Annotated in this window: 45 protein-coding genes and 1 tRNA gene (1 of these 46 running past the window's edge); 27 read left to right on the forward strand and 19 right to left on the reverse strand. The window is 66.1% G+C overall.

Annotation, left to right across the window (positions count from 1 at the left end; all coding sequences use genetic code 11):
• Positions 1-223 precede the first annotated feature (223 nt).
• The gene (locus tag ACIQ09_RS03900; RefSeq protein WP_398306407.1) at positions 224-1,324 is read right to left on the reverse strand and encodes an NADH:flavin oxidoreductase/NADH oxidase; all 1,101 of its coding nucleotides are present in this window, start codon (positions 1,322-1,324) and stop codon (positions 224-226) included.
• Between the two features lie 98 nt (positions 1,325-1,422).
• Complete coding sequence (locus tag ACIQ09_RS03905; RefSeq protein ID WP_398306409.1) at positions 1,423-2,847, reverse strand: MFS transporter; 1,425 nt, start codon at positions 2,845-2,847, stop codon at positions 1,423-1,425.
• Between the two features lie 107 nt (positions 2,848-2,954).
• Here ACIQ09_RS03905 and ACIQ09_RS03910 point away from each other — a divergent pair, with 107 nt between their 5' ends.
• Both ACIQ09_RS03910 and ACIQ09_RS03915 read left to right on the forward strand, forming a co-directional pair.
• The gene (locus ACIQ09_RS03910) at positions 2,955-3,101 is read left to right on the forward strand and encodes a hypothetical protein (protein WP_398306411.1); all 147 of its coding nucleotides are present in this window, start codon (positions 2,955-2,957) and stop codon (positions 3,099-3,101) included.
• A gap of 11 nt (positions 3,102-3,112) precedes the next feature.
• Complete coding sequence (locus ACIQ09_RS03915) at positions 3,113-3,943, forward strand: LysR family transcriptional regulator (protein ID WP_398306413.1); 831 nt, start codon at positions 3,113-3,115, stop codon at positions 3,941-3,943.
• Between the two features lie 11 nt (positions 3,944-3,954).
• Here the strand turns inward: ACIQ09_RS03915 and ACIQ09_RS03920 are convergent, their stop codons facing one another.
• Both ACIQ09_RS03920 and ACIQ09_RS03925 read right to left on the reverse strand, forming a co-directional pair.
• A complete protein-coding gene (locus tag ACIQ09_RS03920; protein WP_398306415.1) occupies positions 3,955-4,965 on the reverse strand; it encodes an AraC family transcriptional regulator in 1,011 nt (336 codons plus the stop codon).
• A gap of 61 nt (positions 4,966-5,026) precedes the next feature.
• Positions 5,027-5,878 (reverse strand): transporter, encoded by an 852-nt coding sequence (locus tag ACIQ09_RS03925; RefSeq protein WP_398306417.1) that lies wholly within the window; start codon positions 5,876-5,878, stop codon positions 5,027-5,029.
• 478 nt (positions 5,879-6,356) lie between these two features.
• Here ACIQ09_RS03925 and ACIQ09_RS03930 point away from each other — a divergent pair, with 478 nt between their 5' ends.
• The 3 genes from ACIQ09_RS03930 to ACIQ09_RS03940 all read left to right on the forward strand — a co-directional run bounded on the left by ACIQ09_RS03930 (position 6,357) and on the right by ACIQ09_RS03940 (position 9,894).
• Entirely contained in the window at positions 6,357-8,006 is a 1,650-nt protein-coding gene (locus tag ACIQ09_RS03930; RefSeq protein WP_398306419.1) for a flavin-containing monooxygenase, read from the forward strand.
• A gap of 17 nt (positions 8,007-8,023) precedes the next feature.
• Positions 8,024-8,791 (forward strand): SDR family NAD(P)-dependent oxidoreductase, encoded by a 768-nt coding sequence (locus tag ACIQ09_RS03935; RefSeq protein WP_398306421.1) that lies wholly within the window; start codon positions 8,024-8,026, stop codon positions 8,789-8,791.
• 62 nt (positions 8,792-8,853) lie between these two features.
• A complete protein-coding gene (locus ACIQ09_RS03940) occupies positions 8,854-9,894 on the forward strand; it encodes an alpha/beta fold hydrolase (RefSeq protein WP_398306423.1) in 1,041 nt (346 codons plus the stop codon).
• Between the two features lie 122 nt (positions 9,895-10,016).
• Here ACIQ09_RS03940 and ACIQ09_RS03945 read toward each other — a convergent pair whose 3' ends face one another.
• From ACIQ09_RS03945 to ACIQ09_RS03960, 4 genes are all read right to left on the reverse strand, one after another.
• Positions 10,017-10,904: a helix-turn-helix domain-containing protein gene (locus tag ACIQ09_RS03945; protein WP_398306425.1), complete on the reverse strand. Its 888-nt coding sequence runs from the start codon at positions 10,902-10,904 to the stop codon at positions 10,017-10,019.
• Positions 10,905-11,007: 103 nt separating this feature from the next.
• Complete coding sequence (locus tag ACIQ09_RS03950; RefSeq protein ID WP_398306427.1) at positions 11,008-11,718, reverse strand: hypothetical protein; 711 nt, start codon at positions 11,716-11,718, stop codon at positions 11,008-11,010.
• Between the two features lie 680 nt (positions 11,719-12,398).
• Entirely contained in the window at positions 12,399-13,433 is a 1,035-nt protein-coding gene (locus ACIQ09_RS03955) for an adenosine deaminase (protein WP_398306429.1), read from the reverse strand.
• A 104-nt stretch (positions 13,434-13,537) separates the two neighbouring features.
• Positions 13,538-14,617: a BMP family ABC transporter substrate-binding protein gene (locus ACIQ09_RS03960; RefSeq protein WP_374475724.1), complete on the reverse strand. Its 1,080-nt coding sequence runs from the start codon at positions 14,615-14,617 to the stop codon at positions 13,538-13,540.
• 161 nt (positions 14,618-14,778) lie between these two features.
• On the opposite strand from ACIQ09_RS03960, the gene ACIQ09_RS03965 reads away from it, so the two are divergent.
• The 13 genes from ACIQ09_RS03965 (at position 14,779) to ACIQ09_RS04025 (ending at position 32,329) form a co-directional block, all read left to right on the forward strand.
• Positions 14,779-15,270, forward strand: coding sequence for a nucleoside deaminase (locus ACIQ09_RS03965; protein ID WP_398306432.1), 492 nt, complete (start codon positions 14,779-14,781; stop codon positions 15,268-15,270).
• Positions 15,271-15,366: 96 nt separating this feature from the next.
• Positions 15,367-16,683: an enoyl-acyl carrier protein reductase FabMG gene (locus tag ACIQ09_RS03970; RefSeq protein WP_398306434.1), complete on the forward strand. Its 1,317-nt coding sequence runs from the start codon at positions 15,367-15,369 to the stop codon at positions 16,681-16,683.
• Positions 16,684-17,157: 474 nt separating this feature from the next.
• On the forward strand, positions 17,158-18,648 hold the full coding sequence (xdhA, locus tag ACIQ09_RS03975; RefSeq protein ID WP_398306436.1) for a xanthine dehydrogenase small subunit: 1,491 nt from the start codon (positions 17,158-17,160) through the stop codon (positions 18,646-18,648).
• A complete protein-coding gene (gene xdhB / locus ACIQ09_RS03980; RefSeq protein ID WP_398306438.1) occupies positions 18,645-20,960 on the forward strand; it encodes a xanthine dehydrogenase molybdopterin binding subunit in 2,316 nt (771 codons plus the stop codon). The genes xdhA and xdhB overlap by 4 nt, the downstream gene beginning before the upstream one ends.
• Positions 20,961-21,009: 49 nt before the next feature.
• Complete coding sequence (xdhC, locus tag ACIQ09_RS03985) at positions 21,010-22,026, forward strand: xanthine dehydrogenase accessory protein XdhC (protein WP_398306440.1); 1,017 nt, start codon at positions 21,010-21,012, stop codon at positions 22,024-22,026.
• The gene (locus tag ACIQ09_RS03990; RefSeq protein WP_398306442.1) at positions 22,023-23,594 is read left to right on the forward strand and encodes an ABC transporter ATP-binding protein; all 1,572 of its coding nucleotides are present in this window, start codon (positions 22,023-22,025) and stop codon (positions 23,592-23,594) included. Before xdhC ends, ACIQ09_RS03990 begins: the two co-directional genes overlap by 4 nt.
• Positions 23,581-24,651, forward strand: coding sequence for an ABC transporter permease (locus ACIQ09_RS03995; protein WP_296407343.1), 1,071 nt, complete (start codon positions 23,581-23,583; stop codon positions 24,649-24,651). Before ACIQ09_RS03990 ends, ACIQ09_RS03995 begins: the two co-directional genes overlap by 14 nt.
• Positions 24,652-24,706: 55 nt before the next feature.
• The gene (locus tag ACIQ09_RS04000; protein WP_398306445.1) at positions 24,707-25,627 is read left to right on the forward strand and encodes an ABC transporter permease; all 921 of its coding nucleotides are present in this window, start codon (positions 24,707-24,709) and stop codon (positions 25,625-25,627) included.
• A gap of 636 nt (positions 25,628-26,263) precedes the next feature.
• Entirely contained in the window at positions 26,264-27,628 is a 1,365-nt protein-coding gene (locus tag ACIQ09_RS04005) for an 8-oxoguanine deaminase (protein ID WP_398306447.1), read from the forward strand.
• A gap of 5 nt (positions 27,629-27,633) precedes the next feature.
• The gene (guaD, locus tag ACIQ09_RS04010; RefSeq protein WP_398306449.1) at positions 27,634-28,950 is read left to right on the forward strand and encodes a guanine deaminase; all 1,317 of its coding nucleotides are present in this window, start codon (positions 27,634-27,636) and stop codon (positions 28,948-28,950) included.
• A gap of 86 nt (positions 28,951-29,036) precedes the next feature.
• Positions 29,037-29,699 (forward strand): NrtR DNA-binding winged helix domain-containing protein, encoded by a 663-nt coding sequence (locus tag ACIQ09_RS04015; protein WP_398306451.1) that lies wholly within the window; start codon positions 29,037-29,039, stop codon positions 29,697-29,699.
• Between the two features lie 153 nt (positions 29,700-29,852).
• Positions 29,853-30,695, forward strand: coding sequence for a phosphoribosyltransferase family protein (locus ACIQ09_RS04020; RefSeq protein ID WP_398306453.1), 843 nt, complete (start codon positions 29,853-29,855; stop codon positions 30,693-30,695).
• A gap of 2 nt (positions 30,696-30,697) precedes the next feature.
• Positions 30,698-32,329, forward strand: coding sequence for a nicotinate phosphoribosyltransferase (locus tag ACIQ09_RS04025; RefSeq protein ID WP_398306455.1), 1,632 nt, complete (start codon positions 30,698-30,700; stop codon positions 32,327-32,329).
• Positions 32,330-32,401: 72 nt separating this feature from the next.
• Here the strand turns inward: ACIQ09_RS04025 and ACIQ09_RS04030 are convergent, their stop codons facing one another.
• Positions 32,402-32,767, reverse strand: a complete 366-nt coding sequence (locus ACIQ09_RS04030; RefSeq protein WP_398306457.1) for a DUF805 domain-containing protein — start codon at positions 32,765-32,767, stop codon at positions 32,402-32,404.
• Between the two features lie 141 nt (positions 32,768-32,908).
• Between ACIQ09_RS04030 and ACIQ09_RS04035 the strand changes: the two genes are divergently transcribed.
• From ACIQ09_RS04035 to ACIQ09_RS04045, 3 genes are all read left to right on the forward strand, one after another.
• Complete coding sequence (locus ACIQ09_RS04035; protein ID WP_398306459.1) at positions 32,909-34,105, forward strand: MFS transporter; 1,197 nt, start codon at positions 32,909-32,911, stop codon at positions 34,103-34,105.
• A gap of 158 nt (positions 34,106-34,263) precedes the next feature.
• Entirely contained in the window at positions 34,264-35,640 is a 1,377-nt protein-coding gene (locus ACIQ09_RS04040; RefSeq protein ID WP_398306461.1) for a diguanylate cyclase, read from the forward strand.
• Between the two features lie 89 nt (positions 35,641-35,729).
• Positions 35,730-37,658 carry a B12-binding domain-containing radical SAM protein gene (locus ACIQ09_RS04045; RefSeq protein WP_398306463.1) on the forward strand — a complete coding sequence of 643 codons (1,929 nt, stop codon included), beginning with the start codon at positions 35,730-35,732 and terminating at the stop codon, positions 37,656-37,658.
• Positions 37,659-37,673: 15 nt separating this feature from the next.
• On the opposite strand, the gene ACIQ09_RS04050 is transcribed toward ACIQ09_RS04045, so the two are convergent.
• Together ACIQ09_RS04050 and ACIQ09_RS04055 are read right to left on the reverse strand one after the other, a co-directional pair.
• On the reverse strand, positions 37,674-38,300 hold the full coding sequence (locus ACIQ09_RS04050) for a response regulator (RefSeq protein ID WP_398306465.1): 627 nt from the start codon (positions 38,298-38,300) through the stop codon (positions 37,674-37,676).
• Positions 38,297-40,969, reverse strand: coding sequence for a PAS domain-containing protein (locus tag ACIQ09_RS04055; RefSeq protein WP_398306467.1), 2,673 nt, complete (start codon positions 40,967-40,969; stop codon positions 38,297-38,299). The genes ACIQ09_RS04050 and ACIQ09_RS04055 overlap by 4 nt, the downstream gene beginning before the upstream one ends.
• Before the next feature lie 923 nt (positions 40,970-41,892).
• Between ACIQ09_RS04055 and ACIQ09_RS04060 the strand changes: the two genes are divergently transcribed.
• The gene (locus ACIQ09_RS04060; RefSeq protein WP_398306469.1) at positions 41,893-43,878 is read left to right on the forward strand and encodes a PAS domain S-box protein; all 1,986 of its coding nucleotides are present in this window, start codon (positions 41,893-41,895) and stop codon (positions 43,876-43,878) included.
• 120 nt (positions 43,879-43,998) lie between these two features.
• On the opposite strand, the gene ACIQ09_RS04065 is transcribed toward ACIQ09_RS04060, so the two are convergent.
• Entirely contained in the window at positions 43,999-45,732 is a 1,734-nt protein-coding gene (locus ACIQ09_RS04065) for a protein kinase (protein ID WP_398306471.1), read from the reverse strand.
• 586 nt (positions 45,733-46,318) lie between these two features.
• On the opposite strand from ACIQ09_RS04065, the gene ACIQ09_RS04070 reads away from it, so the two are divergent.
• Both ACIQ09_RS04070 and ACIQ09_RS04075 read left to right on the forward strand, forming a co-directional pair.
• The gene (locus ACIQ09_RS04070; protein WP_398306505.1) at positions 46,319-47,374 is read left to right on the forward strand and encodes an SUMF1/EgtB/PvdO family nonheme iron enzyme; all 1,056 of its coding nucleotides are present in this window, start codon (positions 46,319-46,321) and stop codon (positions 47,372-47,374) included.
• Between the two features lie 147 nt (positions 47,375-47,521).
• A complete protein-coding gene (locus ACIQ09_RS04075; protein WP_398306473.1) occupies positions 47,522-47,830 on the forward strand; it encodes a hypothetical protein in 309 nt (102 codons plus the stop codon).
• 131 nt (positions 47,831-47,961) lie between these two features.
• On the opposite strand, the gene ACIQ09_RS04080 is transcribed toward ACIQ09_RS04075, so the two are convergent.
• Positions 47,962-48,046 (reverse strand) — tRNA-Leu (locus ACIQ09_RS04080).
• A gap of 222 nt (positions 48,047-48,268) precedes the next feature.
• Between ACIQ09_RS04080 and ACIQ09_RS04085 the strand changes: the two genes are divergently transcribed.
• Positions 48,269-48,823, forward strand: a complete 555-nt coding sequence (locus ACIQ09_RS04085) for a flavodoxin (protein WP_398306475.1) — start codon at positions 48,269-48,271, stop codon at positions 48,821-48,823.
• A gap of 20 nt (positions 48,824-48,843) precedes the next feature.
• On the opposite strand, the gene ACIQ09_RS04090 is transcribed toward ACIQ09_RS04085, so the two are convergent.
• The 3 genes from ACIQ09_RS04090 to ACIQ09_RS04100 all read right to left on the reverse strand — a co-directional run bounded on the left by ACIQ09_RS04090 (position 48,844) and on the right by ACIQ09_RS04100 (position 51,624).
• Positions 48,844-49,611 carry an ABC transporter permease gene (locus ACIQ09_RS04090; protein ID WP_296407371.1) on the reverse strand — a complete coding sequence of 256 codons (768 nt, stop codon included), beginning with the start codon at positions 49,609-49,611 and terminating at the stop codon, positions 48,844-48,846.
• Positions 49,612-49,624: 13 nt separating this feature from the next.
• On the reverse strand, positions 49,625-50,404 hold the full coding sequence (locus ACIQ09_RS04095) for an ABC transporter ATP-binding protein (protein ID WP_347251131.1): 780 nt from the start codon (positions 50,402-50,404) through the stop codon (positions 49,625-49,627).
• Between the two features lie 188 nt (positions 50,405-50,592).
• The gene (locus ACIQ09_RS04100; protein ID WP_398306478.1) at positions 50,593-51,624 is read right to left on the reverse strand and encodes an ABC transporter substrate-binding protein; all 1,032 of its coding nucleotides are present in this window, start codon (positions 51,622-51,624) and stop codon (positions 50,593-50,595) included.
• Between the two features lie 415 nt (positions 51,625-52,039).
• Here ACIQ09_RS04100 and ACIQ09_RS04105 point away from each other — a divergent pair, with 415 nt between their 5' ends.
• Positions 52,040-52,903 (forward strand): hypothetical protein, encoded by an 864-nt coding sequence (locus ACIQ09_RS04105; protein ID WP_296411999.1) that lies wholly within the window; start codon positions 52,040-52,042, stop codon positions 52,901-52,903.
• 52 nt (positions 52,904-52,955) lie between these two features.
• On the opposite strand, the gene sfsA is transcribed toward ACIQ09_RS04105, so the two are convergent.
• Complete coding sequence (gene sfsA, locus ACIQ09_RS04110) at positions 52,956-53,675, reverse strand: DNA/RNA nuclease SfsA (protein ID WP_398306481.1); 720 nt, start codon at positions 53,673-53,675, stop codon at positions 52,956-52,958.
• A gap of 75 nt (positions 53,676-53,750) precedes the next feature.
• On the reverse strand, positions 53,751-56,354 hold the full coding sequence (locus ACIQ09_RS04115) for a chemotaxis protein CheW (protein ID WP_398306483.1): 2,604 nt from the start codon (positions 56,352-56,354) through the stop codon (positions 53,751-53,753).
• Between the two features lie 225 nt (positions 56,355-56,579).
• On the opposite strand from ACIQ09_RS04115, the gene rquA reads away from it, so the two are divergent.
• Entirely contained in the window at positions 56,580-57,266 is a 687-nt protein-coding gene (gene rquA / locus ACIQ09_RS04120) for a rhodoquinone biosynthesis methyltransferase RquA (protein WP_398306485.1), read from the forward strand.
• Positions 57,267-57,287: 21 nt separating this feature from the next.
• On the opposite strand, the gene ACIQ09_RS04125 is transcribed toward rquA, so the two are convergent.
• Positions 57,288-57,377, reverse strand: partial view of a cobalamin-binding protein gene (locus ACIQ09_RS04125; RefSeq protein WP_398306487.1) — the final stretch only. Its footprint extends 714 nt past the window's final position; only the last 90 of its 804 coding nucleotides appear in the window; the start codon falls outside the window, past its right edge; its stop codon occupies positions 57,288-57,290.

Genomic DNA, 57,377 nt, shown 5'->3' on the forward strand with positions numbered 1-57,377 from the left:
TCGCGCAGCGAATGACCGGGGTGGCCGGGTCGCCTTTCTTGCCTTCTTCTTTGGCGAAGCAAAGAAGAAGGTCGCCCGCCGGGGCGAATTCCCGGCCAACGTAACGCCAAACACCGGAACGCCCGCAAGTCAGGGCTCAAGCCTTACCTGTCGGAGCGAAAACGCTTTCCACACTTAACGCGAACAGAGCCAATTCAATCGACCCCTGGCAGAGGCCGCCCCCTCAGCGGTTTGGCCGATATTTCTCCAGCCAGTGGGCGTAGGGTGCCGGCAGCACCCAGGACGGCCGCTGCTCGCCCAATTGCAGGGCAGCCTGGTAGGGCCAGTGGGGGTTGGCCAGGTGGGCGCGGCCGACCATCACCAGGTCCATCTGCCCGTCGGCCACCACCTGGTTGGCGGTGGCCGGGGCGTCGATGCCCCAGGACGAGGCCACCGGCAGGCCGGCCTCGCGCTTCACCCGTTCGGCCAGCGGCGCCAGGAAGGCCGGGCCCCAGGGGATCTGGGTGTCGGGGATGGAGAAGCCGACGCTGACGTTGAGCAGGTCCAGCCCGCCGGCACGGAAGGCACGGGTGAGCTCGATGGATTCGGCCAGGGTTTCCGCGTCGCGGCCGTCGTATTCGATGACGCCAAAGCGGGCGGTCAGGGGCAGGCGCTCGGGCCACTCGGCGCGCACGGCGGCCAGGGTTTCCAGCAGGAAGCGGCTGCGCCCGGCATAGCCGCCGCCGTATTCGTCATCACGCTGGTTGGCATGCACCGAGAAGAAACTCTGGGCCAGGTAGCCATGGGCGAAGTGAAGTTCGAGCCACTCAAAGCCGGCATCGCGGGCGCGGCGGGCGGCGGCGGCAAAGTCGCTGCGCACCCGGGCAATGTCGTCCCGGCTCATGGCCGTGGGCACGCGGGGCAGGTTGGCGCCAAAGGCGATGGCCGAGGGGCCCAGAATGTGCCAGGCGCGGGGGTCGCCCTCGGGAATGTGGTCGTCCCCTTCCCAGGGGCGGTTGGCGCTGGCCTTGCGGCCGGCGTGGCCAATCTGGATGCCCGGCACGGCACCGCCGGCCTTGATGGCGGCGGCGATGCGGGCCAGGCCGGCGGCCTGCTCGTCGTTCCACAGGCCCAGGCAGCCCGGGCTGATGCGGCCTTCGGGGGCCACAGCGGTGGCTTCGACGATGACCAGCCCGGCCCCACCCCGGGCCAGGCCGGCGTAATGGGCCTGGTGCCAGTCATTGGTCAGGCCGTCGGTGGCGCTGTACTGGCACATGGGCGGCACCGCGATGCGGTTGCGCAGGGTGACATCCTTGAGCGAAAACGGGGAAAAAAGGGCAGACATCAATACAGACCTCGGTAAAGGGATGCACCCGCCAGCTGGCGGGCGTTGAGCATGGGATCGGTCAAGGTGGCTGACGGTTCCCGGGCCGGGCCAAGCCTTCAATCAACTTCACGGCGAAGCCGGCGGCCCGCCAGCCCAAGCGCCACCAGCACCAGTCCGCCCGCCACGCCAAAGGTGATCCGGGTGGCCGTGACGACAGCGCCGGGATCGGCCGCAAGAATGTTCACGCCCCCCGCCGCCGCAATGAACACCGCGCCCATCAGCGACGCACCGGTGATCAGCCCCAGGTTGCGCGACAGGCTGAGAAGGCCCGAGACGAGGCCACGCCCCTCGCCGCTCACCCCCACCATGACCGCGGTATTGTTGGCCGTCTGAAAGAGAGCGTAGCCGGCCGTGATGACAATCAGGGGCGCCAGATAGCCGGGAAGGCCCAGGCTGGCCGGCAGCAACGCCAGGGTGAAGGCCCCCACGCCCATGGCCAGCAGCCCGACGAGGGTCATGCGCCGGGCACCGAAACGGTCGGTGATGCGCCCCGCGGGCACGCCGGCCAGGGCGACGACCAGCGGGCCGACAGACACCGCCAGCCCCACCTGCACGGCATCCAGCCCCAGCCCGCGGGCGAGGTGGAAGGGCCCGACCACCAGAGTCGCCATCATCACCGTCGCCACCAGGGCGCTCGTGGCGAGGCAGATGCTCAAGGTCACATCGCGGAACATGGTCGGGCGGATCAGCGGCGATGCTGCCTTCGCCTCGACCCGCACAAAGGCGGCGAGCCCACCCAGGGCGGCCAGCAGCAGGGCGACGTTGAGCACCCCGAAGTGGCCACGCCCGAGGGTCATGGCAAGGGCGTAGGCGGCAAGGGTCAGGGCCAGCAGCGCGCTCCCCAGGGGGTCAAGGCCGCCCCACGCCAAGGTACCGCTCCGCCGGTCGGCCGGCAGATGGCGATAGGCCAGCACCAGGCCCAGCATGCCCAGGGGCACATTGACGTAGAAGAGGGCCGGCCAGCCGTCAGCCGCAATCAGCACGCCCCCCAGGGAGGGGCCGAGGGCCGTCCCCGTCGCCGACAGGGTGGCCAGCAGCCCCATGGCGCGGCCGGTCTGCGCCTTGGGCACCATCTCGCCGACGAAAGCCAGGGTCAGCGCCATCATCACGGCGGCGCCCAGGCCCTGCAGCGCGCGGGCCGCAATCAGCCACCCGAGGGTGGGCGCCAGGCTGCACAGGGCCGAGGCCACGGTGAACAGGCCCAGACCGGCCAGCATCAGCCGGCGCCGGCCGAGGGCATCGCCCAGCCGCCCGGCACTGACAACCAGCGTGGTGACCGCCAGCAGGTAGGCCAGCACAACCCACTGCACCGCCTGGAAGGACGCATCAAAAGCCTGCACCAGGGTCGGCAGGCCCACGTTGGCAATACTGGTGCCCAGGGCCGACAGCAACATGGGCAGCGCCAGGCTGGCCAGGGCCCAGCGCCCCGACGTGCTGACGGGAGCAACGGCTTCCACTTGTACCTGGAGGGTCTTCATCATCAACGCCTTGTCCTGATCGCGCCCCGAAGCGGGCTACAGGAAGCATAGGGCTGACGCCGGTATGGCGGAAGGCGCAGCATTTGCACTTAATCCATGCACCAGACGCCATGCATGCTAAGTTCAGGGAAGGCCCTGATTCATTTGATCCCTCACGCCGACGCAGGACAGGCCCCATGTCCCCACCCGATCTCAACCTGCTGATCACCCTGGATGCCCTGCTCGCTGAAGGCAGCGTGCGCGGCGCCTGCGCCTGAGCCCCTCGGCCATGAGCCGGGCCCTGGCGCGCCTGCGCGACACCACCGGCGACCCGCTGCTGGTGAGGGCCGGGCGTGGCCTGGTGCCGACGCCCCGGGCTATCGAACTGCGCGACCGGGTCAGCCAGCTGGTGCAGGACGCCAACGCCGTGCTGCGCCCTGCCGAAGACGCCCGCCTCGGGCAGCTCGAGCGGACCTTCACCCTGCGCACCAGCGAGGGCTTCGTGGAGAACTTCGGGCCGGCGCTCATCGCCCGGGCCGGCGAGGAAGCCCCCGGCGTGCGCCTGCGCTTCGTGCGCAAACCCGACAAGGACAGCGCCCCCCTGCGCGATGGCAGCGTCGACCTGGAAACCGGCGTCGTCGGCAAGAACGCAGCACCGGAGCTGCGCGTGCAAGCCCTGTTCCGTGACCGCTTCGTCGGCGTGGTGCAGCCTGGGCACGACCTCGCCCACGGCGAGGTGACGCCTGCGCGCTATGCCGCCAGCCGGCACATCCGCGTGGAACGCCCGGGGCAGGCGCGGGGGGCCATCGACGAAGCCCTCGACGCCCTCGGGCTGACGCGGCAGATCATCACCCTCGTCGACGGCTTTGCCGCCGCCCTGGCCCTGGCCCGCGCCTCCGACCTGATCGCCAGCGTGCCCGAACGCCACACCGGCATCCTGCGCGCCGGCATGCACAGCTTCCCCCTGCCCTTCGCCTTGCCGGAGATCACCGTCTCCCTGCTCTGGCACCCCCGCCTGGACGCCGACCCCGCCCACCGCTGGCTGCGGGGCCTGCTGCGGGCGGTGTGCGGGGCGGATCGCTCGCTCACGGCGGCGCCGCCCTGGCCTCCGGCGGAATGACCCGCGGCCGCTCAGCGCAATGAGCTGCGCAGCAGCGCTGACGGGTATTCGCCAAAACGCGCCCGGAAGCGGGCGGCAAAGGCGCCCAGATTGGCGTACCCCCACTGCTCGGCGATGGAGGCCACCGTCGCCCCCTCCGGTGCGGCGATCAAGGCCCGCCGGACGCCGTCGAGGCGCACTTCACGCAAGAAGGCCATGGGCGTGGTGCTGCGAAAGTGACGGAAAGCCGAGGACAGGCCCCGCGCACTGACGCCCACCGCCTGGGCGACTTCGCCCACCGTCGGGGCCTGCCGGGCATGCTCGCGCATATAGTGTTCGGCCTGCAGAACCTGCCGTGGCGCGGGTGTGGAAGGATGCGGCGGCACACCCGCCCGGGCACTCCACTCCATCAGCATGTGCATCCCCAGCATCTCCTCGAGATGCCGCCCCAGGGGCCCTTCCGCCACCTGCCGGGGAAACTCGGCGACACAGCGGCAACAGTATTCGAGCAACGCATTCCAGGCCGAGGTACGTCCACCGATGGCCAGCTTGGTGGCCCACAAGCGCGCGTCGGCAGGGTGGCCTGCCCAGCGCAGGTAGAGCCTCTCCAGGCAGTCGTGGGGAAAGGTGACATTCACCTGAAGATGATCCTCATTGAAGGACGCCTGATAGTCGGTACGGCTGGTATCCACCAGAAAACTCTCACCCACGCCGGTCTCCACCGCCGTCCGCGCCGAACTCCAGTGCCGGGCCGCGCCCCGGATGGTGGTGAGCACCATGCCCATGCCCGCCTGCTGAAAGAAGTCGGACAGATGCACCGGTATCCCGTAGGAGAACCGGCTCAGGGTCATCTGGCCGATGGACACCGCATGCAGATCGGCATCGGGCGCCAGGCAGCGGGCCCCGGGGTGAACGCGATAGGGCATGTACACCCGCCGGGTAAAGACCTCCAGCTCGTCAAAATCGTGGGTAACAATCAACCGATGCCTGTCCGTCATGGCACCGCCCGCATCCATGACCAACGCGCCGCTCAAGCTCTCCATGGCTCTCTCCTCACTCTGGGCGGCCGGCCCCGACCGCAGGGCCGTACCGGCCGGAACCGCGTCAGAAGACGTTCAGCAGACGCAGATTGACGCGCACATCTTCGCGCACGCCGTTATCCACCGTGAGGTCCTTGCCCAGGGTGCCCAGCACCTGCCAGCCCGGTACAAGGAAGTGCGACGCGCCGATCGATGCGCGGCTGCGGCGTTGCCTGTCGTTCTGACCCACTCCGTCGACTTCGGTCTCGCCCCCGCTCAGCTGGGACAGGCTGAGGCTGAACGCGGTGGCCGGAGAAAGGTGATAGCGCAGGTGTGACTGAAGATCCCAACTGCGCCGCTGGCTCAAGGTCTGGCTGCCAGGGCCAAAATCGCGGTTGTCCCCATAAAACTGCACATCACCCACCAGATCGAGGGAGAACGACGCCCCCAGGGGCATCACGCCTGCGGCCTGGAGAGCAAACTTCCAGCGATTCTCCCCAAAGGGATTGAGCGTGCGATGGCGGTCGTACTGCCCGGTGGGCAGCCACAGCCAGGGTGTCACCCCCAGCACGCGCCGACGCTCGTCCTTGTAGAGAAACACGGTACTCGCCAGGATCAGGTCGCCCACCCCATTGCGCACGCTGGCGCCCCCGAGATCGCCGGCCGTCTGGATCGATCCGAAGGGCAGCAGGAACTGGGGCGCGACGGTGATCCCGCCGATGTCCACATACTTGACCGCCCTCAGAACCCCCACCTGGGCGCGCACGCCCGCATCGTCGGAAACCCGGCGCCCCCCCGCGTAAAGGGTGTCACCGCTCGAATACTGGTAGTAGAGCAGCCCGAGCCGGGTGCCTGCCGGCACGTAATCGTAGTCTCCGGCATCCACGCTCACCGCACACACCTGTTGCGACACCAACGCGATGGCGGCAGCGACCATCGTGACCGCAATCCGCTTATGTCCAGCGTGGCGGATTCGGGTGCCTGTATCCGGGCAATTGCAGACGAGGTCCGGCGCATTCTTTTTAATCATGAAAATGTCTCCTTTGGGTGGGGTCGCGCATTCGGTCTGATGCGCTCGAAAACCCCGCGGCAAATCTGCCGTGAATGGCACGGACTGCCCGTTCCAATTCGGCAACGACCTGTCCCGGAACGGCATTTATTTATTTCCTCTATCCGGCCCGGATCTTGACCGAATGGAAATCTAGTTGATTGCCGAATAGCCCCCCAGAAAAGGGATGGCACTTTCACGCTTCGTTCAAAAGAACGCCAAGGATCGACAAGATGTGCCGTCGTCTCTCCTCCTAAAGTCCTTCTCAACACGGGGCCCGGTGCCTCGAACAAGGTGCCGACCCGTGCCACTGCAGAAGCCCCCGCCAGGGGGCAACCCCACAGCATAAGAATGTGAAGGAGACGATATGAACACCACACAAGCCCAAGGGGCAGCCGCATCGAACCAGAGCGCTGCGCCGCATTTCGATGCCATCGTGATCGGAGCGGGCGTCGCCGGCCTCTACCAGTTGCACCGCCTGCGGGAGCTCGGGATGAAGGTGCGCGCCTTCGAGACCGGCACCGGCGTGGGCGGCACCTGGTACTGGAACCGCTATCCCGGCGCACGTTTCGACTCCCAGGCAGAGATCTACCAGTATTGGTTCTCCGAGGAACTGTACAAATCCTGGCAGCCGTCCGAACGCTTTCCCGCCCAGCCCGAAACTGAGCGCTGGCTCAATCACGTGGCCGACAAGCTCGATCTGAAAAAGGACATCCAGTTCAATACCCGGATCACCTCGGCCCACTATGACGAACAGGAAGATCTGTGGCGTATCACCACCGCTGACGGTGTCGAGATGACAGCCCAGTTCCTCATTGCCTGCTGCGGCATGCTGTCCGCCCCCATCGTCGAACGTTTCCCCGGCCAGGCGTCTTTCAAGGGCGAGCTTTACATCACCGGCCTGTGGCCCAAGGAGCCGGTGGACCTGAAGGGTAAGCGGGTGGCCGTTGTGGGCACCGGCGCCACCGGCATCCAGGTGATCCAGAGCATCGCCCCGGAGGTCGGCTCCATGAAGGTGTTTGTGCGCACGCCCCAGTACGTCATCCCCATGCACAACCCCAAGTACTCGCGGGAGGACTGGGAGAAGTGGGGCTCGCGCTTCCACGAGCTGAAGAAGCGGGTCCGCTCCACCTTTGCCGGCTTCGACTACGATTTCGACGCCGGCCCCTGGGCCGAGAAGACGCCGGAAGAGCGCACCGAAGTACTGGAGCGTCTGTGGAACGACGGCTCACTGGCCCTGTGGCTCGCGTCCTTCCCCGAGATGTTCGTGGATGAGGAGGTCAGCGAGGAGGTATCGAAGTTCGTCCGCGCCAAGATGCGCACGCGCCTGCAGAACCGGGAAGATCTCTGTGATCTGCTGATCCCGAAGGATTACGGCTTTGGCACCCACCGCGTGCCGTTGGAGAACAAATACTTGGAGGTGTACCTGCAACCCAACGTGGAAGCCGTGGATTGCAGCACCGTGCCCATCGAACGGGTCGTGCCCGAAGGCCTCCAGACCGCCGACGGGAAGGTACATGAAGTGGATGTGATCATCCTTGCCCTGGGCTTTGATGCCGGCTCCGGCGCCCTCACCCGCATCGACTTCCGCGGACGCGACGGCCGCTCCCTCAAGGAGCAATGGAGCCAGGAGATCCGCACCGCCATGGGCCTGCAGGTGCACGGTTATCCCAACCTGTTCACCACCGGCGCGCCCCTGGCCCCGTCGGCAGCCCTGTGCAACATGACCACCTGCCTGCAACAACAGGTGGACTGGATCACCGACTGCATCATCTACGCCCGCAAACACGGCAAGAAGGTGGTGGAAGCCACCAAGGAGTTTGAAGACAACTGGGTGCAGCACCACGACGAGACCGCCGCCAAGACCCTCGTGGTCAAGACCGACTCCTGGTACATGGGCTCCAACGTGGACGGCAAACCCCGTCGCCTGATCTCCTACATCGGCGGAGTGGGCAACTACAACAGCCAATGCGACGACCTGGCCAGCAAGGGCTACCCCGGCTTCGCCATGCGCTGAACAGAAAGGAGAGCACCATGAATCGACTTTCCGGAAAGACCGCCGTCATCACCGGCGGCAGCAGCGGCCTCGGGCTGGCCATCACCCGGCGCATGGCCGAAGAAGGCGCCGCAGTGGTCATCCTCGACCGCGACACCCAGGGTCAGGCCGTGGCAGACGCCATCTGCACCGCCGGGGGCAAAGCCCTTTTCGTGCAGGGCGACGTGACCGACGAGGACCGGGTCTGCGAAGCAATGCGGCTGACGGCCACGCATTTCGGGCGTATCGACGTACTGGTCAATAACGCGGGCATCGAAGGTCAGAACATCCCCACCGACCAGTTGCCCCTGGCCGAATGGAACCGGGTCATGGCCGTGGATGCGACCTCGGTCTTCTTGTGCACCAAACACGTCATCCCCCACCTGCGCCAGGCCGGCAGCGGCTCGATCATCAACATCTCGTCCATCTACGGGATCGTCGGGGGCGGTGACATTCCGCCCTACCACGCCGCCAAGGGCGCCGTGCGGACCATGACCAAGAACGACGCCCTGCTCTATGCCAGGGAGCGCATCCGCGTGAACTCCATCCACCCCGGCTTCGTGTTCACCCCGCTCGTGGACCGCTACGTCCACGACAACGGGCTGGCACACGACGCGGCCAAGGCTCATCTGGATGCCCTCCACCCCCTGGGCGGCACCGGCACCCCCGACGACATCGCCTGGGGCGCCGTATATCTGGCATCGGACGAAGCCCGTTGGGTGACCGGCGCCGAGCTGGTCATTGACGGCGGTTACACCGCCCGCTGAGCGCCCTCACCTCAGGGCTGGCCTGCACTGGCGTGCCAGCCCACCTTCCGGAGGAAACACACATGAACACCTATTACACCCAGGACATCCACGGCCCCTTCAAGACCATCAGCATCGGTCGGCTTGAGCTTGAGGAAGGCGGCGTGCTGGACGACTGCACACTGGCCGTCGCCACCCATGGGCAGCTCAATGCCGCCAGGGACAATGCCATCCTCGTCCCGACCTGGTATTCGGGCACCAGCAAGATCATGGAACAGGTCTATATCGGCCCGGGCCACGCCCTGGATCCAGACCGTTACTTCATCATCGTGGTCAACCAGATCGGCAATGGGCTCTCCCTCTCTCCGAGCAATGCCCCTGCCCCGATCGCCGGCCCGAATTTTCCCCGCGTGCGTATCGGTGACGACGTCCGCGCCCAGCACCGCCTGCTCACCGAGCATTTCGGCATCGAGCGGCTGGCCCTGGTGGTGGGCGGCTCGATGGGCGCCCAACAGACCTACGAATGGGCCGTGCGCTACCCGGACATGGTCGAGCGGGCAGCCCCCATCGCCGGTACCGCGCGCAACACCGAGCACGACTTCGTCTTTGCCGACACGCTGATGGAGGCCATCACTACCGACCCGGGCTTCCGGGGGGGCAGCTATGCCGATCCGGCCGAGGTGGCCGCCGGCCTGCGCCGTCACGCCAAGCTGTGGACAGTGATGGGCTGGAGCACCGAGTTCTTCCGCGGTGGCCGCCACCGGGTGTTGGGCTTCGAGAACATGGACGCCTTCGTCGATCAGTTCATGACCGGCTACTTCGGCCCCATGGACCCCAACAACCTGCTGTGCATGGCCTGGAAGTGGCAGCGTGGTGATGTGAGCCGGCACACCGGCGGTGATCTGGCCCAGGCCCTGGGGCGCATCAAGGCAAAGACCTTCGTGATGCCCATCAGCCACGACATGTTCTTCCCGCCCAGCGACTGCCTGGCCGAACAGCAACTCATCCCGGGCAGCGAGTTCCGCCCGATTACCAGCATGGACGGGCATCTCGCCCTGTTCGGCACCGATGCCAACGCCGTGGCGGAACTGGACGCCAATCTGCGGGCCCTGCTCGGCGCATAGCCCCCTCCGGAAGCGGATGACTGCGCCGCCCCCGGGCGGAGCATGTCAGCCACCTTCCTTCTCGGGCGCATCAGAGCCAGCTGGTGCGCCCTCTTTTTACCTGTACCACGGGCTGCACCCGCTCAGGCCAGCCCTTCCTTGCGCAGACGGGCCGGCGTGGTGCCCATGCGCCCACGCATCATCCGCGTCAGGTGCGCCTGGTCGGCAAAACCGCACATGGCCGCCACTTCCTTGATGGCCTGGCCCCCCGTCGATAGCAGCCGGACCGCCCGTTCAAGTCGGCGCCGGGTGACGTAATCGTAGGGCGACACCCCCGTGGTGGCCCGGAAATGCCGCGAGAAGGTCCACACCCCCAGACCGACGATGTCCGCCATCTGCTCGATGGTGACCCCCTCATGCAGGTGCGTGTCCAGGTATTCGTCCAGACGACGCATCCGGCCCGGCGACAACGGCCCCACCGGCATGTCGTCCCGGAACTTGATCAGCGCGTACTTGCGGAAGAGATTGACGGCCAGCTGGATCGCCAGGGATTCGGCATACAGGCTGCCCCCCATTCCCCGATGTTCTGCCTCGGCAGTGATGGCATCGACGATCCCCGTCACGACAGGATCCTGGGCCTGCAGCACATCATGCAGACGCACCTCGCAGATGGGCCGATCTGTGATGTCGGTGGCCACGCGGGCCATCAGCGCCTCGGAGAGGTAGGTGTGGGTGACGTTGATGCACTCCGTCCAGTGCCAGTGGGATTGCTCTGAACGGGTAAGGAGAGAGAAGTCCCCTGGCATGCAGCGTTTGCGCGTCCACCGCCCCTCCACCCGGCGGTCCATGGGAGTCTGGCCGCTGCGGTAACGCACCACCATGTAGTGATCCATCGGGGGGATCGGCACATCGAGCCCGGTGTAGAGATAGGCCCGGTGCCCCACATCCTTCCAGCCCAGCCCGTCGCTGGCAGAAACAATCTGCCCCGGCACCCAGGTAGGAAGATCTCGCGGTGTGATCAGCGTTGGCATCGGACGACTCGTCTGGGGCAGAAGGTGCGTGGAACAGACCGTACCGAAATCGACGGATGCCTAGAATACAAGAATCCTTGAATTGATTAATAAATTTGTCTGATCAATTTCCGGGATTTGCTAGGCCCGCGACGCCGGCCCCATCCCCATGTGACGATGCCTGCCGGCCCACGTGCAGCACGTAATCCCCCAGCCATGAGGACGCGCTCGTCACGACCACCGCATCGCCCTTCTGGAGGGGATCCCACTGGGCCTCCGGCAGGCAAATGCTCCACCTGGAAAACAGGTCTTCGGTATCCAGCTCGATCCGGGTTTTGCAGGCGCCAAGGCGATGGGAGCCGCCCTTGAAGGAAACCTGCGCCTGAAAGGTACGCACCTCTCCCAATTGATGGGCGGGCCAGGCTGGCAGCACGGCGGCAAAAGGCAGGTAGTGCAGGTAGACCAGGAGAACAAACCCAAGCAGGTAGAGATGGACGCGCTCGCCTTCGATGACGTCGGCTGACCCCACCCAGCGGGTCATTACGTATGACAGGAAAAGGGCTGCGCCCAGCGCGAACAGGGCGACTTCGGGCGCCGGGAAGAAATTCACCCTGAGTGCGAGCACACTCATGGCTGCCATCCCCAGAAGCCAGGCGGTAAGGGCAGGACGGGTCTTGGGACGGGTTGAGTCCGCGGGTGCGGCTTCCACCGGCACCTCTCGGGCAAGCAGTCCTATCGCCAGAATGAGGATGCCGGTGCAGATCAGGATGCCGGGTGCAAGACTGGCCAGCGTTCCGACACAGGCGGGCAGCAGGAGCTGCCGAAAGCCCGGCATACCCAGACGTAGGGGCGCGCCGCAGGACTGACAAGCAAAGCTGCGCCCCGGACGGATACACGCCTTTCGCCACAGGCTGATTGGCTTGCCACCACAGGCAGGGCAAGCGGGTCCGTTCAGGTTCAAGGGTGGCGCCTCAAGTCACGGGAGAGGCCGCATTATCCCGGGCGAGGGCGGCACGGTCCATGCCTTTTGCATCAACCGACCAACCCACAGCGAATGAGATCGCCCCCACACGGGCAGCGGCTTCACCTCCTCCCGTGGGGTCGAATTCATTCGACCTGAGTCCGCTGAATCATCGGCATGCCTTTCATCAGAGTCCGAGGTCGAATAAACCTGTTTTCCTCGGTTGTGCTCCCCGAACCAGACGCAAACCCAATGCTGACACGGGTTTTCCCTCCACTGGCCGGATCACCCGATGGGTGAAGCTGAAGGGGTTCATGGGACGCGCCAAGGGCGGCTGGAGGGACTGTGGGGGCGCCTTCAGTCGCCCGCGGACGTTGATAAAGGGCATGCCTGTGATCGACGCGTGGGTGGGCGACTGAAGTCGCCCCCACAGCAGAGACCGTATCGACCGTCAGACGACGCGTCAAACGGAGGAAAGCAGGATGAATTCGACCTCACAGAAGGGCTGCCGTCCACGCTTTGTCAGAGGTAACGAGGCCTGGACTGATCCGAGCTCAGCCTGTCGCAGCCCCCATGGCCTTGAAATACGCATCCAGCCGGGCGATCCAGCCGGCCTTCTCGGCGTCGGTGGCGAAGCTGGCTTCGAAGCTGTTGCGGGCCAGGCGGTACCAGGTGGGGGTGTCGAAGTGGAAGGCCTCCTGGACGGCGCGGAGGTTGGCGTTGAGGTAGCCGCCGAAGTAGGCGGGGTCGTCGCTGTTGAGGGTGACCTTGGCGCCGGCCGCGAGCAGCCGGGGCAGGCTGTGATCGCTCATCTTCTCGAACACGCACAGGCGGGTGTTGGAGAGGGGGCAGACGGTGAGGGGGATGCCGTCGCGGGCCAGGCGGGCCAGCACCGCGGGGTCGTCGGTGGCGCGCACGCCGTGGTCGATGCGCACCGCGCCGAGGAGATCGAGGGCTTCGGTGATGTACTCGGGCGGGCCTTCCTCGCCGGCGTGGGCCACCACCGGTTTGCCGAGGGCGCGGCAGCGGGCGAACAGGCGGGCAAACTTGGACGGCGGGTGGCCCTTCTCGGAAGAGTCCAGGCCGAAGCCATGGATGCGGTCCAGCCAGGGCTCGGCCTCGTCCAGGCAGGCCAGGCATTCGTCCTCGCTGAGGTGGCGCAGGAAACACAGGATCAGCCGGCCGGAGATGCCGTAGCGCGCCCGCCCCTCGGCGAGGCCGTCTTCCAGGCCTTCCAGCACGGTGGTGAAGGGGACGCCGCGGGCGGTGTGGGTCTGCGGGTCGAAGAAGACCTCCACGTGGATCACCTTGTCGGCGGCGGCGCGCTTGAGGTAGGCCAGCATCAGGTCGTAGAAGTCTTCCCGGGTGCGCAGTACGTCGGCGCAGGCGTAGTACAGGTCGAGAAAGCTCTGCAGGCTGTCAAAGGCGTAGGCGGCGCGCAGGGCGGCCTCGTCGGGATAGGGCAGGGCGATGCCGTTGCGGCGCGCCAGGGCGAAGGCCAGGTCGGGCTCCAGGGTGCCTTCGATATGCACGTGGAGCTCGGCCTTGGGCATGCCGAGGGCGATGTCGAGGGGGTCGGGTGCGGTCATGGTGTCTCCCGGTGGGCTGCAGAATACCCGCATCTTAGATGCCAAATAAAAAGGGCGCAGCCGAAGCCGCGCCCAAGTGCCACTTCGCGAGGAGAAACGGGGTCTTACTTGGGAATGGCGCCTTCGACGCCTTCCACGTAGAAATTCATCTTGCGCAGTTCCGGGTCGCCCATGGTCTTGGCGGCGGCCAGCACTTCCTTGCCGTCCTGGGCCTTCAGCGGGCCGGTGAAGGGGTGCAGCTTGCCGGCCTTGATGGCGTCGCGACGTTCTTCGGCGAGCTTCTTCACGTCGGCCGGCACGGCCGGGCCGAAGGCTTCGATATTCACCGCGCCTTCCTTGACGCCCCACCAGATGTCGCCGGTCTTCCAGGTGCCATCCAGCACTTCGCCGACGGCCTTGTTGTAGATCACGCCCCAGTGCAGCACGGAGGCCGCCAGGTGGGCCTTGCCGCCGAACTTGCTCATGTCCGAATCCCAGCCGAAGGCCAGCACGCCCTTCTCCTGGGCAGCCTGGACCACGGCGGGCGAGTCGGTGTTCTGCATCAGCACGTCGGAGCCCTGGGCGATCAGGGTCAGGGCGGCTTCCCGCTCCTTGCCCGGGTCGAACCAGCTGTTCACCCAGATGGCGCGGGTAGTGGCCTTGGGATTGACGCTGCGGGCGCCCAGGGTGAAGGCGTTGATGTTGCGGATCACTTCGGGGATGGGGATGGACGCCACCACACCGAGCTTGCCGGACTTGCTCATCTTGCCGGCCACCACGCCGAGCATGTAGGCCCCTTCGTAGGTGCGCACATCGTAGAGGCCCAGATTGGGGGCGCTCTTGTAGCCGGTGGCGTGCATGAACTTGGTGTTGGGGAAGGCCTTGGCCACCTTGAGCTGCTGGTTCATGTAGCCGAAGGAGGTGGCGAAGATCATCTTGTAGCCCTGCTGGGCCAGGTCACGGAAGACGCGCTCCGCGTCCGCCGTCTCGGGCACGTTCTCGACAAAGGTGGTCTTCACCTTGTCGCCGAACTTGGCCTCGACCGCCTTGCGGCCCTGGTCGTGGGCGTAGGTCCAGCCATGGTCACCGGTCGGGCCGATGTACACAAAGCCGATCTTGGCGGGGTCGGCAGCCACAGCCTGGCTGGCGAGCCCCAGGGTCACCAGGACAGCGGCAGCGGCGCTCTTGAAACGGGACAGGGACATGGGGTTCTCCGTGGTTCACAGGTTGAAGTGCATGGCCCCACTGTAACGGCAAGCTCGGCTGCAACCCATCCCGGTTCCGTTATGAAGGGTATATGGTTCGGGGCACAAGTCGGGCCGGGGAGAGCCGCGATAATTCCCCATCGCCACTTCGAGACGCCACCATGCCCCAGCCCAACCCCCGGGACGAGCACTTTCTGCGCCACGCCATCGCCCTGTCCCACCAGGTACGGCGCCAGGGCAAGCACCCCTTCGCCGCCCTGGTAGTGGATGCCGCCGGGCAGATCGTGGCGGAGGCGGGCAACGATTCCCTGCCGCCGGAGGGCGACCCGACCCGCCACGCGGAGCTGGTGGCCGCCGCCCTCGCTGCCCGTCACCTGCCGCCGGAAGTGCTGGCCGGCGCCACCCTCTACAGCAGCGCCGAGCCCTGCGCCATGTGCGCCGGGGCGATCTACTGGTGCGGCATCGGGCGGGTGGTGTACGCCCTGTCGGAGCACGCGCTGCTGGGCCTCACCGGCGATCACCCGGAGAACCCCACCTTCTCCCTGCCCTGCCGGGAGGTGTTCTCCCGCGGTCAACGCCACATCGAGGTGATCGGGCCGGCCCTGGAGGCCGAAGCCGCCGCCGCCCATGCCGGCTTCTGGACGCCCCGCTGAGCCGGCCCCCCCGGAAGCCACCGGACAACAGGCTGGGCTAGTAGAATCACGGCTCCATTTTCTGTACAGCGGGGCCGCCCCGCCCCCCAGCCTCCCATGACCAGCCTGACCTCCCTGACGCAACTCCCGCAGAGCCACATCTTCCGCAAAGGCGACGTGTTCGTCCTGTTCGGTGAACTTTTCGGGCGGGGCTACGCCAGCGGCCTCGTCAATGAAGCCCGCCAGGCGGGCATGGAGATCATCGGCATTACGGTAGGCCGGCGCGACGAGAACAACGCCCTGCGCGCCCTCAACGACGAAGAGCTGGCCGCCGCCGAGGCCGGCCTGGGTGGCACGATCATCAACGTGCCCCTGATGGCCGGCTTCGACCTCGACGCCCCCGCCGGCGAGCCCACCCCCACCGAACTCCTCGGCGCCCTGACCCTCAAGACCTGGACCGAGGACAAGCTCGACTGGGCCCACATCGAGAAATGCCGCCAGATCGGCATCCAGCGCTTCAAGGACGCCGTGGCCCAGGTGATGGCCCGGCTGGAAGGCATGATCGCCGACGGCCGCAACGTCTACTTCGCCCACACCATGGCCGGCGGCATCCCCAAGGCCAAGGTCTTCCTGGCCATCGCCAACCGCGTCTACAAGGGCAAGGGCGAGCGCTTCCTGTCCTCCCAGGTGCTCCTCGACAGCGACCTGGGCAAGCTGATCCTGCAGAACTTCGACGAAGTCTCGGCCAACAGCTTCCAGTACCTCATCGAAGGCAGCGCCGCCCTGCGTGCCCGCATCGAAGCCAGCGGCGGCCAGGTGCGCTACTCGGCCTACGGCTACCACGGCACCGAGATCCTCATCGACGGCCGCTACCAGTGGCAGACCTACACCAGCTACACCCAGGGCAAGGCCAAGATGCGCCTGGAAGACATCGCCCGGGACGCCTGGGCGCAGGGCATCAAGGCCACCGTGTATAACTGCCCGGAGATCCGTACCAACTCCTCCGACATCTTCGTCGGCGTCGAGCTGCCGCTGATCTCCCTGCTCTACGCCCTCAAAAAGGAAAACGGCGGCGCCTGGGCCGAGGCCCAGTGGCAGGCCTGCAATGCCCTGCTGGCCGACGGCCACACCGTGGAAGAAGTGCTCGCCAAGGTGGACGCCTTCCATGGCAGCGAGGTGATGCAGGGCTTCCGCGACTTCCCCGCCTGGCCGATGCCCAACAGCCAGGCCTTGGCCGACCTGATGATCGGCACCTCGGATGACATCGTGCAGATGCACACCGACCGCAAGGCCCTGATCACCGACCTGCTCAGCAGCCTGGTGCTCGAAGCCACCGGCCCGCTGATGCTGCGCGAGACCTCCGCCCCGGCCGGCCCGGTGCTGTGGCTCAACCACGACATCATCGCCCGCCAGCTCAACCAGCTCCACGCCTGAGCCCGGCGCCAGCCCGGGTCGCACCGGGCTGGCTTGCATGACGGCGGACGGAGAGCCCGTGGGGTCGAGTTCATTCGACCGCAGACCTACGCTCACCGGCCAGCCGTGATCCCTCGCGAAGGGATCGAATAAACCTGACTTCCTCAGTTTTAAGCATCGTCTTACGGTCGATACGGCGTCTACCGTAGGGGCGGCTTCAGTCGCCCACCGTGCGTTGATCGCCGGCGCGCCCTTGATCGAAGTCCGCGGGCGACTGAAGTCGCCCCTACGCTCCCGCCAGCCACTACCGCCAGAGCCTCCCAGGCATTCCTTCGGCTTCACCCATCGGGTGATCCGAGCGAGGAAAACCAGACCCGCCCCCGCCGCTCATACGGCGTTCCGGATACCGCTTATACGCCTCGGCAGGCAGCGGGCCGGCAATCCATGTGTTAACTTGAAACTGTCCCGACACGCTGGCAGCGACAAGGCCGAACCATGAGCGAACGCCCCATTCACTTCTATTTCCGCGGTGCGATCCGGCAACTGGACGGCGTTGCGCCCACCCGCACGGTGCTCCAGTACCTGCGCGAGGACGCCCACGCCTGCGGCACCAAGGAGGGCTGTGCCGAGGGCGACTGCGGCGCCTGCACCGTGGTGCTTGGCGAGAGGGTGGACGGCCAGCTCCAGTTGCGCGCTGTGAATGCCTGCATCCAGTTCGTGCCCAGCCTGGACGGCAAGGCCCTATTCACCGTCGAGGATCTGGACAGTCTGGGCGGGCTGGGCATGACCGGCCTGCTGCATCCGGTGCAACAGGCCCTGGTGGACCGCCACGCCTCCCAGTGCGGCTTCTGCACGCCGGGCTTCGCCATGTCCCTGTTCGCCCTGTACGAGAACCACACGGAGTGCCCCTCGCGCAGCGCCATCTGCGACAGCCTGTCGGGTAACCTGTGCCGGTGCACCGGCTACCGGCCCATCCTCGATGCCGTGCCCCTCGCCTACGCCCAGCCGCGGGTCAGCGTGGATAGGGATGCGGTGCTCTCCGCCCTGGACGAGATGACGGCCCTGCCCGCCCTGGAATACGTGGGTGCAGGGCGTCGTTTCAGCACCCCACGCAGCCTGGCGGATCTCGCCGCGGCCCGCCTGGCCGCGCCCGATGCCCGCCTGCTGGCCGGCTCCACCGACGTGGGCCTGTGGGTGACCAAACAGCTGAGGGATCCGGGTGATCTGATCTACCTGGGCGCCGTGGAGGAACTGAAGGCCATCCGCACCGACGCGGCCGGGTTGTTCATCGGTGCCGGCGCCAGCCTCACCGATGCCTTCGAGGCGCTCACGGTTTTTGAACCGGCGTGGGCCGAACTGGCCCGGCGCTTCGCCTCCCTGCCGGTGCGCAACGCCGGCACTCTGGGCGGCAACGTGGCCAACGGCTCGCCCATCGGCGACTCCATGCCCGGCCTGATCGCCATGGGCGCCGAGATCCTGCTGCAACGGGGCGAACGGCTGCGCCGGCTGCCCCTGGAGGACTTCTACCTCGCCTACCAGAAGACGGCCCTCGAAGCCGGCGAGTTCGTGCTCGGGCTGCACCTCCCGCCACCGCCTGCCGACCGCCATTTCCGTACCTGGAAGGTCTCCAAGCGTGAAGACCAGGACATCTCGGCGGTGTGCGGCGCCTTTGCCCTGGACATCCGTGACGGGCACATCCAGGGCGCCCGCATCGCCTTCGGTGGCATGGCCGCCACCCCCCTGCGGGCCCGCGCCACCGAAGCCTTTCTGCTCACCCGCCCCTGGGATCAGGCCACGGTGAATGCCGCGGCGGAAGTACTGGCCCACGAATACACCCCCCTCTCCGACATGCGCGCCTCGTCGGCCTACCGCAGCCGGGTGGCCGCCGGGCTGCTGCAGCGCCTGTGGCTGGAGAGCGGCGCAGGTGACGCAAGCGGCGGCGGGCCGGTGCCGGTACGCCTCGCCGATCTGGAGGACACCCTGTGAACGCCCCCGACCCCAAGCCCCTGCCCGGCGTTGGTGCCGGCCTGCCCCACGAAAGCGCCCACCTCCACGTCACCGGGCGGGCCACCTACGTGGACGACATCGCCGTACCCGCCGGCACCCTGCATGCCGCCCTGGGCCTGTCCAGCGTCGCCCACGGGCGTATCCGTGTGCTCGACCTGTCCGCCGTGCGGGCGGCCCCGGGGGTGCGCGACGTGATCGTCGCCGCCGACATCCCGGGCATCAACGACTGCGGGCCGGTGAAGCACGACGACCCCATCCTGTGCGCCGGCGAGATCCTTTTCCACGGCCAGCCCCTGTTTGCCGTGGCCGCCGACAGCCATGACGCTGCCCGCCGCGCCGCCCGCCTGGCCCGGGTCGAGGTGGATGCGCTGCCCGCCCTGCTCACCGCCGAGGCCGCTGCCGAAGCCGAATCCTGGGTGCTGCCCCCCGTCGAGGTGAGCCGTGGCGACACCCCCGCCGCCCTGGCCGCAGCCCCCCACCGCCTGCGTGGCGAGGTCCAGCTGGGCGGCCAGGAGCACTTCTACCTGGAGGGCCAGATCGCCTGCGCCATCCCCGGCGAAGACCACACCCTGCGCCTCCTCACCTCCACCCAGCACCCCACCGAGATGCAGCACATGGTGGCCCATGCCCTGGGCTGGCGGGTGCATCAGGTGATCGCCGAATGCCGGCGCATGGGCGGCGGCTTTGGCGGCAAGGAGAGCCAGTCGGCGCAGATCGCCTGCATCGCCGCGGTGCTGGCGGTGCGCAGCGGCAAGGCCGTCAAGCTGCGCCTGGACCGGGATGACGACATGCGCATCACCGGCAAGCGCCATGATTTCCACATCGAGTACGAGGCCGGGTTTGATGATCGCGGGCAGATCCTCGGCCTGCGCCTGCTGCTGGCCTCCCGCTGCGGCTTCTCGGCCGACCTGTCGGGGCCGGTGAACGACCGGGCCATCTTCCACGCCGACAACGCCTACTACCTGGACGCAGTGGACATCCTGAGCCTGCGCGGGCTCACCCATACGGTGTCCAACACTGCCTTCCGCGGTTTCGGCGGCCCCCAGGGCATGTTCGCCATCGAATCGGTGATCGACGACATCGCCCGCCACCTGGGCCTGGATGCCCTGGCCGTGCGCCAGGTCAACTTCTACGGCGACAGCGCCGGTGACATCCGCAACGTCACCCACTACGGCATGCAGGTGGAGGACAACGTGATCAGTCCGCTGGTGGCCCAGCTGGCCGACAGCGCAGGCTACGCCGCACGCCGGGCGGCCATCGACGCCTTCAACGCCACCAGCCCGGTCATCAAGAAGGGGCTGGCGCTGACCCCGGTGAAGTTCGGCATCTCCTTCACCGCCACCTTCTACAACCAGGCCGGGGCGCTGGTGCATGTGTACAACGACGGCACCGTGCTGGTCAGCCATGGCGGCACCGAGATGGGCCAGGGCCTGTACACCAAGATCCGCCAGATCGTCGCCCAGGAATTCGGCCTGCCCGTGGAGGACGTGCGCCTGTCCTCCACCGACACCAGCCGCGTGCCCAACACCTCGGCCACCGCCGCCTCCAGCGGCACCGACCTCAACGGCAAGGCCGCCCAGGCCGCCTGCCAGGCCATCCGCGGACGCATCGCCGGCTTTGTGGCCGAACGCCTGGGCGTGAGCCAGGACGCCGTGCTGTTTGCGGCCGGCCAGGTCAGCGCGCCGGGCTTCGATGCCCCCTTCGCCGCAGTGGTGTCCGATGCCTACCGGGCGCGGGTGCAATTGTGGGATGCGGGCTTCTACAAGACACCCAAGATCCACTACGACCCCGTCACCATGCAGGGGCGGCCCTTCTATTACTTCTCCTATGGCGCCTCGGTGAGCGAAGTGGCCATCGACACCCTGACCGGTGAATCGAAGGTGCTGCGGGTGGACATCCTCCACGACGTGGGCCGCTCCATCAATCCGGCGCTGGACATCGGCCAGATCGAAGGCGGCTTCATCCAGGGCATGGGCTGGCTGACCACCGAGGAGCTGGTCTATGCCAGCGACGGCCGCCTCGCCACCCACGCCCCCTCCACCTACAAGATCCCGGCCGTCTCCGACCTGCCGCCGGATTTCCGGGTGGCCCTGTTCGATAACGAGAACGTGGAAGACAGCATCCACCGCTCCAAGGCCGTCGGCGAACCACCGCTGATGCTGGCCTTCTCGGTGTTCTTCGCCCTGCGTGACGCGGTGGCGGCCGCCCTCGGCCCCGGTGCCCGACCCCGGCTCGACGCACCGGCCACGCCGGAAGCCATTCTCAAGGCCCTGAACGGAGGCGCGCTGTGATCGCGACCCCACGACTCAGGGCTCAAACCACCCACCTGGAGGTGTCACCATGAACGACTGGCTCCACACCCTGGCCAACTGGCTGGAAGCCGGCCAGCCTGCGGTGCTTGTCACCGTGGTGCGTACCGATGGCTCGACCCCCCGGGAGGCCGGCGCCACCATGCTGGTGGGCCGCGCCAGCACCGCCGACACCATCGGCGGCGGCCACCTGGAATGGCTGGCCAGCACCACCGCCCGGGAGCTGCTGGTGGAGGGCGGCCCGCCACGCCTGATGCGCTTTGCCCTCGGTGCCTCCCTGGGGCAATGCTGCGGCGGCGTGGTGTGGCTGGCGCTGGAGCGCATCGACGTGCGTGACGCCGCCATCTGGCGCACCCGCGCCGAAGCCGTGGCAGGCGGTGACACCCTGCAGCGCCGGCTGGTGTCGGGGGACGAAGGCAGCCTGTGGTCCTTGGCCGACCGGGACCCGGGCAAGGGCGACCCGGCCCATTTCTGGTCCGATGGCGGGCACTGGCAGTTCGAGCAGCAGGTGGCCAGCACCCGCTTCCCGGTGGTGCTGTTCGGTGCCGGGCACGTGGGTGAAGCCATCGTCCGCAGTCTGGCCCCCCTGGGCGCCCAGATCACCTGGGTGGATACCCGGGATGACATCTTCCCGGAGGCGATCCCCGAAGAGGTGTTCACCGTCGCTACCGACATCCCCGCCACCGAGGTCTACGACGCGCCCCCGGGCTGCTATTTCCTGGTCCTGACCCACGACCACAGCCTGGACTTCAGCCTGTGCGAGGCCATCCTCACCCGTCACGATTTCGCCTTCTTCGGCCTCATCGGCTCGGCCACCAAGCGTGCCACCTTCGAGCACCGCCTCATCGCCCGTGGTCTTGAACCCCGGCGCCTCCTCGACATGACCTGCCCCATCGGCATCCCCGGCATCGACAGCAAGCAGCCGGCGGTGATTGCCGCCTCCGTCACCGCCCAGCTGCTGCAGGTGCGCGAAGCCCGTCAGGCCCTGGCCCGGGCCGTACGGCCGGTGGCGATCACCCCCTTTCTTCTTTCGGGAGCCCGCTCGTGAGCACACCTCCGCCCCCTTTCAGCGGCCCGCCCGACGGCCTGCCACGCCTGGAGCTGACCGGCATCACCAAGCGCTACCCCAGCGTGGTGGCCAACGACGGCGTGCATCTCAAGGTCGGCCCCGGTGAAATCCACGCCGTGCTCGGCGAGAACGGCGCCGGCAAGAGCACCCTGATGAAGATCATCTACGGCGCGGTGCAGGCCGACGCCGGGCAGATCCAGTGGAACGGGCGCGAGGTGGTCATCGCCAACCCCTCCGAAGCCCGCCGGCTCGGCATCGGCATGGTCTTCCAGCACTTCTCCCTGTTCGAGACCCTGACCGTGGTGGAAAACATCGCCCTGGCCCTGGACGAACCCTTCGACCTGAAGCGCCTGGCGGCCCGGGTGAAAGAGGTGTCTACCCGCTACGGCCTGCCCCTGGACCCGGACCGGCTGGTGTACAGCCTGTCGGTGGGCGAGCGCCAGCGGGTCGAGATCGTGCGCTGCCTGCTGCAGGAACCCCAGCTGCTGATCCTCGACGAGCCCACCTCGGTGCTCACCCCCCAGGCCGTGCAGAAGCTCTTCGAGACTCTGCGCCGTCTGTCGTCGGAGGGGGTCAGCATCCTCTACATCAGCCACAAGCTGCACGAGATCCAGAGCCTGTGCCACAGCGCCACGGTGATGCGCGGCGGCAAGGTCACCGGCACCGCCACCCCGTCCCAGGAGACGCCGGCCAGCCTGGCGCGCATGATGATCGGCCGCGAGCTGCCCGTGTGCGAGGTGCCCGCCTTCACCGGCGAGGCGACACCGGTCCTCAGCGTCCGCGGCCTGTCCCATACCCCTGACGACCCCTTCGGCACCGCCCTCAAGGACATCGCCCTGGAGGTACGCCGCGGCGAGATCCTCGGCATCGCCGGCATCTCGGGCAACGGCCAGGCCGAGCTGCTGGCCGCCCTCTCCGGCGAAACCACCGGCCCCGCCGACACGGTGGTCCTGGCGGGTACGCCGGTGGGCCACCTGGACGCCGGCCGCCGGCGCAAACGCGGTCTCACCTTCGTGCCCGAGGAGCGCCTTGGCCGCGGTGCCGTACCGCCCATGAGCCTCGCCGACAACGCCACCCTGTCGGCCCACGGCCACGGGCTGGTGAAGAAGGGCTTCCTGCGCCCGAAGGCGGCGTGGGATTTTGCCAAGACCTGCATCGAACGCTTCGACGTGCGCTGCGGCGGGCCCGGCGCGGCGGCGCGCAGCCTGTCCGGCGGCAACCTGCAGAAGTTCATCGTCGGCCGGGAGATCATGCAGCAACCCATCGCCATGGTGGTCGCCCAGCCCACCTGGGGGGTGGACGTGGGGGCCGCCGCCTTCCTGCGCCAGACCCTGATCGACCTGTCGCGCAGCGGCGTGGCCATCCTGGTGATCTCCGAAGAACTGGAAGAGCTGTTCGAGATCTGCGACCGCATCGCCGTGCTGGCCGAAGGCCGATTGTCCGAGGCCGTACCCAAACAGCAGACCAACGCCGAGAAGATCGGCATGCAGATGTCGGGTCTGTTCTCCGCCGCCGATACCCGGGAGCCCGCCCATGCCGCTGCTTGAAGCCCGCCCGACACCGTCGGCCCGCATGCGCCTGCTGGCGCCCCTCATCGCCATCGGCCTGACCCTGGCCGTCGGTTCCCTGCTCTTCCTGTCCCTGGGCAAGAACCCCGTCGAGGCCTTCGGCGTTTTCTTCATCCAGCCCCTCTCGTCAGGCAACGGCTGGAGCGAGCTGATGGTCAAGGCCGGGCCGCTGATCCTCATCGCCCAGGGCCTGGCCATCGGCTTCCGGGCGCGCATCTACAACATCGGCGCCGAGGGCCAGCTCATCATGGGCGCCCTGGCCGGCGGCGGCGTGGCCATCGCCTTCGACGGGGTGGACGCCTGGTGGGTGCTGCCCCTGATGGTCATCGCCGGAGCCATCGGCGGTGCCCTGTGGGGGGCCATCCCGGCCCTGTTGCGCACCCGCTTCAATGCCCAGGAGACCCTCACCACCCTGATGCTCGCCTACGTGGCCACCTTTGCCCTGTCCTACATGGTGAACGGCCCCTGGCGCGACCCGGAAGGGATGAACTTCCCCCAGTCCATCATGTTCGGCGACCCGGCCCTGTTCGCCCCCTGGTTCGAGGGCATGCGGGTCAACGCCGCCATCCTGATCGCCGCCGTCGCCTCCCTGGCTTTCTGGATCTTCACCTCACGCAGCTTCCTGGCCTACCAGCTCACCGTCGGTGGCCTGGCGCCGGCAGCCGCCCGCTACGCGGGGTTCTCGGCCAATCGCACGGTGTGGGTGAGCCTGGTGCTGTCCGGCCTCACCGCCGGCCTCGCCGGCGTGGGTGAAGTGGCCGGCCCGGTGGGCCAGCTCAACCTCAACATCTCGCCGGGCTACGGCTTCGCCGCCATCATCGTGGCCTACCTGGGGCGCCTCAACGCCATCGGCATCGTCCTGGCCGGCCTGCTGATGGCCCTGCTCTACCTGGGTGGCGAGGCCGCGCAGGTGGCCCTGCAGCTGCCCGCCGCCATCACCGGGCTGTTCCAGGGGATGCTGCTGTTCTTCCTGCTGGGGGCCGACGTGTTCGTCGATTACCGCCTCAAGCCCCGGCCCCGGCCGGCCTACGCATGAGGGGCCGGCACGGCGCCCCCCGCAGAGCCCGACACCCGTATCCCCAGGAGGCTTCATGATCGAACACCTGATTCCCGTCCTCGCTGGCACCCTGGCCGCCGCCACGCCGCTGATCTTTGCCGGGCTCGGCGAGCTGGTGGCCGAGCGCACCGGCGTCATCAACCTGGGCGTCGAGGGCATGATGCTGATCGGCGCCGTCGCCGGCTTTGCCGCGGCGGCCCACTCCGGCGGCGGGGCCCTCGCCGGGCTGCCCGCCGGCGCCGTGGCCGGCATGCTGGCGGCGCTGATCTTCGCGATCCTGTCCCTGTCCATGGCCGCCAACCAGGCGGCCTGCGGCCTGGCCCTGACCATCTTCGGCATCGGCCTGTCGGCCTTCATCGGCCAGCACTACGTCAGCTACAGCCTGCCCGGCCTGCCGCCCCTGGACATCCCCGGCCTGTCGGAGATCCCGGTGATCGGCCGCATCCTCTTCCATCAGGACGCCGTCACCTACCTGGGCCTCGTCACCTTTGCCTGTGTGTGGTGGGTGCTCAAGAAGACCCGCCTGGGTCTGGTGCTGAAGGCCGTCGGCGAAGCCCCGGACGCCGCCCATGCCATCGGCTATCCGGTCATCGCCATCCGCTACGGGGCCACGCTCTTTGGCGGCGCCATGGCGGGCATCGCCGGGGCCTACCTCTCCACCGTGTACACCCCCCTGTGGGTGCAGAACATGGTCGCCGGCCGCGGCTGGATCGCCATCGCCCTGGTGGTCTTCGCCGCCTGGAACCCCACCCGCCTGCTGCTGGGCGCCTGGCTCTTCGGCGGCGTCACCATCCTGCAGTTCCACGCCCAGGGCCTGGGCATCGCCCTGCCGGTCCAGTTCCTCGCCGCCCTGCCCTACCTGGCCACGGTGGTGGTGCTGGTGCTGATCTCCCGGGACAAGCGGCTGCTGCAGCTGAACCTGCCGGCTTCGCTGGGGAAGCCGTGGATGCCGTGAAGATGGGGAGGCACCGTGGCGTGGGGGTCGAGTTCGTTCGACCTCCTTGGGTTAGGCCTTTGCTGGCCGGCTTTCCCGTGTCGGGCGTTACGTTGGCCGGGATTTCGCCCCGGCGGGCGACCTCCTTTCTTGCTTCGCCAAGAAAGGAGGCAAAGAAGGCGACCCGGCCACCCCGGTCATTCGCTACGCGAATGACTCCCCTGCGCTGCTCCCAGCAGGCGGCCGACGCGGAACTCGCCCTTCGGGCTCAGACAGCCGCGCCGGACTTCCCCACCCGCTGGTGCGCTGCTCGGCGGGTCGGAACGGGCTTTTCGGATGCACCGAGCCTCTACGGAAATGGGGTCAAGCACTGGCCGTTGATCACCTGCATTTCCTTTCCCCTCTGGCGTGCCGACTGGAGGGTTCGGCAGGCGGAAAAAGGGCTGCGCATGTCTGAGCCCAAAGGGCGAGTTTGCGCAGACCCCGCCTGACGGACCCGGAAGGAGGGAACCCCCGAAGGGGGCGCGACAGCGGGGTACGTTTCTTTGCCTTCTTTCTTGTCGTACAACAAGAAAGAAGGTCGCCCGCCGGGGCGAGACCCGGCCAACGTTACGTAATCGACGGGGAAAGCCCCCCAGCAAACACGACCATAAGAAAATGAACACCAAGACCCTCCTCCTCCACCACGCCGACGTCCTCGTCACCATGGACACCCAGCGCCGTGAGATCCCCGACGGCGCCGTGTTCATCCGCAACGGCATCATCGAAGCCGTCGGCCCCACCACCGAGCTCCCTGATACCGCCAACGAGATCATCGACCTGCGCGGCCGCATCGTGCTGCCCGGCCTGGTGAATACCCATCACCACATGTATCAGAGCCTGACCCGCGCCGTGCCCGGGGCCCAGGATGCCGAGCTGTTCGGCTGGCTGCAGACCCTCTACCCCCTGTGGGGCGGGCTGACGCCCGAGATGATCCGGGCCTCCACCCTCACTGCGATGGCCGAGCTGATCCTGTCGGGCTGCACCACCTCCTCCGACCACCTGTACATCTACCCCAACGGCAGCCGGCTGGACGACAGCATCGAGGCGGCCCGGGAGATCGGCATGCGCTTTCACGCCTGCCGCGGCAGCATGAGCGTGGGGCGCTCGGCGGGGGGCCTGCCGCCGGACCACCTGGTGGAAGACGAGGCCACTATCCTGGCCGACAGCCGCCGCCTCATCGAGACCTGGCATGATCCGGCCCGCCACGCCATGCTGCGGGTGGCCCTGGCGCCCTGTTCGCCCTTCTCGGTGAGCACCGACCTGATGCGCGAATCGGCCGTGCTGGCGCGCAGCTACGGGGTGTCGCTGCACACCCACCTGGCCGAGAACGACAACGACGTGGCCTACAGCCGCGCGCGCTTCGGCATGACCCCGGCCGAGTACGCCGAGAGCCTGGGCTGGGTGGGGCCCGATGTGTGGCACGCCCACTGCGTGAAGCTCGACGACGCCGGCATCGCCCTGTTTGCCCGCACCGGCACCGGCGTGGCCCACTGCCCCTGCTCCAACATGCGCCTGGCCTCGGGCATCGCCCCCATCCCGGCCATGCGCGCGGCCGGCGTGGCGGTGGGCCTGGGGGTGGACGGCTCCGCCTCCAACGACGGCGCCGACCTGCTCGGCGAGGCCCGTCAGGCCATGCTGCTGGCCCGGGTCGGCCACGGCCCGGCGGCCATGAACGCCCGCCAGGCCCTGGAACTGGCCACCTTGGGCGGCGCCCGGGTGCTGGGCCGGGACGACATCGGCGCCCTCGCCCCGGGCATGAGCGCCGATCTGATCGCCTTCCGCAGCGACACCCTGGCCCTGTCCGGCGGTGCGGTGCACGACCCGGTGGCCGCCCTGGTGTTCTGCGCCCCCGAGCGCGTGGACATGAGCCTCATCAATGGCCGCCCCGTAGTGATGGACGGCAACCTGCAGACGGTGGACCTGGGGCGCGTGGTCCATCACCATAACCGCCTCGCCCGCCAGCTGGCTGAAGCCCTGTGAAGCCCATGCCCGACACCCACGTCCTGGTCCGCGGCCAGATCCTCCACTACCTGAACGACCCCGGCCCGACGGACGACCCGAGCGCCTGGGAGTTCTTCGACGACGGCGCCCTGTGGATCACCAACGGCCACATCCGCGCCGCCGGCCCCTGGGCCGCCATCCGCGCCAACATGCCCCCGGCCATCCGCGACGCCGCCACCTTCCACGACCACCGCGGCAAGCTGGTGCTGCCCGGCCTGGTGGACACCCACATCCACTACCCCCAGGCCGGGGTGATCGGCTCCTATGGGCGGCAGCTGCTGGACTGGCTCAACGACTACACCTTCCCTGCCGAAGCCCGCTTTGCCGACTACGCTGTGGCCGAGAAGACCGCCGCCTTCGTGGTGGACCGCCTGCTCGCCCACGGCACCACCACCGCCTCGGTGTTCGCCACCGTGCATGCCCACTCGGTGGACGCCTTCTTCCGGGCCGCCGAGGCAAAGAAGCTGCGCATGCTGTGCGGCAAGGTGCTGATGGACCGCCACTGCCCCGACACCCTGAGCGACACCGCCGAATCAGGCCGCGCCGACAGCCAGGCCCTGATCGAACGCTGGCACGGCAAGGGCCGCCTGGGCTACACCCTGACCCCGCGCTTCGCCCCCACCTCGACCCGCGAGCAACTGCAGGCCACCGGCGAACTCTTCGCCTCCCGCCCCGACCTGCACCTGCAGACCCACCTGGCCGAAAACCGCGCCGAGATCGACTGGGTACGGCAGCTCTTCCCCGAACGCAGCAGCTACCTGGACGTCTACGCCCACTACGGCCTGCTCGCCCCACGCACGATCTACGGCCACTGCATCCACCTCTCCGACGCCGAACGCCGCGACATGGCCGCCAGCGGCGCCGCCGCTGCCTTCTGCCCCACCTCCAACTTCTTCCTCGGCAGCGGCGCCTTCGACTACGCCGCCAGCACCGCCACCGGCCTGCGCGTGGGCCTCGCCACCGACGTGGGCGGCGGCACCGGCTTCAGCCTGATCCGCACCCTCGGCCAGGCCTACGAGGCCAGCCAGATCCACGGCACCCCGCTATCCGCCATGCGCGGCTGGTACCTCGCCACCCTGGGCGGCGCCCGTGCCCTCTACCTGGACGACCACATCGGCAACTTCCAGCCCGGCCACGAAGCCGACTTCACCGTCCTCGACTGGACCGCCACCCCGGAACTCGCCTGGCGCATGGACAACACCCGCAGCCTGGCGGAAAGGCTGTTCGCGCTGATGATTCTGGGGGACGAGAGATGCGTGGTGGCGACGCATGTGATGGGGGAGCGGGTGGGGCCGGGCTGAGGCCGGCAACAGAGCTCCTGCCAGGAAGATTGCCTTACGATGGGGCCGATGGCACATTGGCCCCCGTTCCTCCCGGCAACTACATCATGCCCCGCCCGCAGCCCATTCTCACTGTCGACGCCGTTCTACTGACCCTCGAGGACGGCCAGCTCAAAGTCGCCCTGCATGAGCGCACGGCAGATCCCTTCAAGGGCATCAAGGCCCTGCCAGGGGGCTTCGTCCATCCGGAGGAGGATAGCTGCGCCCTCGACACCGCTTATCGAGTCCTTCGCCAGAAGACGGGCTTCATCCCTCGTCATCTGGAACAGCTCTGCGTGTTCTCCGGCCCGGAGCGCGATCCCCGAGGCTGGTCAGTCAGCATCGCCTTTGTGGCCCTGTCCCCCATCGATGCGCTGCGCAGTAGTGGCTCACCCGTGTTCAGCTACGCGCGGGTGGACGCACTGCCCGAACTGGCCTTCGATCACCGGGAGATCGTCGCCCAGGCAGTCCAGCGCCTGCGCAGCAAGGCGGGCTATTCATCCCTGCCCTGCGCGCTGCTGCCCGAACGCTTCACCCTCCGGGAGCTGCAGGAAGTCTATGAACAGGTGCTCGGGCAAACGCTGGACAAGTCCAGCTTTCGTCGCAAGATTGACGAACTGGCTTTCGTGACGCCCAGCGAGGAATTCACTGCAGGCACCCACCGCCCGGCCCGGCTGTACTCCTTCCAGGGCTACACGGCCTTCGACCGCAGCCTGACCACCCGCAAGTAGAACGCCGACGGCATCCATCCTTTCCGTAGCACCTGAAAACAAGAGAAAATGACGAAGGAATATCTTTAATCCAGTTAGTTGCAAATTACAACTAACTGGATTAAAGTGCGAACCACTTAGTTGCACATCGCAACTAACAAAGGAGCCGCCGTCATGCTTTCTGTTGAACTTCGCTACCCTCGCAGCACGCAAACGCTCTGTCAGTGCGTTCCGGAGGTTTTCCGCTTTCCTGGGGGAGAGATCCAGGTGCGTCTGGCCATCGATCCGGAAGGCCTCTCCGCAATCCGCATTCACGCCCTGCTGCGCAGCGCGGACAACGTCATGGCCTTGCTGCTGCTGACCAATGCCCTGCGCCAGCAGGCCGGCGGGCAGACGCCCATTGATCTGGACATGCCCTACATTCCCTACGCCCGCCAGGACAGGGTCTGCAATCCGGGCGAAGCCCTGTCGATCAAGGTGTTCTGCTCACTCATCAATGCCCAGGACTATCGCACCGTCACCATCACCGACCCCCACAGCGATGTGGCCCCGGCCCTTCTGGACCGGGTCCGGGTGCGGGATGTATCTGTGTTCGTGCAGCAAGTGCTGGAAGACCCTGCCTTCAAGAACGGGGTGACGCTGCTGGCACCCGATGCGGGCGCCCTGCGGCGAGTTCAGGATCTGGCACGCCGGTTGGGCATTGATCAGGTGGTATCCGCGCGCAAGCAGCGCGACCCACGGACAGGGCGCATCACGGGCCTGGAGCTGGCCGCGCCCCTGCCGCCGACGCACCCCGTGCTGGTGGTGGATGACATCTGCGATGGCGGCCGGACCTTCCTGGAGCTTGCTGCCGCGATGCCTTTCATACCGGAGGGCGGACGCTTCCTCTACATCACCCACGCCATTTTCAGTCAGGGGCCAGCAGCACTCCTCGCCGCCTATGACAAAGTCTTCACCCCCTACGACTGGACCCACTCCCGTGTCCCGGGCCTGGTCACCCTGAACCAAGGAGCCTGATCATGTACTCGCTGTTCGCACCGACTGCCCTGGATTTCTACAAGACCGGGCACATCTTCCAGTATCCCCAGGGCACCACCGAGGTTTACTCCAACTGGACACCCCGCTCGGACCGGCTTGCACCTGTCATCCGGGAGAGCCTTGACGGCCTGCCCGCCTTCGACGGAAGGGTGGTGTGGTTTGGCCTCCAGGCCTTCATGCAGGCCTTCCTGATCGATAGCTGGAAGCAGAGCTTCTTCGACCAAGCTCGCGACGTGGCAGTACGCCGTTACAAGCGACGCATGGACACCGCACTGGGTGACGGCGCAGTACCGGTCACCCACATCGAGGCCTTGCACGCGCTCGGCTATCTGCCGGTGGAAATTCGCGCCCTGCCCGAAGGGAGCCTCATCCCCATGCGCGTACCTGCCCTTACCATCGTGAACACCTTGCCGGAGTTCTTCTGGGTGACCAATTACCTGGAGACGGCCATGAGTGCCGAACTCTGGAAAGCATCGACCGTGGCCACCATCGCCCGGGAGTTCCGTCGCCTGTTCGAGCACTACGCGGCGCTCACGGGCACTCCCGCCGAGTTCGTACCCTGGCAGGGCCACGACTTTTCGATGCGGGGGATCGACGGCATCGAGAGGGCGATGGTTAGCGGCGCGGCTCACTTGCTGTCCTTCACCGGCACCGACACGGTATCGGCCATCGACTTCCTGGAGGAGTACTACGGCGCCGATGCCGAGACCGAACTCATCGGCGGCTCCGTACCGGCAACGGAACACAGCGTGATGTGCATGGGGCTCGAGGCCTCCGAGCAGGACACCATCCGGCGGCTGATCACCGAGGTCTATCCGGCGGGCATCGTGTCCATCGTGAGTGACACCTGGAACTTCTGGAAAGTCATCACCGAATGCGCAGAAGCCTTGCGCCCGGAGATCCTCGCCCGACGCCCGGACGCCCTGGGCAACGCGAAGGTCGTTTTCCGCCCGGACAGCGGCGATCCGGTGCTGATCCTGACCGGCCTCACGACAACCGTCATCGACACGGCCGAGGAGGTTGATCAGGTGAGCACTGAAACTGTCTGCCTGGCGGGCCGCTACTTCGTGGTGGATCGGAAGGACGGAAAAGCACAGTTGGGAGCCGAGGTTTCGACTGCCGAAGTAAAAGGGGCCGTGGAATGCCTGTGGGACCTATTCGGCGGCAGCCTGACGGCTACCGGCCACAGGCTTCTGAACCCGCGGGTCGGCCTGATCTACGGTGATTCGATCACCCTGGAGCGCGGTCAGCGCATCCTGGCCCGGTTGGCGGCCAAGGGCTTTGCCTCGGGCAACGTGGTGTTCGGCATCGGCTCCTACACCTACCAGTACCTGACCCGCGACTGCTTCGGCTGGGCCATGAAGGCCACCGCCGGCGTCGTGAACGGTAGCGTACGGGAGTTGGTCAAGGATCCGGTGACAGACAACGGCACCAAGCGCTCGGCGCGAGGTTATCTGCGGGTCGTCATCGACGACGGGCGCTATGTTCTCCGTGATCGGCAAGCACGCCAGGACAGCCTGCAGGGCGAACTGCGCCCCGTCTTCCGGGATGGCCGAATGCTGGGCAGGACCACTTTGGCAGAGATTCGCGCCCGGCTTCGGGGAGCTGATTGAGCAGGCGCCTGGCCTCCGACATGCCATGACGTCGGAGGCCAGGCGATCCACCGCCTTTAAGGGCCGTGGGTATCACCCCGGCAAGGCCAAGCCCTTCGGATTCGGCCCATACTCGTTGCTCCCCTCCTGGCTGTCCTGCACCGCAAAGTAGATCAGCACCAGCGCGCCGATGATGGGGATGATCATCAGCAGGGCCCACCAGCCGGATTTGCCGATGTCGTGGAGGCGGCGCACCGTGACGCCGACGCTGGGCAGCAGCACGCCGAGGCTGTAGATGCCCGACAGCACGTCGCCCATGCCGCCCTCACCACCGCCGCCAACCAGCTGCAGCACGACCATGATGATCAGGTTGAAGAGGGTGAACATCCAGTATTCCTTGCGCTGGGCACGCCCCTTGAAATCGGCGTACTGCTTGAGTGCTTTCAGATACCACTGCATGGAGATCTCCCTGTGCATGTCAAAAGGATGGGCCTGAGGGAAAGATAGCATGCCCCGGATGACGGGTTGCCGGGGCGGATGGGCTTTCCTTCGTCCGCCAGCCGGGCTACCTTCGGGCACCACCCCGTTCTGCCGCCTTCCATGCCGCCCATCCTCCGTGCCCTTGAATCCCGCAATTACCGCATCTACTTTGCCGGCCAGCTGATTTCCCTGGCGGGCACCTGGATGCAGCAGGTGGCCATGGTGTGGCTGGCCTACCGCCTCACCGGGTCGGCGCTGGTGCTGGGCGTGGTGGGCTTTGCCAGCCAGATCCCCATCCTGGTGTTCAGCGCCATCGGTGGCGTGATCACCGACCGCTTCGACAAGCGGCGCCTGCTGCTGGCCACCCAGGCCCTGTCCATGGTGCAGGCCCTCGGGCTGGCGGCGCTGGCCTGGCAGGGCAGCGCAACCCCGGCGCACCTGATTGCGCTGGCCTTCGGGCTGGGCCTGATCAATGCGCTGGACGTGCCGACCCGCCAGGCCATCGCGGTGCAACTGGTGGACAACAAGGCCGACCTGCCCAACGCCATCGCCCTGAACTCCTTTCTGATGAACGCGGCGCGCTTTGTCGGCCCGAGCCTGGCCGGCTTTGTGGTGGCGCTGGCCGGCGAGGCGGTGTGCTTCCTGCTCAACGGGCTGTCCTACCTGGCGGTGCTGCTGGCGCTGCTGGCCATCCGCCTGCCGGCCGGCGAGGCGCGCAAGCCCCCCGCACCGCCCCTCCAGGCCCTGCGCGAGGGCCTGGCCTACGCTGCCGGGCAGGCGGAGATCCGCGCCTCGCTGCTGGTGGTGGCCACCACCAGCTTTCTGGCCGCGCCCTACGTGGTGCTGATGCCGCTGTTCGCCCGGGAGATCTTCGGCGGCGACGCCCGCCTGTACGGGCTGCTGCTGGGCTGCTCGGGCGCCGGCTCCCTGCTCGGCAGCGCCTACCTGGCCAGCCGCCAGGACACCACCGGCCTGACCCGCAAGGTGGCCCTGGCGGCGCCGGTGGTGGGAGTCTGCGTGGCCCTGTTCGCCCTGTCCCCGGCCCTGTGGATGGCTGTGCCGGTGCTGCTGGGATTGGGGTTGGCGATCATCGTTACGGTGGCGGGCAGCAATACGCTGATCCAGACCCGGGTGGACAATGCCTTCCGGGGCCGCGTGATGGCCCTGTTCACCATGGCCTTTCTGGGCGTCGCCCCCTTGGGCAGCTTTGTGGTGGGCAGCCTGGCCCATGCCGTCGGCGTTCGCCCGACCCTGGTGCTGTGCGGCCTGCTGACGGTGGCGGCCGGCCTGTACTACCGGCGTCGGACAGCCCGCTGAGACAGGGCCACCCGGCCCCGAAACGGGCAACCCATATTGAGTATCTCTGCAGCACGGGCCCAGCCCAAGTGCCCATAATGGGCTTTTCAGCCTTGCGGGGGTCGGCCGGGAGCCCGTATTTTGTGAGCCGGACAACAATAATTCCAAGGGGAACCCCCATGCCGCAGAGCTCACGACTGGCCAGCCAGACCTGGCAGATCCTGGCCGAAACCTGCTCCGATACGGTCCGCGATGCCGTGGCCGGCATCATCCAACGGGACAAGGCCGCCCTCGCCACCCGCTTCTACAGCTTCATGCTGGAAGATGAAGGCGCCAAACCCTTCCTCTCCGTAACCACCGTCGAGGCCCGCCTCAAGCCCGGCCTGCAGCGCTGGCTGGAGGTGCTTTTCTATCACCGCAGCGTGGAAGAGCTGGCCGCCGCCCTGGCCCTGCAGCGCCATGTGGGCGAGGTGCACGCCCGGGCCCAGATCCCGGCTAACCTGGTGGCGCGGGGCCTGCGCCTGCTCAAGCACGAGATCAACCTGCGCCTGCTCAACACGCCGCTGGACCGCAACGATCTGGTGCACGCTGTGCTTTACGTGGACCGCCTCACCGACGTGGCCTTCGAGGAGATGAGCGCGGCTTTCATGCTCTCCTCCGAGCGCGGCGTACGTACCGACGAGGCCTACCGCATGTTTGCCGCCGGCCGTGACCTGGCCCTGGAGCGGGAGAAGCAGTCGGTGGCCGTGCTGGAGTGGGAGGCCCGCTTCTATCGCCTGCTGGCGGCGGGCTGGTCCTTCGACGAGATCCACAGCCTGAAGGATTCGGAGTTCGGCCTGTGGCTGTACCATAAGGCGCCCCTGCTCTTTGACGAGACCCGCGAGTTGCCCCTGATCGGTGAATGCGTCGAACGCATCGATCAGTCCCTGTTTCCCCAGCTGGTCTTCGGCCGCGACCGGGACCTGCACTCCGACGCCAACCGGGCCCTGGCCAAGGCGGTGCTGGTGGAGGTGGACGAGATCAAGTTCCTGCTGCGCTCCATGTTCGACCGCCTGGTGGACCTGGACGTGGGCCGCGACGTGCTGACCCAGCTCTTCAATCGGCGCTTCCTGCCCTCCATCCTCAAGCGCGAGCTCAGCTTGGCGCGCCGCGCCGAGAATCACTTCTGCGTGCTGATGCTCGACATCGACCACTTCAAGCGGGTCAATGACCAACACGGCCATGATGCCGGCGACCGGGTACTGCAGCAGGTGGCGGGGCAGATCATGAACCAGGTGCGGGGCGGCGACTTCGTGTTCCGTTACGGGGGCGAGGAGTTTCTGGTGCTGCTGACCGCCATCGACGTGGACCGCGCCCAGGCCGTGGCGGACAAAATACGCCAGCGCATCGCCGAGCAGGAGATTCCCCTGGCCGGCGGGCACACCCTGCGCGTCACGGTGAGCATCGGCATTGCCGCCAACGATGGTCACCCGGACTACCAGCGCCTGATCGAGCGGGCCGACAAGGCCCTCTACAGCGCCAAGGACGCCGGGCGCAACCGCATCGCCACCGCCTGAACGGGCCACACACGGGGACTCGGCCCGGCGGGCCATCCCCGTTATCATTCCGGCCTCAACCCTGCAGGCCCGCGGGCCGGACACCAACCATGACCGAAACCACCGGCGCCCCGGCCACCGCCCGGGCCGCCCCGCGCGTGCTGTCGCTCATCCCGCCGATGACGCAGCTCAACACGCCCTACCCGTCCACCGCCTATCTCACCGGTTTTTTGCGCAGCCGCGGCGTGGACGCGGTGCAGGACGACCTGGCCCTGAAACTGGTGCTGGCCCTGTTCTCCCCGGCCGGCCTCGATGCCCTGCGCGAAGGGATGCAGGCCCTGCCGGGCAGGAAGCGCTCGCCCACCCTGGCCACCTTCGACGCCGCCTTTGCCCGCTACCGGGCCACGGTGGAGCCAGTGATCGCCTTCCTGCAGGGCCGCGACCCGACCCTGGCCCACCGCATTGCCAGCCGCGCCTTCCTGCCCGAAGGGCCGCGCTTTGCCTCCCTGGATGCCTACTACGACCCGGACGGCGGGGACCCCCTGGCCTGGGCCTTCGGCGCCCTCGGCGTGCAGGACAAGGCCCGCCACCTGGCCACCCTCTACCTCAACGACCTGGCCGACGTGCTGCGCGAAGCCGGCGACCCGCGCTTCGAGTTCGTGCGCTACGCCGAATCCCTGGCCATGGCCCAGCCCACCTTCGGCCCCCTGGCCGCGGCCCTGGCCGCCCCGCCGACCCTGGTGGATGCGCAGCTCAAGGCCCTGACCCTGGAGACCATCGCCCGCCACCAGCCCCAGGTCGTGCTGCTGTCGGTGCCGTTTCCGGGCTCGGTATACGCCGCCTTCCGCATCGCCCAGACCCTCAAGGCCGCCCACCCGGCCATCGTCACCGTGCTGGGCGGGGGCTTCGTCAATACCGAGCTGCGCGAGCTCACCGAGCCCCGCGTCTTCGACTACTTCGACTACGTCACCCTGGACGACGGCGAGCGCCCCCTGCTGGCCCTGCTCGAACACCTGGACGGCAAGCGCGGGCGTTCACGCCTGGTGCGCACCTATGTGCGCGAGGAGGGTGTGGTGCGCTACATCAACCTGGTGGAGCCGGACGTGCCCTTTGCCGAGGTCGGCACCCCCACCTGGGACGGCCTGCCCCTGGACGGCTACCTGTCCATCCTCGACATGCTCAACCCCATGCACCGCATGTGGTCGGACGGGCGCTGGAACAAGCTCACCGTGGCCCACGGCTGCTACTGGAAGAAGTGCAGCTTCTGTGACGTGAGCCTGGACTACATCGGCCGCTACGACGGGGCCAGCGCCGAGCTGCTGGTGGACCGCATTGAGGCCATCGTCGCCGAAACCGGCCAGACCGGCTTCCACTTCGTGGACGAGGCCGCCCCGCCCAAGGCCCTGAAAGCCCTGGCCGAGGAGCTGCAACGGCGCAATCAGTCGATCTCCTGGTGGGGCAACATCCGCTTCGAGAAGTCCTTCACGCCCCAGCTCTGCCAGCAGCTCGCCGACAGCGGCTGCATTGCCATCTCGGGCGGGCTGGAGGTGGCCTCCGACCGGCTGCTGACGCTGATGAAGAAGGGTGTCTCGGTGGATCAGGTGGCCCGGGTCACCAAGGGCTTCAGCGACGCCGGCATCCTCGTCCACGCCTACCTGATGTACGGCTTCCCCACCCAGACCGTGCAGGACACCGTGGATGCGCTGGAATACGTGCGCCAGCTCTTCGACGCCGGCTGCATCCAGTCGGGCTTCTTCCACCGCTTCGTGTGCACCGTGCACTCACCCGTGGGCCAGAACCCCGAGGAGTACGGCGTGAAGCTGAAACCCCTGCCGCCCATCAGCTTCGCCAAGAATGATGTGGGCTTCATTGACCCCACAGGGGTGGACCACGACGCCCTCGGCGTGGCCCTCAACAAGGCCCTCTACAACTACATGCACGGCATCGGCCTGGACGAGGACGTGCGCAGCTGGTTTGGCATGAAGGTGCCCAAGGCCCGCGTGCCGAAGAACTTCATCGGGCGGGCGCTGGGCTATTGAGGCGCCGCCACCGGCTCAGATCAGCTGGTTGGCAATGGCGTAGCGGGTCAGGTCGGCGTTGCTGCCCATCTCCAGCTTTTCCAGGATGCGGGTGCGGTAGGTGCTGACGGTGTTGGGGCTGAGCTCGAGCTGTTCGGCAATGCCGGCGATGGATTTGCCCCCCGCCAGCATGCACAGCACCTGGTATTCCCGATTGGAGAGTTTCTCGTGAGCGGCGCCGGCGCTCAGGTCGGACTTCGCCTGGGCCACCCGGTACAGCAGTTCCGGCGAAAAGTGCTTGCGCCCCTGGGCCAGCTTGCGCAAGGCCTCAACCAGGGTCTCCGGCGGGCTCTCCTTGCTTACGTAGCCGTCGGCACCGGCCTTGATGCTGCGGATGGCCAGGCTTTCCTCGGGCAGCATGCTGAGGATGAGCACCGGCGTGTGCCGGTTGAAACTGCGGAACTGCTTGGTCAGCTCCAGACCGTTCTGGTCCGGTAGATTGATGTCGAGCACCACCACGTCATAGCTTTCGGTACGCAGGTAGTCCAGGGCCTCGGCGGCCGTCCGGGCTTCGTGGCGGATCACGAACCCCTCGCTGGGCCTGAGGACCTGGGCCAGCCCCTGGCGGATGAGGGGGTGATCATCGACGATGAGAAGATTCATTGGCTTTCCCTTCCCGCATCCGTCAACGCCACCCGCAGGGATACACAGGTGCCCCGGATGGCCGGATGCGTCGTAATGCTGAGGACGCCACCCACCTGCAGGGCGCGCTCCTTCATGCTGGTCAGGCCAAGGGAGTTCCCCGTCAGGGCGTCGCTGCGAATACCCACCCCATTGTCGGCAACCTGCAGGCTCAGGATGTTTCCGTCACAGCTCAGCGTCACATCCACGGCCGTGGCTCTGGCGTGGCGGGAGATGTTGGTCATGGCTTCCTGAAACAGGCGGTAGATGCGGGTCTTGAAGGTTTCGGGCAGATCGATGTCGGCCTGGGGCACCACGCAGCGACAGCGGATGCCCATGCGCTTACGGAACTCACCGGTTTCCCACTCGATGGCACCGCCAAGCCCCAGGGTATCGAGAATGCGCGGATGCAGTTCCTGGGAAATGCGTCTGACCGACAGCATTGCCTCCTCGACGATGGCCTCCACGTCGTTCAAGCGACTGTCCATTTCGGGGTGATCCGGCCCGGCAAGGCTGCTCAATTGGCGCAGGTTCATGCGGATCGCCGTCAGCGTCTGGCCCAGCTCGTCGTGGAGTTCACGGGCGATGCGGGTCCGCTCCTCCTCCCGCACCACCTCCATATGGGCCAGCAGCGCCTGGATCTGGGCATGGGACTGCTCCAGGCGGCGGGTTGCCTCAATGCGCTCGGTGGCATCCGAAAGATAGCCATGCCATAGCACGCTGCCATCGGCACAAAGCTGGGGTATGGAGTCACCCTCGATCCAGCGCACGCCCAGATGCGGGTGAAGAATCCGGAACTGCCCGTGCCAGGCCGCCATGGCACGGGCCGACATTTCAATGCTCTCCAGCAGGGCACTGATGTCATCGGGATGCACCAGACCGATCAAGGGCCTCGCGTCGGACGAAAAATCCTCCGCCGAGAAACCGAGGGCTTCCAGTTGCTTTCCATCAATGTAAGGAAAGGAATAGACCCCATCTTCATGACGAAGAAATGCAAAAATGGCGCCCGGCACGGTCGCGGCAATGTTCTTCAGCTGATCGGCCAGATTGGCTTTGCGCATCAGGGCCGCCTCGAGCGCCTGCTTGAGGGTCACGTCCTCGCAGATCACCAGCCGGGCGCGTCGGCCCTCATAATCGATGGACTCGGACCACAGCGCCACATCCATGACTTCGCCGTTCTGGCGACGATGGCGCCAGACCTCACCATGGGTCTGCTCCAGCCCGCCCCTGTGGACAGGATCGAGCAGCGCCTGCAGGTCTGTATCCAGGCGAATATCGAGAATGCTCATCGCCAGGAAAGCGTCGCGGCTGTAGCCGTAAGCAGCAATGGCTGCGTCGTTTACCTCCAGAAAACGCAGGGTTTCCTCATCAAACACCCACATGGGCAGGGGGTTGAGCAAGAACAGGCGCCGGTAGCGCTCCCGGGTCTCGCGCAGGGCGATTTCCGCCTCCTTGCGATCAGTGACATCCATGATGGTGCCAAACATGCGGGCCACACGGCCGTCGGCAGCCTTGTCCACCTGACCATAGCCATGCAACCAGCGCACCAGCCCGTCCACCGGGCGGCGAATGCGGTATTCCCGATCGAATGAGGCAACCCGCGCACCAACGATGTCAGCCAGATAACTGCCCATGGCCTCCCGGTCATCAGGATGAACCATCATGATCCAGCTCTGGGCCGTCCTGGGGTAGGCGGGCCCGATCCCCAGGATGTCGTCGAGGACTGCCGAGCACGTCCAGTGGTCGTCGTCCACATGGTAGGTATAAGTACCAATCCGGGCCGCCTCCTGGGCTTCCCTCAGGAGACGCTCACTCTCGCTCAACGCGAGGGCGGTGAGCTTTCCCAGGGTAATGTCCTGAGTCGTTCCATACGCCCCCACCACACGCCCCTGCCCGTCAAGCTCAAGCCGCGCCCGTTCGCGTAGCCACTTGATCTCACCATCGACCACGATACGGTGTTCGATGTCATAGGCGGCGCCAGCAAGCGCCTCGCGCCAGCGGGCATCGACCTCCGCACGGTCATCCGGATGAACACGCTCCAGAAAAATGTCGTAGGTCAGGTGGGAACCCTTCTCGACACCGAAAATGCGATGGACTTCGTCGGACCAGCTCAAGCGCTGGCTACCCAGATCCAGCCACCAGTTTCCGACCTGGGCAATGGCCTGGGCCCGGCACATCTCATCATTGCTGCGCTGCAGAGCCTGCTCAAGCTGCTTATGCTCGGTAACGTCGTTGCCGGCACTGAGGGTACCGGCAAGCCGGCCGTCCGGACCCTTGAGATAGGCGTTATGCCAGGCCAGCATCCGCCGTGAACCATCGGCAGCGAGGATCTCGTTCTCGAAATACTCGACCTGCTCCAACCCGCCGTCCATGATCTGCCGGAATATAGGGTAAATCCGGGTCATGCCTTCAGGCTGGGGCAGGCAGGTGGCAAACCACGACGCACCTACGATGTCGGCGGGGTCGCGTCCGAGCATCCGGGCCCCACAACGGTTGATGGACGTGACACACCCCTCGCGGTCGAGGGACACGATCAGGGTCTCCACCGTGTCGAGGGTCTGCTGCAACAGCACGCACTTCTCCTGCGCAGCCATCTCGGCCAGCTTACGGGATGTGACATCCACGTGCATGAGCAGGGCACGTCTAGGCAAGGCCCCCAGGGTCATGGCCTGTAGCAGGAGCCAGCGGGATTGATCGGGAGAATGGCAGGGGTATTCAAACTCAAACTGTGTCAGCCTGCCAGCGAGCACGGCCTGAACGCCCGCCAGGACCTCCACGGCACCCGCATTACGACACACTTCGAGATAATCAATCCCAGCCCCCGCCTCGACGAATAGGCCAGCCCCATTCTTTCTAGCGAATCGACGCCAAGACTCATTGACATGAAGGATCGTGCCGTCTGGTCCAATCAGGGCTGCAGAATGAGGCAGGGCCTCGATAACCTGCAGGCCATCGAAGGACAGGTCATGATCCGGCGGGGTCGGGGCGCACGGCTTGGTCAACGTTGTATCTCTCCGGGACGGTTCATGCCCAGGGCCGACCGTCCTTATCATTGATTTCCTGATTAACTCACGAAAACCAGTCAAAGCCTCGGACTATTACAAGAAGTACATGATTTTTATGTAGTCATTGAACTACACCCTCAAGACTCCTTGATTCCGTCACCCCCGCGCCTAACCTATCATGCCCTGGACAAGACTAGGCGACTGGCCCTACATCGTGCGGCAGATAATCGGCAAGACCGCTGACAGAGATCTCGCGGGACGCCAAGACTCCTTGGCCGAGATCGCAGCGCACCTGATCACCGCCACCATCAGCAAGGCGTACCTGCATTGCCAATCAGCCTTTTGCATATGCCATACGCCTTTCTATTCCAATTCAATCCGGGTCAATTCCGTAATCAGCCGTATATCAGCCGAAATCTCCCATACGCCAATTACCGAATGAATACGGCCAACTCCGGCAATTCGCTCCTTATCCATTCAGCCATTCATGCATTCCGTTTGGCTTTCCCGGGCAGCATTGAGCCCAACTCCTGATACGTCCGGACATTCGCGCTGACATGCTCCCAAAAATGGATCCAGCGGTCCTCCTGCCCCTCCTGGCAGATCACGCCTCCGAATGGCTCTTCATCGTCCGCAGCGATCGCAGCTACCTGTTCTGTTCCGAGGCGTGTACCCGTATCACCGGATATACGCCTGATGAGATGGCGGCAGCCCCGACCCTGCTGCCCGCCATCGTTCATCGCGAAGACGTGCCGGGGTACGAAGCCCTGCACATGAGCACCCACCCGGCAGCCGATGAGTTGCGCCTGCGTATCACCCACCGGGATGGCAGCCCGCGGCGCATCGGCCTGAGGGTACGCCCCCTTCACGATGCCGATGGCCGGCGCAGCGGCACCTTGGGGAGCATCCGCGACCTGACCGACGAGTACGCCATCCGGGAGAGGCTCGACATCCTGTCCCGGGCGGTCGAACTGAGCCCCACCAGCGTCATGATTGCCGACCACCACGGACACATTCAATACGCGAACCCGTCCTTCAGCCGTGCCTCCGGCTACAGCCAAGAGGAGCTCATCGGTCAGGAACCACGCATCCTCAAGTCCGGCCTGACCCCGTCCACAACCTACACGGACATGTGGACCCACCTGGGCGAGGGCCGCCCCTGGCAGGGCGAACTCTACAATCGCCGCAAGGACGGCTCGGTGTTCTGCGAGACGGAGATCCTGTCCCCCATCTTCAACACCGACGGGCAGTTGACCCACTATCTCGCGGTCAAGGAAGACGTTACCGAGAAGAAGCGCAGCCTGGAAGAACTTGATCGCTACCGCTCCGATCTGGAAGCCATGGTGGCAGAGCGCTCCGCCCATATTGCCGAACTGAACATCCGCCTGCAGGAACGAGCCACCGCCGCCGAGGCCTCAAGCCAGGCCAAGAGTGCCTTCCTCACCAACATGAGCCACGAGATCCGCCCCCCCCTCAATGCGATCATCGGGCTGGCACGGATACTCCTGCGTGACACCCCGGGCCCTGTCCAGGAGGACAAGCTGTCCAAGATCGTCACCGCTGCCGATCACCTCTCCTCGGTCATCAACGACATCCTCGACATCTCCAAGATCGAAGCCCGGAAGATGCACATCGAGCACGCCGACTTCAATGTACCGGCGCTGATCGACAGCCTGGTCATGCTGATGGCGGACCGCATCGAAGGCAAAGGCCTGCGCTTCCGGCAGGTCCTGGAGGGGCTGCCGGCAAACCTCCGGGGCGATGTCACCCGGCTACGCCAGATCCTGCTCAACTATCTGGGCAATGCGGTCAAGTTTACCCATCAGGGAGAGATTACCCTGGCCGGCCGGGTTATAGACGAGGACGCCACCCATGTCCGCCTATGTTTCGAGGTCTCAGACACCGGCATCGGCATCGACGCCGAATCCCTGCCCCGGCTTTTCGAAGTCTTCGAGCAACTGGACAGCAGCACCACACGGCAATATGGTGGGTCCGGCCTGGGGCTGGCCATCAGCCGGCGCCTCGCGGCCATGATGGATGGCGAGGTCGGCGTGCACAGCACTCCCGGTCAGGGCAGCTGTTTCTGGCTGAAGCTGCGTCTCGAGAAGAGCGGGGACACCCTCTCCGGCATGCCGGATACACCACCGAAACCCGCAGAGGAAAGCCTGCGCAGTGAATTCCCGGGCGCCCGCATCCTGCTGGTGGACGACGAGCCAATCAACACCGAAGTGGCCAGCGAGTTACTGCGGGAAGCGGCCCTGCAAGTAGACACAGCGGAAAATGGAGCCATCGCCGTGGCCCGGCTGGAACACGAACACTATGACGTGGTCTTCATGGACATGCAGATGCCGGTGATGGGTGGCCTGGAGGCCACGCGGCTGATACGCCTGCGCCCCCACGGACAGACACTGCCGATCATCGCCATGACCGCCAACGCCTTCTCCGAAGACCGTCTCGCCTGCCTGGAGGCCGGCATGAACGGCTTTCTCGGCAAACCCCTGGAGCCGGAGCTGCTCTTTGCCACCCTGCTCGAAGCGCTCCGCTCACGGGGCTGAATGCTGACTCAGTCAGGCTCACCTCACCCTAGCCCCGCCGCTTTCCGTTCACGAAAATCGAGGTTCGGTGGCGCGTCCCTTTTTCCGCCAGCACGCGCTGCGCAGGGAATTTGAAACACCCTAACGCTTTTTTGGTGGGCTCTCGACTTCCGTCACCTTAAAGTAACTCACGCCAAAATCGGCAGCGCAGCGGGTCTCTTCCTTCTGACACACGGAGACTCCCGCCAGACTATCCGGGCCAAGCCGCGCAAGCGCATGCTCAAGCTCCTTTAGCGGCACGCTGGCGATGCCATCGTGGGCCACCAGACCCAACCCGGCAAAGTCCCGCCTATTGTCGGAAACGATCACCAGCACTTGCCATTCGCCAGCAGGTGCATCCGCCGTGAAAGACCAGCTTTCCCTCGGGAAACGCATCGGAGAGCCCGCAGCAATCCGGTTGTCGAGATCCAGGGCGTTCGGAAAGATCAGGGACAGCTTGCTGTCAGTCGTATCCAGCAGAAGCAGATAGACATAACCCGCCCGTTCACTCTTGAGCGAGAAGGACAGGGCATCCTTACCCACCGTCAGCGAGGACTTGACCCCACTCACCGCAGTCTCCCGGCTGACCATGCCGCTGAGCGCCTGCACAGCCTGGCTCCAGCTGACAGTCTCCGGCGCTACCGGCTGAACGACTTCCGTGGCCACTGGTGTGGCAGGCCCAGGCACCGGAGATTCCTTCACTTGCGCAATCTCACGCACGGTGGTCGGCTTCGGCACTTCTCCCCCCTCCCTGAGGGCGATGAAGGCTACCGCCACCAGGGCGACGGCAGCCATACCCAGAGCGGGCCCCATAAACCTCCTGCCCTTCCCCTCCGAGACGGGCTGCACTCCTTCGGCATCCGGGTTCAGGGTTTTCGGCGGCAGGGGCTTCACCTCTGCCCTGGAAGGGTTGGCTGCAATGTTCTGTGCTGAACTGACTCGCGGCGCCTCATCTTGCACGGCAGCCCCAGCGGGTGAGGGTGAAGCCATCTCACCCAGAAGCTCCCGCATTGCCGCAATCGACTGGGGTCGATCATCCGCTTTGACGGCCAGGCATTGGTCAAGCCCGGCGAGAAAGCTTGGGTCGTAAGACCCCGCCGCCAAGGTTGCCAGCGGCTGGTAGGTATCGTTCATCAACCTACCCACCGAAGCCGGAGGGGTGCGGCCAGTAATGATGTAGTAAACGACCGCCGCCAGGGCGTAGATATCGGTCCAGGCACCCTGCTTCAGACCGGGCATCTCGGCGTACTGCTCTACCGGGGCAAAGCCCGGCTTGAGGATGACCGTCAGCACCTGCGTCATGTCACCAATCACGCGCCGAGCAGCACCAAAATCCAGCAGCACCGGACGTTCATCCTTCAGGAGAAGAATATTGTCCGGGGCAATATCCCTGTGGAAACAGCTTTCAGAATGCATGATCTCCAGTGCATCCATCAGCGGGATCAGGATCCTGCGGATCCAGCCCTCATCGGGCACACCGGTTCGTTGCTTGAGCGCATCACGCAGCGTAAGCCCGTCGTAAAAGGGCATCGCCATATAGGCAGAGCCCCTGTCCTCCCAGAAACGATAGACTTTGACGAGTGCAGGATTATCGAATTTAGCCAGCAGACGCGCTTCATTCACAAAACTGCGAAGCCCCATCTCGAAGGTCTCGCGATGTCTTTCCGAACGCACTGAAACCTGCAAGTCCTGTGTTCGGGAAGCCAAGGAAGTCGGCATGTACTCCTTCAGTGCGACCTTGCGCTCCAGCGAATGATCGTAAGCCAGATAAACAATTCCAAAGCCCCCCTCGCCAATGAGGCCCACAATCTCGAACTCCCCAAGCCGGGTGTTCATGGGCAGGCAGTTGGGACTGCTGCCGGGCGTGGCAGGCGGAATATCCCGGGAGGGACTGGCTGCGCCCCCCAGAACAATGGTCTTGTCGTTTCCGGAACTGGACACTGCTAACCCCCGACCGTCAGTCTGGCAGATCGCCGAAGGGGCGCGAGACACAGGCATGCCATGGGCTGAGCAGTCTTCTTCACAATCGCAAACCCCGCCATGCTATCAACCCAGATATCATTTATCGCTATTTATGACGGACAGCACGTCCACGTCAGTTGCCGCGCTTTCATGACGCCACACAAAAATAAAAAGCGTCATGACAACAATAAGTTGGAGGGATATCTCAACCCCTTCCGCTGCGTATGATCAGGCCGCTCACGCAGATCGGCAAAACAAGCCTTCGCATCCGATTCTAGCACCATGCCGTTCGCCCCATGCGCCGCCGGGCGCAGGGCTGACGGACCCAGCGGCCACCATGCCACGTTTTGTCCTGCCGCTGATTCCCTATATCATCCAAAGGCTTTCCCCCCTCATTCTTGCAGGCCTTCAGCCACTCCGCCGAGCCATGACCCTTCGCGCGCTGCCCCTTGTCGCCCTCATGCTGTGTAGCCAGTTCGCTCATGCGGGGTTCGAGAAGCGGGCCACCACGCCACCGTCCAATGTCGAGGCGCCCCGAGCGCCGGCTCGCCCGGTCAGGGAAGCAGCACCTCGCAAGGCAAAACCCTCGCCAAAGCCCGTCGTTGCGGTGCCCCCCGCAGAACCCGTGCCCGAGTCCGTCAAGTCGGTCAGAGCCGCACCAGCACCTGCGCCAGAGGTGATACGGGATTGTCGTGACTGCCCCGAGCTGGTCATCGTACCGGCAGGGGAGGTTGAATTGGGCTCACCCGACAGCGAGGCAGGACGCAGGAGTGATGAAGGCCCGCAGATTCGCTGGCAACTCCAGAAGCCTCTGGCCGTGGGCCGCTTCGAGATAACACGCGGCCAGTTTGCGGCGTTTACTCGCGCCGCAAATTACATTCCCGCACTCCCATGCGGAGAGTTCGATGGCAAGGAATGGTCATACAGCATGACGCGGCGCTGGAGCGCGCCAGGCTTCCATCAAGAGGACACTCACCCCGTCGTTTGCGTCAGCAATTCAGACATAACCGCCTACCTCACCTGGCTTTCTAACAAGACCGGCCGGAAATACCGTTTGCCCAGCGAATTCGAGTGGGAATACGCAGCACGGGCAAGCCGCGCGGACGTGCGCCCGGGCGGACGCGCCATTGCGACGTCCTGTGCTTACGCCAACATCGCGGACGCATTGTTCGAATGCACCGACAACTTCGTCGCAACCTCTCCCGCCGGCCAATTCCGCCCGAACGATTTCGGGCTCCATGATGTGATCGGCAATGTATCCGAGTGGGTCGAGGGGTGTTACAGCGACACACTCTATGAAACCATGCACAAGAAACAGTCAGCGGGTGGGGGTAATGTGCTCGGTGGCTTGTTCGAGTCGCTTGCTGCAGGTGTCGGATTGTGCAGCAAGGTCGCCCGGGGAGGGTCATGGCAAAGCGGCCCCGATGACGCGCGACTTGCCGCGCGTGAAACCTTCGACACCTTCGCCGGCGGAAACAATCGCACAGGCTTTCGAGTGGTTCGTGAAGCGCAGTAGATCGCCCCAGCCTTGAGATTTTCGCGTCGTCGCAAGCGGCTCGAAGGCCCGGCGGCCACATTCCTTCAGCGCCTCGACGCTCAGCCCGACGTCAGGTCGAGCATTCCTGCAGCGTAGAATCCGGGCTTTTCCGGACGCTCACACGCCATGAAACTGAATCACCTGCCCATCGGCGCCCGTTTCGAGTACGAGGGCCAGATCTACACCAAGACCGGCCCCATCACCGCCGCCGCCGAAAAGGGTGGCCAACGCATGATCCCGCGCCATGCGGTACTGCGCCCGGTGGACGGCCACACTCCGCCCGCGGCGCCGAGCACTACGCGGCAGCTGGACGAAGCCCGGGTACTGACCGCCTTTGAGAGCTACCACCGCACCGCCCTGCGCCTGGCAGAAGGCCTCGGCAAGGCCGAGCTGGAGCAGGCCCGGACACAGTTTCTGGCTGCGCTGGGGGACTAGACGGGCGGGGGGATGCGACAAAGCCCGTCGACCAGAACACGCGACAGACGCAAAAAAGGCCGGAACCCCTGATTTCTCTGGGCTTGCCGGCCTGCTTTGAATACTGCATCGGACTACTTCGGAACAATAATTGGTGCCTTGGGCGAGACTCGAACTCGCACGACTTGCGTCACTACCCCCTCAAGATAGCGTGTCTACCAATTTCACCACCAAGGCATTCCTGCACTTGCCAGCCCCCGGAGCGGGGGCTGCACCCTGAGAGCAGGGGCACAGAAGGGGCCGAATTATATCCGAGCCAACGGATAGGTCAATACGGATTTGAACCCCCGTTCAGGGGTGCGATCACGGGGCAGGTAATTGGGGGGTGCCAGGGACAGGGCATGCAATCTGCTAGATCCAGCGTATTCCCGTCTCCCTGTCGCCTTTGCGACACACACCATGAAAACCATCGGAATATTCTTCGGTACCGAAACCGGCACCACCCGCCTGATCGCCAAGAAGATCCAGCGCAAGCTCGGCGACGAGATCGCCGCCAAGCCACTCAACGTGAATCGCATCAGCGTGGACGACATGCTGCAGTACGACGCGCTGATTCTCGGCACCCCGAGCTATGGCGTGGGGGCGATCCCCGGGCGTGGCGCCGGTTGCCAGGAGGCCAGCTGGGAGGAGTTTCTGGCCAAGGCCGGTACGCCGGACTTCTCCGGCAAGCGGATCGCTTTTTTCGGACTGGGTGCCCAGGAGCGTTATGCCGAGCGCTTCGCCAACTCCCTGTTCCGCCTGTATGAAGTCTTCAAGGGCTTCGGGGCGGAGATTGTCGGCAGCTGGAGCACCGACGGCTACACCTTCGAGCACTCGGCCTCGGTCGAGGACGGCCGCTTCGTCGGCCTGGTGATCGACGAACGTACCCAGGGCATGCTGACCAATGAGCGGCTGGATGCCTGGCTGGCGGAGATCACACCCCTGCTGCGGGAGAAGCTCGGCGAGCCGGCCTGACCGGGCCTCTCCCGGCTGCGTCACGCGGCGCCGTCGGGCTTGCGATGCGCCCAGCTGGTCATGCGCTTCTCGACGAAGGCGAACAGTTCGTACATCACCACCCCCATCACGCCGATCACAATCAGGCCGGCGAAGACCAGGGGCATGTTCATGGACGAGCTGGCCGACATCATCAGGTAGCCGATGCCCAGGTTGGAGGCCACCGTTTCGGCGATCACCGAGCCCACGAAGGCCAGGGTGATGGCCACCTTGAGGGACGCGAAGAAGTAGGGCATGGCCCGCGGCAGGCCAACCTTGCCGAGGATGTCGATGCGCGAGGCGCCGAGGGAGCGCAGCACATCCTCCAGCTCCGGCTCCAGGGTGGCCAGACCGGTGGCCACGTTGACCACCACCGGGAAGAAGGAGATCAGGAAGGCGGTGAGGATGGCCGGCACGGTGCCGATGCCGAACCACACCACCAGCACCGGCACGAAGGCCACCTTGGGGATGGAGTTGAAGCCCACCAGCAGCGGGTACATGGCCCGATAGAGCAGGGGTGAGGAGCCCACCGCCATGCCGATCAGCAGCCCCACCGCCACAGCGATGGCAAAACCGGCCAGGGTGGTGATGAAGGTCTGGGTGGCGTGCATCATGATGGGTTCGAACTGTTCGACGCCCACTTTCCACACGGCGCTGGGTGCGGGCAGCAGGAACTCGGGCACCTCAAAGCCCACGCAGATCAGCTCCCACAGCAGGAACATGCCGGCCACCACCAGCCAGGGGGCGGCCTTTACGAGATTCACTTTCATGCTCTGATTCCTTTCAGGACGCGCGCACGCGGCCGATGTGCTCGCGCAGTTCGTGCACATAGCCGGCAAAGCTGTCGGTGTAGGTCACGTCCAGGTCACGGGGGCGCGGCAGGTCGATCTCGCGGCGCACCAGGATGCGCCCGGGGCGCTTGCTCATCACGTACACGGTGTCAGCCAGGAAGACCGCCTCGCGCAGGTCGTGGGTGACGAGGATGACGGTGAAGGGCTGCTGCTGCCACAGGTCACGCAACATGCACCACAGCTCCTCCCGGGTGAAGGCGTCGAGGGCACCGAAGGGCTCGTCGAGCATCAGCAGGCGGGGCTGGTGGATGAGTGCCCGGCAGATGGAGGCACGCTGCTGCATGCCGCCGGAGAGCTCCCAGGGGAATTTGTCCTCGAAACCGGCCAGCCCCACCTTGGCGAGCAACTGGCGGGCCTCGGCCTCGTAGCGGACACGCTCCTTTTTGAGGGTGGAGCGGTAGGGCTCGACGATCTCCAGGGGCAGCATCACGTTGTCCAGCGTGGTGCGCCAGGGCAGCAGATTGGAGTTCTGGAAGGCCATGCCAACGATCTTCAGGGGACCGCCTACCTGGCGACCGTCCACATACACATAGCCGCCGGAGGGCATGCGCAGGCCGGAGATGAGCTTCATGAGGGTGGATTTTCCGCAGCCGGAGGGGCCGACCACGGCGACGAACTCACCCTCCTTCACCTCCAGGCTGACATCCTCGATGGCCAGGGCGCCGCCCGGCGCGTAGGCGAGATCGACGTTCTCGAATTTGACGAAAGACATGGGGGACTTTCTGAATGGGATGGAACGGAGCAAGGCTGTGGGACGCTGCGGGGGCTTTTGGCGGGTGACTTCAGTCGCCCGCGGACTTCGAATAACGGTTTGCCCGTGATCGGCGCGCGGATGGGCGACTGAAGTCGCCCCTACAGTCGCCCCTACACGGAGCCCACAGCCCGATGGCGCGAGCCGGGCTACAGGCTGCGTTCGGCCCGGGCGGGCAGGAAGGCAGGGTTGAACAGCTCGGCGGCGGTGGGCACTTTGGGCAGGGCGTAGGCCTCGGCGGTCTCGGCGATGGAGCGCTTGAGACGATCGGCGGTGACGGCACCCAGGCCGTTCTGCTTGACCTCGGCCGTCACCACGCTGGTATCAAGGGCCAGCTTGAGGCGGCGGGTTTCGAGGGCCAGATCGATCAGCGGGTCGCGCTCCTTGACGGCCGGAATGGCGGCGTCGGGCTTGGCGATGGTCTCCTTGAGCGCCTTGTTGAAGGCGCGCAGGAAAGCTTCGATGGCCTTGGGCTTCTCGGCGATCAGCTTGGGACTGGCGATGATGGCGTTGCCGTAGAGCTCGACGCCGTAATCCGGATAGCGCAGGGCCACGATGTCGGCCGGCTTGACCCCGCGGGCCTCCAGGTTGAGCAGGCTGGTGAAGTAGAAGCCGGTGATGCCGTCCACATCGCCCCGGGCCAGCAGGGTTTCGCGGATGGCCGGGTCCACCGACTGCCACTTGACCGCATCCACCGCCAGCCCGTTGGACTTGGCAAAGGCCGGCCAGGCCTTGCGGCCGGCATCGAAGATCGGCGCAGCGAGGGTCTTGCCGGCCAGGTCGGCGGGTTTGCTGACGCCGCTCTTCTTCAGGGTAAAGACCGCCGCCGGGGTGGCGTTATAGACCATGTACACCGCCTGGATCTTGGAGCCGGGCGTCTTGGCGTCGTACTCGACCAGCGCATTGAAGTCGGCAAAACCCATCTCGTAGGCGCCGGTGGCAACGCGGGTCACCGCCCCCGCCGAGCCGTTGCCGGCGTCGATGGTCACGTCCAGGCCTTCGGCTGCGAAGTAGCCCTTGCTCTTGGCCAGCAGGAAGGGTGCCGAGGGGCCTTCGAAGCGCCAGTCGAGGGTGAACTTCAGCTTGACCGGCTCGTCCGCGAGGGCCGGGGCGGCGATCAGGGGGGCGACAAGGGCGGCAGCAAGCAGCAGGCGACGGGACGCGCTGAAAGGGTGCGACATGGCGGACAACTCCAGGAAGTGAAAGGCGGGAGAAAGCGGGGACTACATGCCCGGCTCACTCTGCAACCTCCGTGCCATCTCGCAAGACCATGATTTTAATGACAGTTTTTTGACAGCCCGGAAACTCCACCGAAAAAGGGCCGGTTCAGCCCGCAAAATGGGGCGCAAACCACGCCCCGACATGGTGCGAGGGGCCATTTCATGCACCCGTCGCGTGCATGCAAAAACCATATACCGATACGTAAAGATTGTTTATTTTCAAATGGATATAGTCAATTGAAGTATATCCATCGGGTGATGAAGGATATCGCCAAGACAGCCCTGCTCCCCTGCTAGATTCGGTCCCAGGACTTGCCCGTCCCTTGCTGGGCGGGTCAACCGACCGATCCTTGCCAACATGAATCAGGAGCCCACCATGAAGTTCTCGAAGAAGAAGTGCCTTGCCGCAACCCTGCTGGCCGCCTGTGCCGGCACCGCCAGTGCCGCCAACTGGAGCGACACCTATGTCGGCTATCGCTGGGGCGCCAACTTTGCCGAGCCCTTCGGCAAGACCGACATCTCCAAGAGCATCGTCAATCTGGCGCATGTGAGTGGCTACAAGTACGGCACCAACTTCTTCAACGCGGACCTTCTGATGTCCGACAGCAAGGATCCGTCGGCCCCGGGCTCCAAGTCCGGCGCCCAGGAGATCTACATCGTCTATCGCCACACCCTGGACCTGGGCAAGGTCACCGGTAGCGACTTCAAGTTCGGGCCGATCCGCGGCTTCGGCCTCACCGGCGGTTTCGACGTGAACACCAAGAACGATGCCGGCTACAACTCCAAGAAACGCATGATCGTGGCCGGCCCCACGATGATGATGGACGTGCCCGGCTTCCTCAACGTGAGCCTGCTTTACCTGTGGGAGAGCAACGCTCCCTACAGCAAGTTCAGCCACACCCAGACCGACCGCTACAGCTACGACGTGCACCCCATGCTCAACCTGGCCTGGGGCATCCCCTTCAATCTGGGCCCGGTGCCCCTGTCCTTCGAGGGCTTTGCCAACTTCATCGCCGCCAAGGGCAAGAACGAGTTTGGCGCCAATACTGCAGCCGAAACCAACATCGACATGCAGGTCATGTATGACGTGAGCCCGCACATCGGTGCCGCCGCCAAGACCTTCAAGGTCGGCCTGGAGTACCAGTACTGGCGCAACAAGTTCGGCAACAACCACAACGGCCCGGCCGGCGACGGCGCCTTCGCCAAGACCACCATGATCCGCGCCGAATACCACTTCTGAGCGCGCGCTGACGACAAGAGGCCGGCCCGGCGGGTGTCGGGCCTCTACCTCCTCAAGCCGGCTGGCAAGGAAGCTCCACCCCAAGCCTGCGCACCAGTTCGATACCCCGAAGATCCATGCGGGCGCCCAGTGCCAGCACCTCCACCCCGGCCGCCAGGGCCGCCCGCAAGGCCCGGCCGTAGTCCGGATCAATGTGATCGGCAGGGCGCACGGCGTCCACGTCGCCCCGTTGCACGCAGAACACCAGCACCGCCCGGTGGCCGGCGGCCACCATGGCCGACATCTCGCGCAGGTGGCGGGCACCGCGGGTGGTCACGGCATCGGGAAAGTAGCCGATCCGCCCCTCCACCGCGGCGGTGACGTTCTTCACCTCCACGTAGCAGTCGGGTCGCCCCGCGCCGCACAGGAGCAGATCGATGCGGCTGCCCTCGCCGTACTTCACCTCCGGCCGGATTGCGTCATAGCCCAGCAGCTCAGGCACCCGGCCCAGCTCGATGGCCTCGCGGACCAGAGCGTTGCTGCGCCCGGTGTGCACGCCAACGATCACCCCCGGTGCGGTTTCCACCAGCTCCCAGGTCCATGCCAGCTTGCGCGCCGGGTTGGTGGCCGGCGACAGCCACACCCGGCTGCCGGGCGCCTTGCAGCCCTGCATGGAGCCGGTGTTGGGGCAATGGGCGGTGAGCAGTTGCCCGTCGGCGGTCTCCACGTCCACCAGGAAGCGCTGGTAGCGGCGCAGCAATCGCGCCTCGAGGAGGGGAGTGGGGAAATGCATGGCGGGCAGCCCGTTCAGACGAGGCCGCCATGATGGCAGGGCCGGCAGGCGCTCGGCCAGCCCCTGGGCGCAGCCCTAGCCGGCGGTGATGCCGGTTTCGTCACCCAGCCGCGCTGACAGCTTGTCGGCCGACAGCAGCAGCAGGAGCTCGCCACCCTGGCCGGCATCGGTCTTGACGATGCTGTCCACCAGGCTGGCGCTCCCCTGGAACAGGCCGGCAACCGGCTGGATCAGGGACACGGGGACTTCCGGGATCTCGCCGAGTTCATCCACCAGCAAACCGAGGCGCTGGCCATTTGTGGCGCCGCGGACAATGACGATCTGGCTCGGTGTGCCGGCGCGCTCACCGTGCACGTAGTCGCGCAGGTCCACCACCATGATGGGATCGCCCTCGTACATCACGCAGCCGCGCACGTGGGCCGGCAGGCCGGGCAGCGTGGTAATGCGCTGGATGTCGATGGATTCGACGATGTCGCTGGAGTGCATGCCGTACCAGCTGCCGCCTATGTGGAAAGTGGCCAGCTCGACGGTAACGTCACCGGGCGCGCCCTTGAGGTGGCGGATCACGCCGCTGCGGGCGGCGCTCGGGGTTTGACCGATGGTGTTCTCGTCGGCGTCGGTGAGAGGGATGAGGACCACCGCCACCACGTCGTTGCGATAGGCGTCATCAGGGCCCTTGTACTCCCGGTAACCGGCCGACATGCGCGCCGCTGCCGCGTGAAGTCGCCCGCCGTGGGCGACGATGCCGCTGCAGGAGGCTCCCGGGGGCAGTTCGAAATACTCGGCGGGCAAGTCGAGCCGGCTGCCCAGGGCAGGTGCGTCCGGGCCGGCGCTGGCGATGACCAGCCCATCCGGCCCGACGAACACGGCGATGCCGGCGTGGGGGTCGTCGGGCGCCGCCTCGGGCAGACAGTCGGCCAGCATGGCCGCCAGCTGGGGCGCCGAATCGAAGACGATGGCAATGCCACCCACCACCCGGTGGCTGCGCACCGGGTCGCGCACCGCGGCGCCGTAGATGTAGGTCGGGCGGCCCGCATACATGGGTGTCGCCGCGAAGGCAGAGACGCAGTAGGCCTGGGGGTTGTCCAGAGCGAGGGTGCGAGCCACCCACTCGTCACCCAGCGTACGGCCGACCAGCGCGGTGGCCTCCGGGTCGGACACCGCCACCACGCGCCCCTCCGCGTCAAACAGGATGAGGTTGGAATAAACGGTGTACAGCCCGTTGATGGTGCGCAGGATGGGCGTCAGGCGGGCGGCCGCTTCGGCCGGTGGCAGGGTGCTGGCGAGGGCATTGCGGACGGCCGTGCTCAGGGCCCACCAGCGGCAGTCGTTGGCCCGCTCGTAGAGGTTGCGGTCCATGATGTCGATGGCCAGGCCGGCGCGGGCCGCACAGTCGCGCAGGATGGTGGTCACCACGGTCTCATGCAGGTTGGCGATGGAGCGCTCGAAGATGTCCTTGGTGCGGGCACCCGTGTTGCTGATCTCCCACAGCAGGGTCTTGGAGAAGGACGCGTTGATGCCCTGGGCGGCCCGCCCCTGACGGCAGCTCTGGCGCACATTGCCATTCCATACGGCGCGGTTGAGTTCGCGCTGGATGGCCTCGGCCTGGCGGGGGATGAGCTGCAGCGCCTCGGAGAACAGCGCGGGGCTGTCCATCACCTGGCCGAGCACCGCCGGCGGGATGTTCTCGAGGGCACGCGCGGCCGGCGTTTCAAAGGCGTATTCGACGGGCACCATCACATGCCCCTGCCAGCCCGGCCCGAAGTAGCCCTGGTAGCCGCGGGTGGAGCGGGTGGCGGCCAGGTATTCGCGGCCGGCAAAGCGCAGCACCCGCGAGGGCGCCGAGGCGTCGGCATCGAGCGGCGCGCCCACGGGCACCTGCCAGGGGTCGCTGGACGCCATGACGACACCGTGGGCATCCAGCAGGGTGATCACCGCCCAGTCATCGTCGGTACGCAGGTTCTGGAAGATGCGTTCGCATTCGTTGTGGAAGCGGAAGACCAGGCACAGCACGCCCACCGCCTCGCTGCGGCCCGCCGGGCACACCCGCCAGGCGTAGATCAGGGCCGGCGCGCCGGGCCGCAGGTCGGTCGGCCCGTAATACTCCACATAGGCTGCGTCACTGGTGAGGGCCTCATGCAGCAGCGGATCACCCGCCTGGGTTACCGGATGGGTCTCGTCGAGCTGACACAGCACCCTGCCGTGCCGGTCGAGCAGCAGGATATCGGCGTAAACCGAATACTTGGCCACGTACTCCCGGAAGCGGGCCAGGATGCGCTGGCGCTCGCCCTCATCCTCCATGCCGGCGCCCTCGCTGGCCGCCTCGGCATAGGCGCACAGGTCGCTGTCGGTGGCCAGGAAGCCGATATCGGCTGTGCGTTCGAAGAGGTTGCGCACCAGGATGTCGATGCTCACCTGGGCGCGGGCCGACAGGTCTTCGGCCACCTTGCGCCGCGACTCGGTGGCCAGACTGTTGAGCAGGGTACCGGTGAGCTGGGCGAAGGCTGCGCGCATGCCGGTGATTTCGGTGCCGGTGCCGGACAGCTGGCCCAGCACGGTCAGGTTGTCCCAGACGGCCTGGAGGGTCTGGAGCGACTCCCGATAGGTCTCCACCTCCGGCATGTGGCGCACGATGCGCGCCAGATCACCCTCGAAATCGACGCCCTTCCAGTTAGTCATACTTTGCCTCTCCGGTTCAGGATTGCTGGGACAGCCCATCATTACGGCGGCCAGCAAAACAGGTTGAGCCTCGGGAATAAAATAATCCCGCAACGCAACAATCTGCGAGACCAAGCTCCCCGTCGCCCCCTCATCGCCGTATCATCTGCCCAAGATGCAGACCGGATGCGGCTTTCGGGCAGCCATCCCGTTCTGTGGCAGATCCGACTCCAGCCAGGCCAAGCCATGCGTGAATCCACCTCCGCAGTCCCCCGTGAATTGCCGGACTACCTCCGGGATACCTACACCTGGGCTTACCTCGATCACCGCACCCTGCCCTGGCTCGACCGGCCGGTGGTGGTGTCGGCGATCCTGTGGGGTAACGCCGACCGGCTGATGAGCCGGGCCGTGGCCGAGTTCCAGCCCGGCCAGCAGGTGCTCCAGGCGGCGGCTGTCTATGGGGATTTCTCGCCCCGGCTGGCCCGGCAGCTCGGCGACAAGGGGCAACTGCTGGTGCTCGACGTGGCCCCCATCCAGATCGCCAACACCCATCGCAAACTAGCACCGTGGGCGGGCAGCACCCAGGCCCAGGTGGCCGATCTCACCGAGCCGGTGGGGCGCAGCTTTGACGCGGTGTGCTGCTTCTTTCTGCTCCACGAGGTGCCGCCTGCCGCCCGCCGCTGCATCGTGACCAACCTCCTCGACGCCGTGGAGCCGGGCGGCAAGATCGTCTTTGTGGACTATCACAAGCCGCGCTGGTGGCATCCGATGGGGCCGGTGATGGCCCTGGTATTCCGTTACCTGGAGCCGTTTGCCAATTCCCTGCTGGAAGAGTCGATCGAAACCCTGGTTCTGGAGACCGCCGATTTCGAATGGCGCAAGGAGACCTTCTTCGGCGGGCTGTATCAGAAGGTGGTGGGGATCCGCCGCTGAGGGCGGCCACACCCTGCCCGCTCACCCGGCCAGCCGGTCGAGATAGGCGGCGATGGCCGGCAGGCCTTCACGGATGGCTGCCGGGCCAGGGGCCAGCAGGATGGCCGATTT

The organism is Zoogloea sp., from assembly GCF_044344315.1.
GTDB lineage: Bacteria > Pseudomonadota > Gammaproteobacteria > Burkholderiales > Rhodocyclaceae > Zoogloea.

What these genes read in the sequence shown, in the direction of transcription:
- ACIQ09_RS04035 (WP_398306459.1), top strand. Translation starts at nt 32,909, where the DNA reads ATGCCGCCCATCCTCCGTGCCCTTGAATCCCGCAATTACCGCATCTAC.
- ACIQ09_RS04105 (WP_296411999.1), top strand. Translation starts at nt 52,040, where the DNA reads ATGAAGTTCTCGAAGAAGAAGTGCCTTGCCGCAACCCTGCTGGCCGCC.
- ACIQ09_RS03900 (WP_398306407.1), bottom strand. Translation starts at nt 1,324, where the DNA reads ATGTCTGCCCTTTTTTCCCCGTTTTCGCTCAAGGATGTCACCCTGCGC.
- ACIQ09_RS04090 (WP_296407371.1), bottom strand. Translation starts at nt 49,611, where the DNA reads ATGAAAGTGAATCTCGTAAAGGCCGCCCCCTGGCTGGTGGTGGCCGGC.
- ACIQ09_RS04025 (WP_398306455.1), top strand. Translation starts at nt 30,698, where the DNA reads ATGTACTCGCTGTTCGCACCGACTGCCCTGGATTTCTACAAGACCGGG.
- ACIQ09_RS03925 (WP_398306417.1), bottom strand. Translation starts at nt 5,878, where the DNA reads ATGGTCGCTGCCGCCATCGCGTTGGTGTCGCAACAGGTGTGTGCGGTG.
- ACIQ09_RS04095 (WP_347251131.1), bottom strand. Translation starts at nt 50,404, where the DNA reads ATGTCTTTCGTCAAATTCGAGAACGTCGATCTCGCCTACGCGCCGGGC.
- ACIQ09_RS03915 (WP_398306413.1), top strand. Translation starts at nt 3,113, where the DNA reads ATGAGCCGGGCCCTGGCGCGCCTGCGCGACACCACCGGCGACCCGCTG.
- rquA (WP_398306485.1), top strand. Translation starts at nt 56,580, where the DNA reads ATGCGTGAATCCACCTCCGCAGTCCCCCGTGAATTGCCGGACTACCTC.
- ACIQ09_RS04085 (WP_398306475.1), top strand. Translation starts at nt 48,269, where the DNA reads ATGAAAACCATCGGAATATTCTTCGGTACCGAAACCGGCACCACCCGC.
- ACIQ09_RS04060 (WP_398306469.1), top strand. Translation starts at nt 41,893, where the DNA reads ATGGATCCAGCGGTCCTCCTGCCCCTCCTGGCAGATCACGCCTCCGAA.
- ACIQ09_RS04015 (WP_398306451.1), top strand. Translation starts at nt 29,037, where the DNA reads ATGCCCCGCCCGCAGCCCATTCTCACTGTCGACGCCGTTCTACTGACC.
- ACIQ09_RS03930 (WP_398306419.1), top strand. Translation starts at nt 6,357, where the DNA reads ATGAACACCACACAAGCCCAAGGGGCAGCCGCATCGAACCAGAGCGCT.
- ACIQ09_RS04050 (WP_398306465.1), bottom strand. Translation starts at nt 38,300, where the DNA reads ATGAATCTTCTCATCGTCGATGATCACCCCCTCATCCGCCAGGGGCTG.
- ACIQ09_RS04115 (WP_398306483.1), bottom strand. Translation starts at nt 56,354, where the DNA reads ATGACTAACTGGAAGGGCGTCGATTTCGAGGGTGATCTGGCGCGCATC.
- xdhC (WP_398306440.1), top strand. Translation starts at nt 21,010, where the DNA reads ATGAACGACTGGCTCCACACCCTGGCCAACTGGCTGGAAGCCGGCCAG.
- ACIQ09_RS04020 (WP_398306453.1), top strand. Translation starts at nt 29,853, where the DNA reads ATGCTTTCTGTTGAACTTCGCTACCCTCGCAGCACGCAAACGCTCTGT.
- ACIQ09_RS04065 (WP_398306471.1), bottom strand. Translation starts at nt 45,732, where the DNA reads ATGAACACCCGGCTTGGGGAGTTCGAGATTGTGGGCCTCATTGGCGAG.
- ACIQ09_RS04005 (WP_398306447.1), top strand. Translation starts at nt 26,264, where the DNA reads ATGAACACCAAGACCCTCCTCCTCCACCACGCCGACGTCCTCGTCACC.
- guaD (WP_398306449.1), top strand. Translation starts at nt 27,634, where the DNA reads ATGCCCGACACCCACGTCCTGGTCCGCGGCCAGATCCTCCACTACCTG.
- ACIQ09_RS03945 (WP_398306425.1), bottom strand. Translation starts at nt 10,904, where the DNA reads ATGCCAACGCTGATCACACCGCGAGATCTTCCTACCTGGGTGCCGGGG.
- ACIQ09_RS04040 (WP_398306461.1), top strand. Translation starts at nt 34,264, where the DNA reads ATGCCGCAGAGCTCACGACTGGCCAGCCAGACCTGGCAGATCCTGGCC.
- ACIQ09_RS03965 (WP_398306432.1), top strand. Translation starts at nt 14,779, where the DNA reads ATGCCCCAGCCCAACCCCCGGGACGAGCACTTTCTGCGCCACGCCATC.
- ACIQ09_RS03905 (WP_398306409.1), bottom strand. Translation starts at nt 2,847, where the DNA reads ATGATGAAGACCCTCCAGGTACAAGTGGAAGCCGTTGCTCCCGTCAGC.
- ACIQ09_RS03955 (WP_398306429.1), bottom strand. Translation starts at nt 13,433, where the DNA reads ATGACCGCACCCGACCCCCTCGACATCGCCCTCGGCATGCCCAAGGCC.
- ACIQ09_RS03960 (WP_374475724.1), bottom strand. Translation starts at nt 14,617, where the DNA reads ATGTCCCTGTCCCGTTTCAAGAGCGCCGCTGCCGCTGTCCTGGTGACC.
- xdhA (WP_398306436.1), top strand. Translation starts at nt 17,158, where the DNA reads ATGAGCGAACGCCCCATTCACTTCTATTTCCGCGGTGCGATCCGGCAA.
- ACIQ09_RS04070 (WP_398306505.1), top strand. Translation starts at nt 46,319, where the DNA reads ATGCTGTGTAGCCAGTTCGCTCATGCGGGGTTCGAGAAGCGGGCCACC.
- ACIQ09_RS04075 (WP_398306473.1), top strand. Translation starts at nt 47,522, where the DNA reads ATGAAACTGAATCACCTGCCCATCGGCGCCCGTTTCGAGTACGAGGGC.
- ACIQ09_RS04100 (WP_398306478.1), bottom strand. Translation starts at nt 51,624, where the DNA reads ATGTCGCACCCTTTCAGCGCGTCCCGTCGCCTGCTGCTTGCTGCCGCC.
- ACIQ09_RS04045 (WP_398306463.1), top strand. Translation starts at nt 35,730, where the DNA reads ATGACCGAAACCACCGGCGCCCCGGCCACCGCCCGGGCCGCCCCGCGC.
- ACIQ09_RS03950 (WP_398306427.1), bottom strand. Translation starts at nt 11,718, where the DNA reads ATGCCGGGCTTTCGGCAGCTCCTGCTGCCCGCCTGTGTCGGAACGCTG.
- ACIQ09_RS04030 (WP_398306457.1), bottom strand. Translation starts at nt 32,767, where the DNA reads ATGCAGTGGTATCTGAAAGCACTCAAGCAGTACGCCGATTTCAAGGGG.
- ACIQ09_RS03940 (WP_398306423.1), top strand. Translation starts at nt 8,854, where the DNA reads ATGAACACCTATTACACCCAGGACATCCACGGCCCCTTCAAGACCATC.
- ACIQ09_RS03910 (WP_398306411.1), top strand. Translation starts at nt 2,955, where the DNA reads ATGCATGCTAAGTTCAGGGAAGGCCCTGATTCATTTGATCCCTCACGC.
- sfsA (WP_398306481.1), bottom strand. Translation starts at nt 53,675, where the DNA reads ATGCATTTCCCCACTCCCCTCCTCGAGGCGCGATTGCTGCGCCGCTAC.
- ACIQ09_RS03970 (WP_398306434.1), top strand. Translation starts at nt 15,367, where the DNA reads ATGACCAGCCTGACCTCCCTGACGCAACTCCCGCAGAGCCACATCTTC.
- ACIQ09_RS03995 (WP_296407343.1), top strand. Translation starts at nt 23,581, where the DNA reads ATGCCGCTGCTTGAAGCCCGCCCGACACCGTCGGCCCGCATGCGCCTG.
- ACIQ09_RS04000 (WP_398306445.1), top strand. Translation starts at nt 24,707, where the DNA reads ATGATCGAACACCTGATTCCCGTCCTCGCTGGCACCCTGGCCGCCGCC.
- ACIQ09_RS03920 (WP_398306415.1), bottom strand. Translation starts at nt 4,965, where the DNA reads ATGGAGAGCTTGAGCGGCGCGTTGGTCATGGATGCGGGCGGTGCCATG.
- ACIQ09_RS03935 (WP_398306421.1), top strand. Translation starts at nt 8,024, where the DNA reads ATGAATCGACTTTCCGGAAAGACCGCCGTCATCACCGGCGGCAGCAGC.